This window comes from Pseudomonas sp. GW456-12-10-14-LB2, from assembly GCF_002884345.1.
Classification (GTDB): domain Bacteria; phylum Pseudomonadota; class Gammaproteobacteria; order Pseudomonadales; family Pseudomonadaceae; genus Aquipseudomonas; species Aquipseudomonas paraglycinae.
Window position 1 is genome coordinate 115343 of the sequence record NZ_POHV01000005.1, and the last position, 57671, is coordinate 173013.

A 57671-nucleotide genomic window follows, 5' to 3' on the forward strand; every position below is an offset into this window, starting at 1 on the left:
CGTCGCGGTCGTCGCGAAGGCGTGATCGTCGAAGTGGTGTCCCGTGCCCACGAGAGCATCGTCGGCCGTTACTTCGAAGAAGGCGGTATCGGCTTCGTCGTTGCGGACAACCCGAAGATCCAGCAGGAAGTGCTGGTCACCCCGGGCCGCAACGCCAACGCCCAGATCGGTCAGTTCGTCGAGGTGAAAATCACCCACTGGCCGACCCCGCGCTTCCAGCCGCAAGGTGACGTGATCGAAGTCGTCGGCAACTACATGGCGCCGGGCATGGAAATCGATGTCGCCCTGCGTACCTACGACATTCCCCACGTCTGGCCTGAAGCCGTGCTGAAGGAAGCCGGCAAGCTCAAGCCGGAAGTTGAAGAGAAAGATAAAGAGAAGCGCGTCGACCTGCGCCATCTGCCGTTCGTCACCATCGACGGCGAAGATGCCCGCGACTTCGACGACGCGGTCTACTGCGAAGCCAAACCAGGCAAACTGCGCCTGTTCTCCGGCGGCTGGAAGTTGTACGTGGCGATTGCCGACGTTTCCAGCTACGTGAAGATCGGTTCGGCTCTGGACAATGAAGCCCAGGTGCGCGGCAACTCGGTGTACTTCCCCGAGCGCGTGGTGCCGATGCTGCCGGAGCAGCTCTCCAACGGCCTGTGCTCGCTGAATCCACATGTCGATCGTCTGGCCATGGTTTGCGAGATGACCATCTCCAAGTCCGGCGAAATGACCGACTACTGCTTCTATGAAGCGGTGATCCATTCCCACGCTCGTCTGACCTACAACAAGGTCAGCGCGATGCTGGAAACGCCGAAGGCTACCGAAGGTCGCAAGCTGCGCGGTGAATACACCGACGTCTTGCCGCATCTGAAGCAGCTCTACGCGCTGTACAAGGTATTGCTGGCTGCCCGTCACGTGCGTGGCGCGATCGATTTCGAAACTCAGGAAACCCGGATCATCTTCGGTTCCGAGCGCAAGATTGCCGAAATCCGTCCGACCACCCGTAACGATGCACACAAGCTGATCGAGGAATGCATGCTGGCGGCCAACGTGGCCACCGCCGAATTCCTGAAGAAGCACGAAATCCCTGCGCTGTACCGCGTCCACGACGGCCCGCCACCGGAGCGTCTGGAAAAACTGCGCGCGTTCCTCGGTGAGCTCGGTCTGTCCCTGCACAAAGGCAAGGATGGTCCGTCGCCGAAGGATTATCAGGCCCTGTTGGCCAGCATCAAGGACCGTCCGGATTTCCACCTGATCCAGACCGTGATGCTGCGTTCCCTGAGCCAGGCGGTGTACAGCGCCCAGAACGAAGGCCACTTCGGCCTGAATTACGAAGCTTATACCCACTTCACCTCGCCGATCCGTCGTTACCCGGACCTGCTCACGCACCGGGCGATCCGCAGCGTGATCCATTCGAAACAGGATACTCCGCACGTTCGTCGTGCCGGGGCGATGACCATTCCGAAGGCGCGCATCTATCCGTACGACGAAGCAGCGCTGGAGCAACTCGGCGAGCAGTGCTCGATGAGCGAGCGCCGTGCCGATGAAGCGACCCGCGACGTAGTGAACTGGCTCAAGTGCGAGTTCATGAAAGACCGCGTGGGCGAATCGTTCCCGGGCGTGATCACCGCTGTGACCGGTTTCGGCCTGTTCGTCGAGCTGACCGATATCTACGTCGAAGGTCTGGTGCACGTTACGGCGCTGCCGGGCGACTACTACCACTTCGACCCTGTGCATCACCGCCTGGCGGGCGAGCGCACCGGTCGCAGCTTCCGTCTTGGCGATACCGTTGAAGTGCGCGTGATGCGCGTCGATCTCGACGAGCGCAAGATCGACTTCGAGATGGCTGAAAAAACCATCAGCGCGCCGATCGGCCGCAAGAAGCGTGGCGCCGAAACGACTGCTCCTGCAGCCAAGGTTGTGGAAGAAAAAGCTCCGGCAAAATCCACCAGCCGTCGTCCGGCCAAGGAAAAGGTTGCCGAGGCTTATCGCCCGAGCGACGCCGTGGCGAAAAACGCCGAGCTGCGCAAAAGCCGTGAAATGAAGAAGGCTTTGCTGGCCGACGCCAAAAACGGTGGTAAAGCGGCGTCCGGGGGAAAGACCGGACGGTCGGCGCCTGAAAAGGCCTCCGGCGGCAAGCCAGCCAAACCGAGCAAACACCGTAAAGGCCCGCCGAAAGCGGGTTCCGCTCCAGCCAAAAGTGGCGGGGCGCGTAAACCGAAGGCGAAGTCATGAGTCAGTTGGAAAAAATCTACGGCGTTCACGCGGTAGAAGCGTTGCTGCGTCACCACCCTAAACGCGTCAAGCAGATCTGGCTGGCTGAAAGCCGCAACGATCCGCGCGTGCAGACGCTGATCGAGCTGGCCAACGAAAACCGGGTTCAGATCGGTCAGGCCGAGCGCCGTGAAATGGATGCCTGGGTCGAAGGCGTGCACCAGGGCGTGGTGGCGGACGTCAGTCCGAGCCAGGTCTGGGGCGAAGCGATGCTCGACGAGCTGCTCGATCGCACCGAAGGCGCACCGCTGTTGCTGGTGCTCGACGGCGTGACCGACCCGCACAACCTTGGCGCCTGCCTGCGTTCGGCGGATGCTGCCGGTGCGCTGGCGGTCATCGTGCCAAAAGACAAGTCGGCCACCCTGACCCCTGTGGTGCGTAAAGTGGCTTGCGGCGCGGCGGAAGTGATTCCGCTGGTGGCCGTCACCAACCTTGCGCGCACCCTGGAAAAGCTTCAGCAGCGTGGGTTGTGGATTGTCGGCACGGCGGGTGAGGCCGAGGTCAGCATCTATGACCAGGACCTGACCGGCCCGACCATCCTGATCATGGGCGCAGAAGGCAAAGGCATGCGTCGCCTGACCCGCGAGCATTGCGATTACCTGGTACACCTGCCGATGGCTGGTAGCGTCAGCAGTCTCAACGTCTCGGTTGCGACCGGCGTGTGCCTGTTCGAAGCCCAGCGCCAACGCGGTGCGAAGGCCAAGGCAGCTGCCAAAAAAGCTTAAGCATCACGCCTTTCAAAATGTGGGAGCGAGCCTGCTCGCGAAGCGGAGTTACATTCAGCATCATTGTTGGATGTTAAGCCGCCATCGCGAGCTGGCTCGCTCCCACAGTGCTTTGTGGGGTGACCCGGATTGGTGACTGTTCAAATAATCACCAATTGCCTTGCACCTCTTCAGTCCCTTCTCTACAATTGCGCCCCTTGCTGTGGCGGCAGGCATGCATGTGCCCCGCGCCAGCAAGTCCATAAGTGTCATTCACTCCTTGTCTGACCGTTTTTGAGCGGCAGGCTACAACCCGTAAGGAGCATTCATGCGTCATTACGAAATCATCTTTCTGGTCCACCCTGACCAGAGCGAGCAAGTCGGCGGCATGGTTGAGCGTTACACCAAGCTGATCGAAGAAGACGGCGGCAAAATCCACCGTCTGGAAGACTGGGGCCGTCGTCAACTGGCCTACGCAATCAACAATGTTCACAAGGCTCACTACGTGATGCTGAACGTTGAGTGCACCGGCAAGGCCCTGGCCGAGCTGGAAGACAACTTCCGCTACAACGATGCTGTGATCCGTAACCTGGTCATCCGTCGCGACGAAGCCGTTACCGGCCAGTCCGAGATGCTCAAGGCTGAAGAAAACCGCAGTGAGCGCCGTGAGCGTCGCGAACGTCCTGAGCACGATGGCAGCGCCGATGGCGATGACAGCGATAGCGACAGCGACAACAGCGATAACGCTGACGAGTAATCCACGGACCTTTTAAGGAGCCTATCAAATGGCACGTTTCTTCCGTCGTCGTAAATTCTGCCGCTTCACCGCTGAAGACGTGAAGGAGATCGACTACAAAGATCTCAACACTCTGAAAGCCTACGTATCCGAGACCGGCAAAATCGTTCCAAGCCGCATCACCGGTACCAAAGCTCGTTATCAGCGTCAGCTGGCCACCGCTATCAAGCGCGCCCGCTTCCTGGCCCTGCTGGCCTACACCGACAGCCACGGCCGCTGAGACCGGGCAGTCGACAAGTAGCAAAGGATTGAATGCATGCGTGCCTTAGCTGAGTTCATCATGCGCGGCCGCATGCAGGCCACTCTCGTAGTGGCTGGATGTGCAGCATTGCCGTTGTTGTATTGGTTGGGTGCTGCCGCGGGAAGCCTGGTGCTTCTGCGGCGCGGATTGTCGGACGCCCTTGGCGTTCTGGTTCTGGGACTGCTGCCAGCGTTGATCTGGTGGCTCAAGTTCGATGACCCACGGGCACTTCTGGTGCTGCTGGGGTCTTCGGGGCTTGCGCTGGTGTTGCGCGCAAGCGAGTCCTGGGTCCGCACGCTGCTGGTCAGCGTAGCCATGGGGCTGGTGTTTTCAGTGGTGCTCGGGGCGGCGTTTGCGCCCCAGATCGAGATGCTGGCGCAGGCCTTGGTAAAGGTCATGCCCGCGCTTCTCGGTGATGCCTACCAACAATTGTCGGTAGACGAGCAGGCGCGTTTCGCGTCGCTGATCGCACCGGTCCTGACCGGCCTGATTGCGGCCTTGTTGCAGATCGTCAGCGTGCTGAGCCTGATTGTCGGGCGTTACTGGCAGGCGTTGTTGTACAACCCGGGTGGTTTTGGTCGCGAGTTTCGCGCCATCCGGATCCCGCTGGGACCGGCGATGTTACTGCTGGCGTTGATGCTTCTGGGCCCGAATCTCGGTGCACAGATGGCCATCTTGACGCCGTTGTGCAGTGTACCGCTGGTGTTCGCCGGGCTGGCCCTGATTCACGGGCTGGTGGCGCAAAGGCGACTGGCCGGTTTCTGGCTGGTGGGGTTGTACGTGACGCTGTTGCTGTTCATGCAGCTGATCTATCCGTTGCTCGTGGTTCTGGCCATTGTCGACAGCCTGATTGATTTTCGCGGTCGGGTGTCGAAAGACACCGATAACGCGAACGGTGAAGGTTAAAAGTTAAGAGGATTTCCACATGCAACTGATCCTTCTGGAAAAAATCGCCAACCTGGGCAACCTGGGCGACAAAGTAAACGTTAAGGCCGGTTACGGCCGTAACTACCTGCTGCCTTTCGGCAAAGCCACCGCTGCGACCGCTGCCAACCTGGCTGCGTTCGAAGAGCGTCGCGCTGAGCTGGAAAAAGCCGCCGCAGACCGTAAAGCATCGGCTGAAAGCCGTGCTGCCCAACTGGCCGAGCTGGAAGTGACCATCACTGCCACCGCTGGCGACGAAGGCAAGCTGTTCGGTTCGATCGGTACTCACGACATCGCTGACGCACTGACCGCCTCCGGCGTTGAAGTTGCGAAAAGCGAAGTTCGTCTGCCGAACGGCACCATCCGCAACGTGGGTGAATTCGACGTGGCTGTGCACCTGCACGCCGAAGTTGAAGCCACCGTACGCGTTGTCGTGGTAGCAGCTTAAGCAACACCCTGATCGACTGGCGGCTTGTCCGTCAGACGGTTAACATCGGGCACGATCCTGTTTACAGGTCGTGCCCTTTGTCTTTTTGCACTCCCTGCTTTTCCTGATTAAAAAGTGGCCATGAACGAAATCTCCGCTCCCGAGCAATACGATCTGCAAACCGCCGCGCTGAAGGTGCCGCCGCATTCCATCGAGGCCGAACAGGCCGTGCTCGGTGGTCTGATGCTGGACAACAACGCCTGGGAACGTGTGCTCGATCAAGTCTCCGACGGCGATTTCTACCGACATGACCACCGTCTGATTTTCCGGGCGATCGCCAAACTGGCCGATCAGAACCTGCCGATCGACGTCGTGACCCTTGCCGAGCAACTGGACAAGGAAGGTCAGACCTCGCAGGTCGGCGGCCTCGGTTACCTTGGCGAGCTGGCGAAAAACACGCCGTCCGTCGCCAACATCAAGGCCTATGCGCAGATCGTCCGCCAGCGTGCGACGTTGCGTCAGCTGATCGGTATCAGCACCGAAATTGCCGACAGCGCCTTCAATCCCGAAGGCCGCACCGCCGAGGAAATCCTCGACGAAGCCGAGCGGCAGATCTTCGCGATTGCCGAGGCCCGGCCAAAAACCGGCGGTCCGGTGGGCGTGAATGACCTGTTGACCAAGGCCATCGACCGCATCGACACCCTGTTCAACACCGCCGACTCGATCACCGGCCTGTCCACCGGCTACACCGACCTCGACGAGAAGACCAGCGGCCTGCAACCGGCCGACTTGATCATCGTCGCCGGCCGTCCGTCGATGGGTAAGACCACCTTCGCGATGAACCTGGTGGAAAACGCCGTACTGCGCAGCGACAAGGTGGTGCTGGTGTACTCCCTCGAGATGCCAGGTGAATCGCTGATCATGCGTATGCTGTCGTCCCTCGGTCGTATCGACCAGACCAAGGTGCGTTCCGGCCAGCTGGAAGACGACGACTGGCCGCGCCTGACCTCGGCGGTCAACCTGCTCAACGACCGCAAGCTGTTCATCGATGACACCGCCGGCATCAGCCCGTCGGAGATGCGTGCCCGGACCCGGCGTCTGGTGCGCGAGCACGGCGACATCGGCCTGATCATGATCGACTACCTGCAGCTGATGCAGATCCCCGGCTCCAGCGGTGACAACCGGACCAACGAGATTTCCGAGATCTCCCGATCCCTGAAAGCCCTGGCCAAGGAATTCAACTGCCCGGTAGTCGCCCTGTCGCAGCTCAACCGTTCCCTGGAACAACGTCCCAACAAGCGTCCGGTGAACTCCGACTTGCGGGAATCCGGAGCGATCGAGCAGGACGCCGACGTGATCATGTTCGTGTACCGGGACGAGGTGTATCACCCGGAGACCGAGCACAAGGGCATCGCCGAAATCATCATCGGCAAGCAGCGGAACGGCCCGATCGGCTTCATCCGCCTGGCCTTCATTGGCAAGTACACCCGCTTCGAAAACCTCGCGCCGGGCAGCTATAACTTCGACGACGACGAGTAAATCTGTCGTCGTCTGAAAGCCCCTGATATTTCCGACCACAGCCGTCGGAATTGGTCATTTTTTGTGCTATATTCCGCGCCCGCGATTTTGCACCTCAACACCGGTCATCGACATGCAAGCAGCCAAGCCGTTATTTGACTATCCAAAATACTGGGCCGAATGTTTCGGGCCGGCGCCATTCCTGCCGATGAGCAGGGAGGAGATGGATCAGCTTGGCTGGGATTCCTGCGACATCATCATTGTTACGGGAGATGCCTACGTCGATCACCCGTCGTTCGGCATGGCGATCATCGGCCGGCTGCTGGAGTCGCAAGGCTTCCGCGTCGGGATCATCGCGCAGCCTAACTGGCAGTCCAAAGACGACTTCATGAAGCTCGGCGAGCCGAACCTGTTCTTCGGCGTCGCGGCCGGCAACATGGACTCGATGATCAACCGCTACACCGCGGACAAGAAAATCCGTTCCGACGACGCCTACACCCCGGGTGGCATGGCCGGCAAACGTCCGGACCGCGCGAGTCTGGTTTACAGCCAGCGCTGCAAGGAAGCCTACAAGCACGTGCCGATCGTGCTCGGCGGCATCGAAGCCTCCCTGCGCCGCATCGCCCACTACGACTACTGGCAGGATCGTGTGCGCAATTCGATTCTGATCGATGCCAGCGCCGACATCCTGCTGTACGGCAACGCCGAGCGCGCGATTGTCGAAGTTGCCCAGCGTCTGTCCTACGGTCACAAGATTGAAGACATCACCGATGTGCGCGGCACCGCGTTCATCCGTCGCGACACGCCGGCGGGCTGGTACGAAGTCGACTCCACGCGCATCGACCGTCCGGGCAAGATCGACAAGATCATCAACCCGTACGTCAATACCCAGGATACTCAGGCCTGCGCGATCGAGCAGGAGAAGGGTCCGGTTGAAGATCCGGAAGAAGCCAAGGTCGTACAGATCCTGGCAAGTCCCAAGATGACCCGCGACAAGACCGTGATCCGCCTGCCGTCGATGGAAAAGGTGCGTAACGATCCGGTCCTGTACGCCCACGCCAACCGCGTGCTGCACCTGGAAACCAACCCGGGCAACGCCCGTGCGCTGGTGCAGAAGCATGGCGAGATCGACGTCTGGTTCAACCCGCCGCCGATTCCGATGACCACCGAAGAAATGGACTACGTGTTCGGCATGCCTTACGCACGTGTTCCGCACCCTGCGTACGGCAAGGAAAAGATCCCGGCCTACGACATGATCCGTTTCTCGGTAAACATCATGCGTGGCTGCTTCGGTGGCTGCACTTTCTGCTCGATCACCGAGCACGAAGGCCGGATCATCCAGAACCGCTCCGAAGAGTCGATCATTCGCGAAATCGAAGAGATCCGCGACAAGGTGCCGGGATTCACCGGCGTCATTTCCGACCTCGGCGGCCCGACCGCGAACATGTACCGCATCGCCTGCAAGAGCCCGGAAATCGAATCCGCGTGCCGCAAGCCGTCCTGCGTGTTCCCGGGCATCTGCCCGAACCTGAACACCGACCACTCGTCGCTGATTCAGCTGTACCGCAGCGCCCGTGCCTTGCCGGGTGTGAAGAAGATTTTGATCGCCTCCGGCCTGCGTTACGACCTCGCGGTCGAGTCGCCGGAGTACGTCAAGGAGCTGGTGACCCACCACGTCGGCGGTTACCTGAAGATCGCCCCGGAACACACCGAGGAAGGTCCGCTCAACCAGATGATGAAACCGGGGATCGGCACGTACGATCGCTTCAAGCGCATGTTCGAGAAGTACACCAAGGAAGCCGGGAAAGAGCAGTACCTGATTCCGTACTTCATTGCCGCGCACCCGGGCACCACCGACGAAGACATGATGAACCTGGCCCTGTGGCTCAAGGGCAACGGTTTCCGTGCCGACCAGGTGCAGGCGTTCTACCCGTCGCCGATGGCCACCGCCACCGCGATGTACCACTCGGGCAAGAACCCGCTGCGCAAGGTCACCTACAAGAGCGACGGCGTGACCATCGTCAAGAGCGAGGAGCAGCGTCGTCTGCACAAAGCGTTCCTGCGTTATCACGACCCGAAAGGCTGGCCGATGCTGCGTGAAGCGCTGACCCGCATGGGCCGCGCCGACCTGATCGGGCCGGGCAAGCACCAGTTGATCCCGCTGCATCAGCCGGCCACCGACAGCTACCAGAGTGCCCGTCGCAAGAACTCGACGCCGGCCGGCAGCCACAAGGTCGCGAAAGAGAAGACCACCAAGATCCTCACCCAGCACACCGGTCTGCCTCCACGCGCCAGCGACGGCGGCAATCCTTGGGACAAGCGTGAACAGGCCAAGGCCGTGGCATTCGCCCGCAACCAGCAGGCCGCCAAGGAGCGCAAGGAAGCCGCTAAAGGCAAAGGGCCGAAACCGGCACGCAAGCCGGTCGTACCGCGCTAACGAGAACGCCAACCTTTGGGTTGGCGTTTTGCATTTAGGAGCTCAATGATCGTTCCCACGTCGAACCGTCTGCGTGGGAATGCCTCCAGGGACGCTCCGCGTCCAGTGACGCAGAGCGTCACGGGCTGCATTCCCACGCAGGAGCGTGGGAACGATCACGGGAGAGGGTCAGGGGAAGGGGCTCCTCGCAACATTTGCGTGCAACTGTGCCAAACCATTTCAACGCATCGCCCGATTTTGGTGCTGTACTGCCCTAAGCATTCCGGGAAAGCGCCCAAGCCTCTGCATGGCATAAGTCTTGCGCGCTTTCGAATACGCTTGGGCTCGCAGGAGGCACGCCGTGTCGATTCATGTCGCATTGCATCACGTCACGCATTACCGCTACGACCGCGCTGTCGAACTCGGCCCGCAGATCGTGCGTCTGCGCCCGGCTGCCCACAGCCGCACGCGGATTCTGTCTTATTCACTGAAAGTCTCGCCCGAGCAGCACTTCATCAACTGGCAGCAGGACCCCCAGGGCAACTACCTCGCACGGTTGGTGTTCCCCGAGAAAACCGCCGAACTGCGGATCGAGGTCGATCTGCTGGCCGAAATGGCGGTGTTCAACCCGTTCGACTTCTTCCTCGAGCCCTACGCGGAGAAAATCCCCTTCGCCTACGCCGCCGATGAACGCAAGGAGCTGGCGCCGTACCTCGAAACCCTGCCGCTGACGCCGAAATTCAAGGCCTATCTGGACGCCATCGACCGCACGCCGCTGCCGGCCGTGGATTTCCTGGTGGCGCTCAACCAGCGTTTGAGCGAAGACATCAATTACCTGATCCGCATGGAGCCGGGCGTACAGACCCCGGAACACACCCTCGAACACGCCTCCGGTTCCTGCCGTGATTCGGCGTGGCTGCTGGTGCAACTGCTGCGCAATCTCGGGCTGGCGGCGCGTTTTGTCTCCGGTTACCTGATTCAACTGACCGCCGACGTGAAAAGCCTCGACGGGCCGTCCGGCACCGAAGTGGACTTCACCGACCTGCACGCGTGGTGCGAAGTGTATCTGCCCGGCGCCGGCTGGATCGGCCTTGATGCGACTTCCGGACTGTTCGCCGGTGAAGGGCATATCCCGCTGGCCTGCAGTCCCGATCCGTCCTCGGCCGCGCCGATCAGTGGGCTGGTGGAGCCTTGCGAATGCGAGTTCAGCCACGAAATGTCCGTGGAGCGGATCTGGGAAGCGCCGCGGGTCACCAAGCCCTACACCGATGAGCAATGGCTGGCGATCCAGACGCTGGGCCGGCAGATCGATGCCGATCTGCTGGAAGGCGATGTGCGCCTGACCATGGGCGGCGAACCGACCTTCGTATCCATCGACGACCCCGACGGCGCCGAATGGAACACCGCTGCGCTTGGGCCGGACAAACGCCGGCTCTCCGCCGAACTGTTCCAGCGCCTGCGCAAGCATTACGCGCCCAAAGGGCTGGTGCATTTCGGCCAGGGCAAGTGGTATCCCGGCGAGCAACTGCCGCGCTGGTCGCTGAATTGCTACTGGCGCCGCGACGGTGTGCCGATCTGGCACAACAACGCGTTGATTGCCGATGAGCAGCAGGATTACGGCGCTGATGGCGCACTGGCCGGGCGCTTTCTGGCGAGCGTCGCCGAACGCCTGAAACTGCCGACACGCTTCGTCTTCCCGGCCTACGAAGACAATTTCTATTACCTCTGGCGCGAGGGCGCCTTGCCGAGCAACGTCAGCGCCGAAGACTCGCGCCTGGAGGAGCCGCTGGAACGTGCGCGACTGCGCAAGGTGTTCAGTCAGGGGTTGGACAAGATCATCGGCCAGGTGCTGCCGCTGGCGCGCACCGCCAAGGGCGATCAATGGCAGAGTGGGCGCTGGTATCTGCGCGATGAGCATTGCCGGTTGGTGCCGGGAGATTCGCCGCTCGGCTATCGCCTGCCATTGGGTTCGCAACCTTGGGTGAAGGCGGCAGAGTATCCGTTCATTCATCCGAACGATCCGAATCAGGACTTCCCCGGGCTGCCCGAAACATCGCAGCTCAACGATCACCGTGAGCCCGCTCCGGCGGACGAGCGTGTGCCGAAGATCGACGAGTCCGCCGACTGGCTGACCCGCACCGCGTTCTGCGCGGAGGCCCGGGAAGGCCGGTTGTATCTGTTCATGCCGCCGCTGGAACGGGTCGAGGATTATCTGGAGCTGGTGGCCGCCATTGAAGCCACCGCCGAGGAGCTGCATTGTCCGGTATTGCTGGAAGGCTACGAGCCGCCGAGCGATCCGCGCCTGAGCAATTTTCGCATCACCCCGGATCCCGGCGTGATCGAGGTTAACGTGCAGCCGTCGGCGACCTGGGACGAGTTGGTCGAACGCACCGAGTTTCTGTACGAAGAAGCGCGCCAGACCCGACTGTCCACCGAGAAATTCATGGTTGACGGGCGACATACCGGAACCGGCGGCGGCAACCATTTCGTCCTCGGCGGCGCGACACCGGGTGACTCACCGTTTCTGCGCCGCCCGGACCTGCTGCGTAGCCTGATCAGCTACTGGCACAACCATCCATCGCTGTCCTACCTGTTTTCCGGCCTGTTCATCGGCCCGACCTCTCAGGCGCCGCGGATCGACGAAGCGCGCAACGATGCGCTGTATGAACTGGAAATCGCTTTCGCGCAAATGCCGGCGCCGGGAGAAGACTGCCCGCCGTGGTTGGTCGACCGTTTGCTGCGCAATCTGCTGATCGACGTTACCGGCAACACCCATCGCGCCGAGTTCTGCATCGACAAGCTGTATTCACCGGATGGCTCCACCGGGCGCCTCGGGTTGCTGGAGTTGCGTGGTTTCGAGATGCCACCCCATGCGCGCATGAGCCTGGCGCAGCAGCTGTTGTTGCGAGCGCTGGTGGCGCGGTTCTGGCGCGAGCCCTATGCGCCGCCGAAACTGGCGCGCTGGGGTACGGAGCTGCACGACCGCTTCATGCTGCCGCACTTCATCGAGCAGGACTTCGCCGACGTCATCGTCGAGCTCAACAATGCCGGTTACCCCCTGCGTGCGGAATGGTTCGCGGCGCACCTTGAGTTCCGTTTTCCCAAGGTCGGCGATTACGCCGTCAACGGTATCGAGCTGGAATTGCGTCAGGCCCTTGAACCCTGGCACGTGCTGGGCGAGGAGGGCGCGGCGGGCGGTACGGTGCGCTACGTCGACTCATCGCTGGAGCGCTTGCAGGTCAAACTCACGGGGCTGCCGCCGCAGCGTTATCTGCTGACCTGCAATGGAATACCGGTGCCGCTGCAATCGACCGGCCGGGTGGGCGAGTTTGTCGCCGGTGTGCGTTTCCGCGCGTGGCAACCGGCCAATTGCCTGCAACCGACGATCCCGGTGCATGCGCCGCTGGTGTTCGACTTGCTCGATACCTGGATGCAGCGCTCGCTGGGCGGTTGCCAGTACCACGTCGCGCATCCGGGCGGGCGCAATTACGAAACGCTGCCGGTCAACGCCAACGAGGCGGAGAGCCGGCGCATGGCGCGTTTCTTCCGCATCGGACATACGCCGGGGAAACTTCCTATACCGAACCTGACAACCTCCGACGAACTACCGATGACACTCGATTTACGACGCTTCTAAATCGGCTGTTTTATTTAGGAGCGTGACGCCCGGATTTTTCGTATATCCGGGCGTCATGTGCCTGCGTTAGTCTGACCGTTCCTTGCCGGCTGCCGAGCTTTCCATGCCTGACCTGCTTGACCGCTACCCGCTGACGGCGGGCACCTATCACGAACTGCTCGACGACAGCGGGGCGGTGCGCCCGCACTGGCGGCGACTGGTCGACCAATTGCAGCGCAGCACCCCGGCGCAACTGGTGCAGCGTCAGGCGTTGCTGACCCGGCAGATTCAGGAAAACGGCGTCACCTACAACGTCTATGCCGACCCCAAGGGCGCGGATCGTCCGTGGGAACTGGATCTGCTGCCCCACGTAATCGCCGCCGACGAGTGGCAACAGCTGTCGGCCGGAATCGCCCAGCGCGCGCGGCTGCTCAATGCGGTGCTGGCGGATCTGTACGGCCCGCAGCGGCTGATCAGCGAAGGGCTGCTGCCGGCAGAACTGGTGTTCGGCCATAACAACTTCCTCTGGCCCTGTCAGGGCATTGTGCCGCCGGACGGGGCCTTTCTGCACCTGTATGCCGTCGATCTGGCGCGCACGCCGGACGGGCGCTGGTGGGTGACGGCGGATCGTACCCAGGCGCCATCCGGCGCCGGTTACGCGCTGGAAAATCGCACCATCGTGTCCCGCGCCTTTCCCGAGTTGTACCGGGATCTGAAAGTGCAGCATCTGGCCGGCTTCTTCCGCACCTTGCAGGAAACCCTGGCCCGTCAGGCCCCCTGCGACGATGACGCGCCGCTGGTGGTGTTGCTGACCCCGGGGCGTTTCAACGAAAGCTATTTCGAGCATCTCTATCTCGCCCGCCAGCTCGGTTATCCGCTGGTGGAGGGTGGAGACCTGACGGTGCGTGATGCCACGGTCTACCTGAAAACCCTCAGCGGCCTGCGCCGGGTGCACGCGATCATGCGTCGGCTCGACGATGACTTCTGCGATCCGCTGGAATTGCGCACGGATTCGGCGCTCGGCGTTCCGGGATTGCTGGAGGCGGTGCGTCAGGGCCGGGTGCTGGTGGCGAACGCGCTGGGCAGTGGCGTGCTGGAGTCGCCGGGGTTGCTGGGTTTCCTGCCGAAGATCAATCAGTACCTGTTCGGCGAAGAGCTGATTCTGCCGTCCATTGCCACGTGGTGGTGCGGCGAAGCGCCGGTGTTGGCCCAGGCCCTGGAAAAACTGCCGGAGCTGTTGATCAAACCGGCGTTTCCGTCGCAAAGTTTTGCGCCGGTATTTGGTCGGGATCTGAGCGAAAAACAGCGTGAAAGTCTCGCCGCGCGCATGCAGGCCCGGCCTTATGCTTATGTCGCGCAAGAACTCGCCCAGTTGTCCCAGGCGCCGATCTGGCAGCCCGAGGACGGGCAACTGCAACCCCGGGCAATCGGCATGCGCATGTACGCGGTGGCGAGTCACGACGGTTATCGGGTGCTGCCCGGTGGCCTGACCCGGGTCGCGGCAGAAGCCGATGCCGAAGTGGTGTCGATGCAGCGCGGTGGCGCGAGCAAGGACACCTGGGTGCTGGGGGATCGACCGCCCAGCGGTGAACAGTGGAAAGCCCAGCGCAACATCGGTGTGCCCGATCTGGTGCGACGCGATCCGTATCTGCCGTCGCGGGTGGTGGAAAACCTGTTCTGGTTCGGCCGTTACTGCGAGCGTTGCGACGACAGCGCGCGGCTGCTGCGGATCATGCTCGCGCGTTACGTCGACGGCGATGACCCGCAAGCCCTGCAGGCTGCGGTGGATCTGGGCGAGCGACTGATGCTGCTGCCGGACGAAGGTGAACTGCCGGAGCGCTTGCTCGCGGCGCTGCTCGGCGAGGACTGGTCGTTCAGTTTGCGTTCCAACCTGCAACGCTTGCAGTGGGCGGCATCGCAAGTGCGTGGCAAGCTCTCGCGGGAAAACTGGCAGGCGCTGGTGGAGCTGCAGCGTGAGGCTTCAGAGCTGGACACTGACGAGCCGGATTTCGGCGAACTGCTGGATTTTCTCAACCGGTTGGTGATGTCGCTGGCGGCGCTGTCCGGGTTTGCCCTTGACGACATGACTCGCGACGAAGGCTGGCGCTTCCTGATGATCGGCCGGCGGATTGAGCGCCTGCAATTTCTCAGCAGCAGCCTCGCGGGTTTCTTGCGCGGCGCTGGCGCGTTCGATCAGGCCGGGCTTGAGTGGTTGCTGGAGCTGGGTAACAGCAGCATCACCTATCGCTCGCGTTATCTGGCGGTGGCGCAGTTGATTCCGGTGCTCGACCTGTTGCTGCTGGATGAGCAGAACCCCCATGCGGTGCTGTTCCAGTTGACGCTGGTGACTCGCACCTTGAAGCGGCTGAATGATGACTTCGGTGTGCCGAGGGAGGCGGGGTTGCCGCCGCTGGTCGAGCGTCTGGCGCGCTTCGACCTGAGCTGTCTGGAGAATCCGCTGTTCGGCGAATCCAGCGTGCGCGCGGCCCTCGACGGTCTGGCGGACCTGCTGCAGGAAATCGCCGACGCCAGCAGTCAGGTGTCGGATCGACTGGCCCTGCGCCATTTCGCCCATGTCGATGATGTCAGCCAGCGCACGGTGTCCGTCTGATGAGTGCCCATTACCAGATCCTTCACGACACCTGCTATCGCTACGACAGCCCGGTGTCCCTGGCCCAGCAACTGGCGCATCTGTGGCCGCGCGAATGCGAGTGGCAGCGCTGCAGCGAGCAGCAATTGCTGATCAGTCCGGAGCCGACCGCCCGCCGTGACGAGCAGGATGTGTTCGGCAATCCGCTGACTCGCCTCGCCTTCGAGCGACCCCACGATGAATTGCAGGTCAACGCACGGCTGACGGTGGAAGTGCTGGCGCGACCCGTGGTGGATTTCCAGCAGTCACCGGCCTGGGAACTGACGCGCAACGCGCTGACCTACAGCAGTCAACCGCTGTCCGCCTCGTTGCTGGAAGCCTGTCGCTATCGATTCCAGTCGCCCTACGTGCATCTGAAGCGCAGTTTCGTCGAGTTCTCGGAGAGCTGTTTCCCGACCGGCAGACCGTTGATGCTGGGCGTGCAGGCCCTGATGCAGAAGATCTTCAGCGAATTCACCTTCGATGCCGAAGCGACACAGGTCGCGACGCCGCTGGTGGAAGTGCTGGAGCGCCGGCGCGGGGTCTGTCAGGACTTCGCGCACCTGATGCTCGCCTGTGTGCGCTCACGCGGGTTGGCGGCGCGTTACGTCAGCGGCTACCTGCTGACCCAGCCGCCACCGGGGCAGCCACGGTTGATCGGCGCCGATGCGTCCCATGCCTGGGTTTCGGTGTTTTGCCCGGTGCTGGGCTGGGTGGACTTCGATCCGACAAACAATGTGCAGCCGGCACTGGAGCACATCACCCTGGCCTGGGGCCGGGATTTCTCCGATGTCTCGCCGTTGCGTGGGGTGATTCTGGGGGGAGGGAGCCATGATCCGGAGGTGCGGGTCACGGTGATGCCACTGGAGTAAGTGCGATCCATCGTGGGAGCCAGTCAGCTCCCACAATGGAGGGTGTTCAATTTCGCGATTCAGCTCAGGCGTCGGGTGCCTGGTCTTTCGGTGCCTCAACATCATCATCGGTCGCCACTTCACCGTCAGGGTTCAGTGCCGCTTCTTCAGCCATCTGTTTCTTGCGCTGAAGCTTTTCCTCTTTCTTCTGTTCCTTGGCCAGGTCACGTTGACGTTTGGCGAAGGAGTAATTGGGTTTGGCCATGGGCGATCCTCTGGGGTCGAAGGTGAGGTTGAGCGGCGCGTATTCTGCCCTGTATCGGTGCCCGGCGGTTAACCGGGTTTCTGGTCGACCCATTTTGGCGTGACGGTGGGCTTCCAGTTATCGAGGGCTTCGAGCAGCGTTTGCGGCGATTCGCTCACTTGCAGCATGTCACGGTGCGGCGCGCGAACGAAGCCTTCGCCGACGATGTGATCGAGAAATGCAGTGAGTTTGCTGTAGAAACCGTTCACTTCCAGCAGGCCCAGCGGCTTGCCGTGGTAGCCGAGCTGGCCCCAGGTCCAGACTTCGAACAACTCTTCCAGGGTGCCGAGGCCACCGGGCAGGGCGATGAACGCATCGCTGAGTTCGGCCATCCGCGCCTTGCGCGCGTGCATGCCGTCGACTACTTCCAGACGGGTCAGGCTCTTGTGACCTATTTCCTTGTCCATCAGGCTTTGCGGAATGATGCCGATCACTTCGCCACCGGCCGCCAGCGCGGCGTCAGCGACAATCCCCATCAGACCGACGGCGCCACCGCCGTAGACCAGCGTCAGCTTACGTTCTGCGAGAGCTGTGCCGAGGGCAATGGCGGCTTTGGTGTACGCCGGGGTGGTGCCGGCGTTGGCACCGCAAAATACACAAACGGATGTGAGAGACATGCCTTCCTCCTGGGTCAATCGGTCACAGGGTAATGGCTGGCACGCCTTGATCCAAGGGCTAGACTTCGCGTTTCGGGGTTTCATAGGTGCCGCTTGCACCACAGGCGTAGGCGGCGAGCAGACTGCACAACAGGCTGTTGAAGGACATGACGGATGCTCCAGATGAACGTTGAGCCCTGAAGATACGGCCCGGCCAAACGTCTGGCTGTTAGATTGTTTCGATGAGTGTCATAGCCTGAAAGTTGTATACAATTTTTGACTCAAGTCATAGGAACTTGCGAAGATTTCAGGCAGTCTTCCAACCATTCGTGTTTTTGTTAACCCTGCCTTGGAGATTCACCATGTTTTCCAAAGTTGTTGCGGTATCCCTGCTGGCGCTGGCCAGCAGCCAATTGATGGCTGCCGAGTGCAAAACCACCGTTGATTCCACCGACCAGATGTCCTTCAACACCAAGGCCATCGAAATCGACAAGAGCTGCAAAACCTTCACCGTCGAGCTGACCCACTCCGGCAGCCTGCCGAAGAACGTCATGGGCCATAACCTGGTGATCAGCAAAGAAGCCGACATGCAGCCGATCGCCACCGACGGCCTGGCCGCCGGCATCGACAAGAACTACCTGAAGGACGGTGACGAGCGCGTTATCGCTCACACCAAGATCATCGGCGCCAAGGAAACCGACTCGCTGACCATCGACGTGTCCAAGCTCAAGGCTGACGAGAAGTACGGCTTCTTCTGCTCGTTTCCGGGCCACATCTCGATGATGAAAGGCACCGTGACCCTGAAATAAGCAACACAAGGTCAAAAAAAAAGCGTCCTGAAGGACGCTTTTTTTATGCCCTGGATTCAAGGCGCAAACGGCATGACCCGCTTGTGATGGGTCTTTTTGTAGGTGTTGACGATGATGTCGAACGCTTCCTGACGCACCGGCTCGCCGTGCAGGAAGGCGTCGATCTCGGCGTAGGTCACACCGTGGGACGCCTCGTCCGGCTTGCCCGGCGACAGGTCCTCCAGATCCGCCGTCGGCACTTTTTCCACCAGCGATTCCGGTGCGCCGAAGCTGCGGGCGATGGCCCGGACCTGATTTTTCACCAGACCGCTGAGCGGGGCCAGGTCGCAGGCGCCGTCGCCGAACTTGGTGAAGAAACCCATCACCGCTTCCGCCGCGTGGTCGGTGCCGATCACCAGGCCATGGGCCGCGCCGGCGATGGTGTACTGGGCGACCATGCGCATCCGCGCCTTGGTGTTGCCGAGCACGAAATCCACCGACACCGCGTGCTTGCCTTCGAAGGCTGCGACTTCGCTGGCCAGGGATTTGACTGCCGGGCCGATGTTGACGGTGTGGCGCTCGTCCGGGGCGATGAAGTCCACCGAGGCCTGGGCATCGTGTTCATCGAACTGCACGTCGTACGGCAGGCGCACGGCGATGAACTTGTAAGCCTCGTCACCGGTGCGCTCGCGCAGTTCACGCATGGCGCGCTGGGCCAAAAGGCCTGCGGTCAGCGAATCGACGCCGCCACTGATGCCCAGCACCAGGGTCTTGAGTCCGGAACTGGTCAGGCAATCCTGGATGAAGGTGATGCGTCGGGCGACTTCCGCTTCGAGGGCCTGGTAATCGGCGAACGGCGGCTGAACGTTGAGCTGTTCAGCAATCTCACGCTGTACGGCTTGCATGAATTCACTCCTTGCTAGAAAGGCTGGAAACGGCAGGAACCTGGAAAACGTGTCGCAAATAGGCGACGAAATTCGGGTCTTTGCAGTGGGTCTTGCCCGGCTCGTCGGAGATCTTCGCCACCGGTTGGCCATTGCAGGCGGTCATTTTAAGCACGATGCTCATCGGTTCGACACCCGGAATGTCACAGGTCAGGTTGGTGCCGATGCCGAAGCTGACATTGATCCGGCCGCGCAGGGCCCGAAAGATCTCCAGCGACTTGGGCAGTGTCAGGCTGTCGGAGAACACCAGGGTCTTGCTCATCGGGTCGATGCCGAGCTTGTGATAGTGGGCGATGCATTTTTCGCCCCACTGCACCGGATCTCCGGAATCGTGACGCAAACCGTCGAACAGCTTGGCGAAAAACAGATCGAAGTCGCCGAGGAAGGCGTCGGTGGTGATGCAGTCGGTCAGGGCGATCCCCAGCAGGCCGCGGTACTCGCGAACCCAGCAATCGAGGGCGGCGATCTGGCTGTCGATCAGCCGTGGACCGAGTTGCTGGTGGGCCATGATCCACTCATGAGCCATGGTGCCCAGCGGTTTCATGTCCAGTTCGCGGGACAGGTGGACGTTGCTGGTGCCGACGAAACGCCCGGGGAAATCGTGCTTGAGCACGTTCACCACTTCCTCTTGCACGCGGTAGGAAAACCGCCGGCGTGTGCCGAAATCGGCGACCTGCAACTGCGACAATTCTTCCGCCGAGGCGTTGGCGGTCAGCCAGTCGAACTTGCGGTAAAGCTGTTCGCGGGCCTGTTCCAGTACCGTTTCACGGTAGCGATAGCGGTTGCGCACTTCGCTGACGATCGCCAGCAGCGGCACTTCAAACAGGATCACATGCAGCCACGGCCCGCGCAGGCGGATGAACAACTCGCCGTTCTCGATGCCGGTGTGCAGGTAGCGCAGGTTGAAACGGAACAGACCGAGGAAGCGCAGGAAGTCAGGTTTGAGGAAGCTGATGCGCTCGAGGAAACTCAACTGATCGGCGCTCAGGCTCAACTCGGCCAGACGCTCGACCTGGAAGCGGATCTCCGCCAGATACGGGCGCAGATCTTCACTGTTACGGCAACGGAACTCCCATTCGACTTCGACGTTGGGGTAGTTGTGCAGCACCGCCTGCATCATCGTCAGTTTGTAGAAGTCGGTGTCGAGCAGGTTCTGCACGATGCGATCGGCAAACACACTCTCGCTCATAACGGGGTCTCCAGACGGGCCGCGCGTTGGCGCGGTATCAATCAATGGCGCTAGTGGCGCATATCCGGGGTGGGGATTGCCAGCGATTTTTATCCCGGCACAGCGCCTCAGACCGCATCGGGACTGTCGATCTGCTCCAGCATCCACTTCACGAAATCCCGCACCTTGGGCACTTCTGCCGCGTGTTCCGGGTAGGCCAGGTAATAGGCATCGGTGCTGGGCATTGCATGCTGCCAGGGAATGACCAGTTTGCCGTCGGCCAATTCCTCTTCCACCAGAAACCTCGGCAGCAGGGCGACGCCGCAACCGACCTGCGCCGCGCGGATGCACATATAAAAGGTTTCGAAACGCGGGCCGTGGTAGCTGTGTTCGGTCTGGTAACCCTGGCTGTCGAACCAGTCGTGCCACGCTTGTGGGCGCGAAGCATTCTGCAGCAGGACCAGATCGGTGAGTTGCGTTGGATCAGTCAACGGAGTGTCCGGCAGGCTGCTCGGCGCGCAGACCGGCACCAGTTCTTCGCCGAACAGCTTCAGGCATTCGGTGCCGGGACGTGAACCCTGGCCGAAATAGAATGCCAGGTCGCTGCGCCCTTGCAGCAGGTCATCGGCCTCCTGCTCGTTGCAAAGGTCCAGATGAATCGATGGATGGCGCAGACGCCAGCCCTTGAGGCGCGGCACCAGCCAGCGGGCGCCGAAGGTCGAGGGTGTGGAAACGCGCAGGACTTCGGTTTCGCCGCCGTAGGAACGCAGGTAATGGGTCGACATCTCGACCTGGGTCAGGATTTTTCTGACTTCCACCAGGTACAGATCGCCGGCGGGGGTCATCTGCAAACGGCGGCGCACCCGGCGGAACAACAAGTGCTGCAGCAATTCTTCGAGCTGCGCCACCTGCTTGCTGACAGCGCTCTGGGTCAGGTTCAGTTCCTCGGCGGCCCGGGTGAAACTCAGGTGCCGGGTCACGGCCTCGAAGCACTGCAACGCGGTGATCGACGGCAAGTGGCGTTTGTTCAGCATGGGCGATCCTTTTCTTGTCTTTCTGCGCAGCATGAATAAACGGAATGATATCTCGCGTAAAGGTCGTTTGTTGCACAGCCTTCCTGACGCTACAACTAAAGGTCTGCCCGGTCGTGAAAACGCGCCCGCACACATTCAGTTTTTTGCTCGAGGAGTGACCCATGGTTGCCGCATTGCTTGATCGTCTAGGTGTGAACCCGGCCCTGTACCAGAACGGCAAAGTGCCGGTGCATTCGCCCATCGACGGCAGCCGCATCGGCGCCGTGAACTGGGAAGGCCCGGCCGAAGTCGAGCAGCACATCAGTCGCGCAGATCATGCGTTCGAACAATGGCGCAAGGTGCCGGCCCCGCGTCGCGGCGAGCTGGTGCGTCAGTTCGGCGAAGTGCTGCGTGAATACAAGACCGAACTCGGTGAGCTGGTGTCCTGGGAAGCGGGCAAGATCACCCAGGAAGGCCTCGGTGAAGTGCAGGAGATGATCGACATCTGCGATTTCGCCGTCGGGCTGTCCCGCCAGTTGTACGGTTTGACCATCGCCTCCGAGCGCCCGGGCCACCACATGCGTGAAACCTGGCACCCGCTGGGCGTGGTCGGCGTGATCAGTGCGTTCAACTTCCCGGTCGCGGTGTGGGCGTGGAACACCACGCTGGCGCTGGTCTGCGGCAACCCGGTGGTATGGAAGCCGTCGGAGAAAACCCCGCTGACCGCGCTGGCCTGTCAGGCGCTGTTCGAACGCGTACTGAAGAATTTCAGCGATGCCCCGGCGCACCTGAGCCAGGTGATCATCGGCGGTCGCGATGCCGGCGAAGCGCTGGTGGATGACCCGCGTGTCGCGCTGATCAGCGCCACCGGCAGCACCCGCATGGGCCGCGAAGTGGCGCCGAAAGTCGCTGCGCGTTTCGCCCGCAGCATTCTCGAACTGGGTGGCAACAACGCAATGATCCTCGGCCCGAGCGCCGATCTGGACATGGCAGTGCGCGCCATTCTGTTCAGCGCCGTCGGCACCGCCGGCCAGCGTTGCACCACGTTGCGTCGCCTGATCGCCCATGAATCGGTGAAAGAAGAAATCGTCACCCGACTGAAAGCTGCGTACTCCAAAGTCCGTATCGGTCACCCGCTGGAAGGCAACCTGATCGGTCCGCTGATCGACAAGCACAGCTTCGAAAACATGCAGGACGCGCTGGAACAAGCGTTGAGCGAGGGCGGTCGGGTATTCGGCGGCAAGCGCCAACTGGAAGATCAATTCCCCAATGCTTACTACGTGGCGCCGGCCATTGTTGAAATGCCGGAGCAGAGCGACGTGGTGTGCAGCGAAACTTTCGCTCCGATCCTGTACGTGGTCGGCTACAGCGATTTTGAAGAGGCGCTGCGCCTGAACAACGCCGTGCCGCAAGGCCTGTCGTCGTGCATTTTCACCACTGATGTGCGCGAGGCCGAGAAATTCATGTCGGCGGTAGGCAGTGACTGCGGCATTGCCAACGTCAATATCGGCCCGAGCGGCGCGGAAATCGGCGGCGCGTTTGGCGGTGAAAAAGAAACCGGTGGTGGTCGCGAGTCGGGCTCGGATGCATGGCGCGCGTACATGCGCCGGCAGACCAACACCGTGAACTACTCGCTGGAGTTGCCGCTGGCGCAGGGCATTACGTTCGATTGAGGGTTGAGCGGTAAGTCCCTTGTGGGAGCGAGCCTGCTCGCGATAGCAGTGTGTCAGTCGACACCAATGTTGGCTGAAACGCCGCTTTCGTTGGAGCGCCGCCCGGAGCAGGCTCGCTTCCACATTGTTGAACTGTGTGTTTGTTAGGTTTCTGTTGGAGTCTGGCAATGCCGTTACGCGAAGAATGTCTGTGGGAAAACCTCACGCCGCAACGACCGGATAACACGGCGCTCAGGGGCGAGGTCAAGGTTGATGTCTGCGTGATCGGCGCCGGGTTTACCGGGTTGTCGGCGGCGCTGCATCTGTTGGAAAAAGGCAAGAGCGTCTGCGTGCTCGAAGCCCATCGCGCCGGGCATGGAGGCTCCGGGCGCAACGTCGGGCTGGTCAACGCCGGGATGTGGATTCCGCCGGACGAGATCGAGGCCGGCTTTGGCGAGGCGGTTGGCAGCCAGCTCAACCGCATGCTTGGTGCGGCGCCGGCGCTGGTGTTCAGCCTTGTGGATAAGTACAACATCGATTGCCAGTTGCGCCGCGAAGGCACCCTGCACATGGCGCACAACGCCAAGGGCGAGGCGGACCTGCGCAGTCGCGAAGAACAGTGGAAACGCCGGGGGGCGCCGGTTGAACTGCTGACCGGCAAGGCCTGTGAACAGGCGACCGGCACACAGAAGATTGCCGCCGCGCTGCTCGACCGGCGCGCCGGTACGCTCAATCCGATGGCCTACGTCACCGGGCTGGCCAACGCTGTAATGAGCCTTGGCGGGCAAATGTTCGATCATTCCCCGGTCGCGCGTCTTGAGCGCCAGGGGCAGAAATGGTCGGTGCAGACCGAGCAGGGTTCGGTGCTCGCCGAACAAGTGGTGATCGCCTCCAACGCCTACACCGAAGGCGACTGGACCGAACTCAAGCGCAACTTCTTTCCCGGTTACTACTATCAGGTCGCTTCGGTGCCGCTCACCGAAGACGCCGCCCAGGAAATTCTCCCGGGCGGGCAGGGCTCGTGGGATACCCGTCAGGTGCTGAGCAGCATCCGCCGTGACAAGGATGGTCGTCTGCTGCTGGGCAGTCTCGGCAACGGCAATCAGAAACCGACCTGGTTCCTCAAGGCCTGGGCCGACCGGGTGCAGCAGCATTACTTCCCCAACCTCAAACCCGTGGAGTGGGAATGCACCTGGACCGGGCGCATCGCTTTCACTCCCGATCACCTGATGCGCCTGTTCGAGCCGGCGCCCGGACTGGTGGCCGTCACTGGTTATAACGGCCGTGGCGTGACCACCGGCACCGTGGTCGGCAAGGCCTTCGCCGATTACCTGTGTAACGGAAATCCTCAGGCATTGCCGATTCCCTTCGCACCGATGCAGCCCCTGGCGGGTGTGGGCTTGCGCAGTTGTCTGTACGAGGCGGGGTTCTCGCTGTATCACGCGGGCCAGTGCCTGCGGATCGTCATTTGAGTGTTGAAATATGTTGCCGGAAGCGGCGCTTTTCGATGTAGCGACTAGCCTGTAATGGTGCGGGTTGTAGCAGTCCCGCACCAGCAGTGTGCAGTTCGGTGACGCGGGCTGTTACAGGCTGGTTGCACGTCGTTTGGCGCCGCGGTTGCAATGATGGCGCGTGCGGGTTGCGCCTGAAAAAATAATTGGTTTCACCTTCCGCGGTTTAGACGGTTGCACGCCCAATGAAAATGGGAACGAAACAGTCGAAATAACAAGAAAGCAGCGACTTTTTGAAGAATAAAAAACCGATGGCACGGCCCTTGCTCTGAGCATTCAAGTGAAGTCGCAGTGCCAACTAAAAAAAACCTTGGAGCACCACCTCATGTCCCAGACGTTTTACAAGAAAGGCTTTCTGGCCCTCGCAGTGGCTACTGCGCTGGGTGTTTCTGCGTTTGCACAAGCTGATGTGAAAATCGGTGTGGCGGGTCCGATGACGGGCGCCAACGCGGCATTTGGCGAACAGTACATGAAAGGGGCACAAGCGGCGGCCGACGCGGTCAACGCGGCGGGCGGCGTCAACGGGGAGAAGATCGTCCTGGTCAAGGGCGATGACGCTTGCGAGCCGAAACAGGCGGTGACGGTCGCCAAGGACCTCACCAACCAGAAGGTCGCCGGTGTGGTCGGCCACTTCTGCTCGTCCTCCACCATTCCTGCGTCCGAGATCTACGACGAAGCCGGCATCATCGCGATCACCCCGGGTTCCACCAACCCGCAAGTGACCGAGCGCGGCCTGAGCGCCATGTTCCGGATGTGCGGCCGTGACGACCAGCAAGGCATCGTGGCCGGCGACTACATCGTCGACGTGCTCAAGGGCAAGAAAGTCGTCGTGCTGCACGACAAGGACACCTACGGTCAGGGCCTGGCCGATGCCACCAAGGCTCAGCTGGAAAAACGCGGCGTGAAGCCGGTGTTGTACGAAGGCCTGACCCGTGGCGAAAAAGACTTCAGCACCATCGTCACCAAGATCCGTGGCGCCGGCGCCGATGTTGTCTACTTCGGTGGCCTGCACCCGGAAGCCGGCCCGCTGGTTCGCCAACTGCGTGAGCAAGGCCTGAAAGACGTCAAGTTCATGTCCGATGACGGCATCGTGACCGACGAACTGGTGACCACCGCCGGTGGCCCGCAATTCGTCGACGGCGTGCTGATGACGTTTGGTGCCGACCCGCGCCTGCTGCCAGACAGCAAGACTGTGGTAGATGCGTTCCGCAAGGCTGGCACCGAGCCTGAAGGCTACACCCTGTACGCCTATGCATCGGTTCAGGCCCTGGCCGCCGCCTTCAACGGCGCCAAGTCGAACAAGGGCGAGGAGGCCGCTGCCTGGCTGAAGAAGAACCCGGTCAAGACCGTCATGGGTGAGAAGACCTGGGACTCCAAAGGCGACCTGAAGGTCTCCGACTACGTGGTCTACCAGTGGGACAAGGATGGCAAATATCACCAGCTGGAAAAACAGAAATAACGGCACCTGATCAACCGGACGCCACATTCCCTGTGGGAGCGTGCTTGCCCGCGATGACGGCCTGACAGTCGACAACTTTGTTGAATGTTCTACCGCTATCGCTGGCAAGCCAGCTCCCACAAGGGGGTTGCGGTTTCCTGTCTGACATTGCTCCGACGTAAATCTGTATTTTTCCTAGAAGAACCGCGCGCCCCAGGGTGTGCAGGTTCTCACTGCGTGAGATTGCGTTATGGATGGTATTTTCCTGCAGCAACTGGTCAACGGCCTGACCCTCGGGTCGGTCTACGGCCTGATCGCCATCGGCTACACAATGGTCTACGGCATCATCGGCATGATCAACTTCGCCCACGGCGAGGTTTACATGATTTCCGCTTACCTCGCGGCAATCAGTCTGGCTCTGCTGGCTTACTTCGGTATTGAATCCTTCCCACTGCTGATGCTCGGCACCCTGATATTCACCATCGTGATCACGGCGGTGTATGGCTGGGTCATCGAGCGAGTCGCTTACAAACCCCTGCGCAACTCCACCCGACTGGCACCGTTGATCAGCGCCATCGGCATCTCCCTGATTCTGCAAAACTACGCACAGATCGCCCAGGGCGCCAAACAACAGGGCGTACCCACGCTGCTGACCGGTGCATGGCGTGTCGAAGTCGGTACCGGCTTCGTGCAACTGACCTACACCAAAGTCTTCATCCTGGTGGCCGCATTCGTCGGCATGGGCCTGCTGACCTACGTCATCAAGTACACCAAGCTCGGGCGCATGTGCCGTGCGACCCAGCAAGACCGCAAAATGGCTTCGATCCTCGGCATCAACACCGACCGGGTCATTTCCTACGTGTTCATCATCGGTGCGGCCATGGCGGCGTTGGCGGGCGTGCTGATCACCATGAACTACGGCACCTTCGACTTCTATGCCGGCTTCATCATCGGCATCAAGGCATTTACTGCGGCGGTACTGGGCGGGATCGGTTCGCTGCCTGGCGCCATGCTCGGCGGGATCATCCTCGGGATCTCCGAGTCGCTGTTCTCGGGCCTGGTCAACTCCGACTACAAAGACGTGTTCAGCTTCTCGCTGCTCGTACTTGTTCTGGTCTTCCGGCCTCAGGGCCTGCTGGGTCGTCCTCTTGTGTCGAAGGTGTAAGCGATGTCTTCAACCACTACAAAATCCATCGATGTCAAAAAAAGCCTGGTTGAGGCGATTCTCGCCGGTCTGATTGCCCTGATCGTGTTCGGGCCGATTGTCGGCGTGGTACTCGACGGCTACAGCTTCAACCTCGAACCGACCCGCGTGGCGTGGATCATTGCCATCGTCATGGCCGGCCGTTTTGCCCTCAGTCTGTTCCTGCAAACCCCCAAGGGCCTGCGCATTCTCGACGGATTCGAGAGCACCGGTTCCGGCGTGCACGTGCTGGCCCCGGACTACAAATCGCGCCTGCGCTGGATCATCCCGCTGATGATCGCCATCGCCGTGGCGTTGCCGTTCTTCTCCAACTCCTACCTGCTGGGCGTGGTCATCCTCGGACTGATCTACGTGCTGCTGGGTCTGGGCCTGAACATCGTGGTCGGTCTGGCCGGCCTGCTCGACCTGGGTTACGTGGCGTTCTACGCCATCGGCGCCTACGGTCTGGCGCTCGGATATCAGTACCTCGGGCTGGGCTTCTGGACCGTGCTGCCGCTGGCGGCGATCACTGCTGGCCTTGCCGGTTGCATCCTCGGTTTCCCGGTGCTGCGCCTGCACGGCGACTACCTAGCGATCGTGACCCTGGGCTTCGGTGAAATCATTCGTCTGGTGCTCAACAACTGGCTGTCCCTGACCGGCGGCCCGAACGGCATGCCGGCGCCACTGCCGACCTTCTTCGGTCTGGAATTCGGCAAGCGGGCGAAGGATGGCGGGGTACCGTTTCACGAGTTCTTCGGCATCGCCTACAACCCGGACGTGAAGTATTACTTCATCTATGCCGTGCTGTTCCTGGTGGTACTGGCCGTGCTGTACATCAAGCATCGCCTGGTGAAGATGCCGGTCGGCCGCGCCTGGGAAGCCCTGCGTGAAGACGAAATCGCCTGCCGCTCGATGGGCCTCAACCACGTGCTGGTCAAGCTCTCGGCGTTCACCATCGGTGCGTCGACGGCAGGTCTGGCGGGTGTGTTCTTCGCCACTTACCAAGGCTTCGTCAACCCGACCTCGTTCACCTTCTTCGAATCGGCATTGATCCTCGCCATCGTGGTGCTCGGCGGCATGGGCTCGACCATCGGTGTGGTGATTGCAGCGTTCGTGCTGACCGTCGCCCCGGAACTGCTGCGCGGCTTCGCCGAATACCGCGTGCTGCTGTTCGGGATCCTGATGGTGTTGATGATGATCTGGCGACCTCGCGGGCTGATCCGCATCAGCCGTACCGGAGTCACTCCACGCAAAGGTGCCATTCACTATGAGAGGACTGCGCCATGAGTGAAGTCGTACTCTCTGTTGAAAAACTGATGATGCACTTCGGTGGCATCAAGGCCTTGAGCGATGTCAGCCTGAAGGTCAAGCGCAACTCGATCTTCGCCCTGATCGGCCCCAACGGCGCCGGCAAGACCACGGTGTTCAACTGCCTGACCGGTTTCTATAAAGCCTCCGGCGGCAAGATCGAACTCAACGTGCGCGGCCAGCAGACCAACGTCATCCAGCTACTGGGCGAGTCGTTCAAGCCGACCGACTTCGTCTCGCCGAAAAACTTTGCCAGCCGTCTGTATTACAAGATGTTCGGCGGCACCCATCTGGTGAACCGCGCCGGCCTGGCCCGGACGTTCCAGAACATTCGCCTGTTCAAGGAAATGTCGGTGCTGGAAAACCTGCTGGTGGCCCAGCACATGTGGGTGAACCGCAACATGCTGGCCGGCATCCTCAACACCAAGGGCTATCGCAAGGCTGAAAGCGACGCGCTGGACTGCGCGTTCTACTGGCTGGAAGTGGTGGATCTGGTGGACTGCGCCAACCGTCTGGCCGGTGAACTGTCCTACGGCCAGCAACGCCGTCTGGAAATCGCCCGGGCCATGTGCACGCGGCCGCAGATCATCTGCCTCGACGAACCGGCCGCCGGCCTCAACCCTCAGGAAACCGAAGCGCTGAGCGCGATGATCCGGCTGCTGCGCGACGAGCACGATCTGACCGTGGTGCTGATCGAACACGACATGGGCATGGTAATGAGCATTTCCGATCACATTGTGGTGCTGGACCACGGCATCGTCATCGCCGAGGGCGGACCGGATGCCATTCGTAACGATCCGAAAGTGATCGCGGCCTACCTGGGCGCCGACGAAGAGGAAGTCGTATGACGCAACCCATCCTCGAACTCAAGGATCTGGACGTGTTCTACGGTCCGATCCAGGCCCTCAAAGGCGTTTCGCTGCAGATCAACGAAGGGGAAACTGTCAGCCTGATCGGCTCCAACGGTGCCGGTAAATCCACCCTGCTGATGTCGATCTTCGGCCAGCCACGGGCGGCGGGCGGACAGATCCTCTATCAAGGCGTGGACATTACCCACAAGTCATCGCACTACATCGCTTCCAACGGCATTGCGCAATCGCCGGAAGGGCGGCGGGTGTTCCCTGACATGACCGTCGAGGAAAACCTGCTGATGGGCACCATTCCGATCGGTGACAAGTACGCCAAGGAAGACATGCAGCGCATGTTCGAGCTGTTCCCGCGGCTCGAAGAGCGCCGCACGCAGCGGGCGATGACCATGTCCGGCGGCGAGCAGCAAATGCTCGCCATCGCCCGGGCGCTGATGAGCCGGCCCAAGCTGTTGCTGCTGGATGAACCAAGCCTGGGGCTGGCGCCGATCGTGGTGAAACAGATCTTCGCCACCCTGCGGGAACTGGCGAAAACCGGCATGACCATTTTCCTCGTCGAGCAGAACGCCAACCATGCGTTGAAACTGTCCGACCGGGCGTACGTGATGGTCAACGGCGAGATCCGCCTGACGGGCACCGGCCAGGAATTGCTGGTGAACGAGGAAGTGCGCAACGCTTACCTCGGCGGTCACTGATCGTTTGAAGTTGTCCACAAGCCCCGATGCGTGAGTGTCGGGGCTTTTTTGCGTCTGCTCGTTCACTGGAAACCAGGACTTTCGGGAAATTGTGGAAAACAAAATCGCCAACCTGCCAAAGCGCGACATAAAGCCGCTGCAAATGGCTGTTTTTCCACAGTTTTGACTTGTCCCCGTTTGCTGTGGAGCTGGCTGTGAATAACGTGGGTGTAGCTGGCTGAAAGCCTTTGAAACCGTGGCTTGCAGCGCTGTGGTTGTTTTTTGATCAGCGTGTTTTCGCTGAGGAGAAGGCCTGTTTGTCAACCTTTTTATGGGGGTGCAAAACAGCGCTGATGGCTGTGGTCAATCCTGTGGATAAGTCTGTGATTAAACTCTGGAAAGACTTGGCTAAGGGCCGTAATTGCTGGCCTCGCGCAATCATGGCCATGACCGGTCGGTCGTGCAAGATGCCCTGCCCGGCACAACTGGTTGTTCAGGGTCAAGCAAAAAACTTTCTGAATCGCTCGCAAAGCCTTGTGTGGCGCGGCTTTGCGCTTTTCCACTTGCCCCCGGAAACTGTGGAAGGGCTTGTGGATAACGTGCGTGCACATGGCTACAGGCCGCGGCGCATATGGCGTAGCGGCCGCTGATCAATTAATGAGCAGGATTCGGTGGTTGCCGGTTAAAGCGGGGCCGGGCATGCTGCCCGCTGATTTTCTATTCCAATGGCTGCCCCGGCGGCCGAAGCAAGGAGAACACGATGTCCAACACCCTGTTTATCACCGGCGCGACCTCCGGTTTTGGTGAAGCCTGTGCCCGTCGTTTTGCCGAGGCCGGCTGGAAACTGGTGCTGACCGGTCGTCGTGAAGAACGCCTCAATGCGCTATGCGCCGAGCTGTCGAAGCAGACCGAAGTGCATGGCCTGGTGCTGGACGTGCGTGATCGCAAGGCGATGGAGGAGGCGATTGCCAACCTGCCGCCATCGTTCGCCAAGCTGCGCGGCCTGATCAACAACGCCGGGCTGGCGCTGGGCGTGGACCCTGCACCGAAGTGCGACCTCGACGATTGGGACACCATGGTCGACACCAACGTCAAAGGCCTGATGTACAGCACTCGCCTGTTGCTGCCTCGCCTGATCGCCCACGGTCGCGGCGCCGGCATCGTCAACCTCGGCTCCATCGCAGGTAACTACCCGTACCCGGGCAGCCACGTCTATGGCGCTACCAAGGCGTTCGTGAAACAGTTCTCGCTGAACCTGCGCTGCGACCTGCAGGGCACCGGCGTGCGCGTCAGCAACATCGAGCCGGGCCTGTGCGAGAGCGAGTTCTCGCTGGTGCGTTTCGCCGGTGACCAGGCGCGTTACGACGCCACCTACGCCGGTGCCGAGCCGATCCAGCCGCAGGACATCGCCGAGACGATCTTCTGGGTGCTGAATGCGCCGGCGCACATCAACATCAACAGCCTTGAGCTGATGCCGGTGAGCCAGACCTGGGCCGGTTTTGCCATCGAGCGTAACAAGGCTTGATACGGTTTTGCCCTCTTTGCCAGTCTGCTGGCGAAGAGGGCAAATCGGCCAAATTCTGGCAGTAAGGTAGACTCACTCCTCAAGGACCCCACCGCACCCTGCGGTTTTCAAGGTTTTCGAGGAGTCAAAGTGAGTAACCGAGGTGAGCAGTCGCTGCTCAAACAATCGACCATCCTGATGTTGGCCGTGTCGATCGCCGGGATCGCCACCGGTTTTGTTTCGGGTTCCCAATCCATCCTGTTCGATGGCTTTTTTTCGCTGATCGCAACCTTCATCAAAGTTCTGATGCTGATCACCGCGAAGCTGATCGCCAAGCAAAGCAACCAGCGTTTCCAGTTCGGTTTCTGGCATCTGGAGCCGATGGTGCTGCTGATCGAGGGCAGTTTCCTGCTGCTGATCGCCATCTACGCGTTTCTCAACGGTGTGTTCGGCATCATCAACGGCGGTCGTGAAATCGAGCTGGGGCTGGTGATCATCTACGCGGCGGTGTTCACCGTTGTCGAGTTCGCCTACTTCTTCTACGTGCGTCACCGCAATCGCAAGCTCAAGTCGAGCCTCATCCAGTTCGACAACATCAGCTGGCTGGTGGACGCGATGCTGTCGGTGGGCCTGCTGATCAGTTTCCTCGCGGCGCTGCTGCTCAAGTCCCAGGGTTATGGCGAGTGGGCGAAGTTCGTCGACCCGCTGATCCTGATCGTGCTGGCCCTGACCATGCTGCCACCGGCCTTCAAGATTCTCGGCCCGGCGCTGCGGGACGTGCTCGGTATTGCGCCGGACACGCTGGACGATCAGGTGCGCCAGGTGATGGATGCGGCCAAGGTCGAGCATGGTTTCGACGACTACGTGTCCTACGTGCAGAAGCACGGGCGGGCGCGGTTCATCGAAATTCATGTGGTGTTGCCGGCGAATTACCGGCTGCAGAGCGTCGGTCAGCTGGATGTGCTGCGTGAGGAGATTTCCGCGAAGCTGGGCAAACCGGATGCGGCGCGCTGGCTGACCATCAGCTTCACCGGCGACAGGAAGTGGATTGCCTGATGTTGCGTGGGGGGGGAGTCGCCTCCCTGCCACGGCTGTCAGCTCAGATAGTCGGCGAGGCCGCGGTAGCAGGTCGCCAAGTGATACGGCGTGGTCGACGGCATGTCCTTGCGGCTGACCTCGCCCTGATCGTCACGGCATTCGTGCCAGCCGCCGGCATGCAGGAAGCGCTGTTGCAGCGCCTGCAACTGGCGCAGCACCGCACTTTCACTGCCCGGACGCAAGGTCAGGGCGCGCAGGTATTCGGCCTGGGCCCAGATGCGCTGGGTCGAATCCTTCCCGTGTCCTTGCGGATCGAGCATGGCCAGCACCGCACTGGTGTCGCTCTCGACGCCCTGCTGTTCCGTGAAGGCAAACGCACGATCCAGTGCCGCGTGCAGCTTCGACCCGCGCAGCAGCGGTGAGGATTCCAGCAGGAAATACCATTCGAACTGATGCCCCGGCTCAAACCAGTTATCCACAGCACCCAGCGGTTTTTCCATCAGCACGCCTTGTTGCGGTTCGATGAAGCGCCTGTGCATGGCTGTGCATAACTCGCTCAGCGCCTGCCGGGTCTGGGGATCTTCGCGCACGGCCAACGTAGCCAGGAACGCTTCGGCCAGGTGCATCAGCGGGTTTTGCAGCGGGCCGGTTTCCAGGGTGATCCAGTCGCGGTCGAGGCAGGCTTCGTAGAGGCCGTCGCCAGTGGCGAAGCGCCGACCGATGACTTCCAGCGCGGCGTTCAGGGTCGATTCGACCAAGGGCTCGCGGGACTTTTCCCAGTAATGCGCGCAGGCAAACAGGATGAAGGCGTGGGTGTAGAGATCCTTGCGCTTATCCAGCGGTTTGCCCTGCGGATCGATGCTGTAGAACCAGCCGCCGTGCTCGGCATCGTGGAAGTGCCGTTGCAGGGAACGGAACAACGCAGCCGCGCGGACTTCGGCGTTATCCACAACCCCGATCAGGCTTGAGAACAAGTACAGCTGCCGTGCGCAGGCCATCGCCCGGTAGCGCTGTGGTGGCAGCGGCTGATGTGCAGCGTCCAGCGCCTCATAAGGCAACGCCATGTCGGCGTTCCAGCCCGGCCCTTGCCAGAGGGGCACGATCACGTCGAGAAAGTGCTGTTGCACTTCACCGAACAGGGCGGTCAGTTCAGGCAGGGAGGTGGAGCGGGAGGCGTGGGGCATGGGCGGACGTCGTCACGGCAGGGGCGATTGCGCGACATGGTAGCAGAGAGTGGCGATCGATCGTTCCCGCGCCATACGCGGGAACGATCAGAGGTACAATTCAGCCGGCCAGCAACCACGCGCCCGTCACCGCCGAAGCGGCGCCGGCCAGTCGCACCAGCGGCGCGGCCGCCTGAGGCAGAAAACGCACGACCGCATAACCCGCCGCATGCAGCGCAGCCGTTGCGACCACGAAACCGGCGGCATACGCCCAAGGGCTCGACATGTCCGGCAACTCGAGGCCGTGGGCCACGCCGTGGAACAGCGCAAACAGCGCCGTCGCCGCCACTGCCATTACCAGCGGCGGACGCACCGCCAGCGCCACCGCCAGACCCAGCGCCAGCACCGAGGCGGCAATCCCGCTTTCCAGCGTCGGCAGCTCCAGCCCTTCAAAGCCGAGCAGACCGCCGATCAGCATGGTGCCGACAAAGGTGCACGGCAGCGCCCAGCGTGCGGCGCCTTGCTGCTGCGCCGCCCACAGACCGACGGCCACCATCGCCAGCAAATGGTCGAGACCGCCGATCGGGTGGCTGATGCCGGCCACCAGGCCAGAGTCGCCGTGGCCAGGGTGGGCGAAGGCCAGGGCCGGAGTCAGCAGCAGCGCGACGGCGCCGAGAATGCGTTTGAGTGTCATGGATAAGCTTCCTTGTTGATCAGTGAATCAGGCTGCAGTCAGCAGGCCCTGGCGTTCGATGAAGGCAATGATGTCTTCCAGGCCCTGACCGGTTTTCTGGTTGCTGAACACGAACGGCTTGCCGTTGCGCATGCGTTGGGTGTCGCTGTTCATCATCTCCAGCGAGGCGCCGACCAGCGGCGCGAGGTCGATCTTGTTGATTACCAGCAGGTCGGATTTGCAAATGCCGGGCCCGCCCTTGCGCGGCAGCTTGTCGCCGGCGGAAACGTCGATCACGTAGATGGTCAGGTCGGACAGTTCCGGGCTGAAGGTCGCGGAAAGATTGTCGCCACCGGACTCCACCAGAATCAGGTCCAGCCCCGGAAAACGCCGGTTCAGTTGATCCACCGCTTCGAGGTTGATCGAAGCGTCTTCGCGGATCGCGGTGTGCGGGCAGCCGCCGGTTTCCACGCCGATGATGCGTTCTGGCGCCAGCGCTTCGTTGCGCACCAGAAAGTCGGCGTCTTCGCGGGTGTAGATGTCGTTGGTGACTACGGCCAGGTTGTAGCGTTCGCGCAGCGCCAGGCACAGGGCCAGGGTCAACGCGGTTTTCCCGGAACCGACCGGGCCGCCGATGCCGACGCGCAGGGGTTGTGTGTTCATGTGATTCTCCAGATAAAAGGCCCTAGGAACGGAACAGGCGGCTGTACTGGCGCTCATGGGCCATGCACGCCAGGGACAGACCGAACGCGGCGCTGCCGAGGTGTTCGGGATTGATTCGGGTGGCGTCCTGCTGGGCCTGTTGCAGCAGCGGCAGCAGTTCGCTGGTCAGGCGCTGGGCGGCTTGCTGGCCCAGCGGCAGGGTTTTCATCAGCACCGCGAGCTGGTTTTCCAGCCAGCTCCACAGCCACGCGGCGAGGGCGTCCTGCGGGCTGATCTGCCAGGCGCGCGCGGCCAGTGCCCAGCACAGGGCCAGGTGCGGTTCGGCGCAGTGTTCGAGAAAGCCCCGCGCGGCCTGATCGAGTTCGGGCAAGCCGTTGAGTAGTTGCTGCAACGAGTAGCCCATCTGCCGGCTCTCCAGATGCAGTTCGCGGGTTTCGCGGCTGGCGCGATGGCTTTCGCAGAGCTTGCGCAATTCATCCCAGTTTTCATCCGCTGCGGCCTGGCAATGGGCAAGCAACATGGGCGCCTCGAACCGCGCGAGGTTGAGCAGCAATTGATCGCTGATCCAGCGGCGGGCGCTGTCCGGGCTGTCGACACGGCCGTTATCCACAGCCATTTCCAGGCCCTGGGAATAGCTGTAGCCGCCAATCGGCAATTGCGGACTGGCCAGGCGCAGCAGCGCCCAGGCCGGGTTCACAAACGGACGCCGAACTGATGGAGTTTCGGCGCGTAGTTGAAGTCTTCGTCACCGTGCCGCGAATGATGATGGCCGCCACCGTAGGCGCCGTGTTCCGGCTGGAACGGGGCTTCGATCGATTCGACCTGCGCGCCGAGTTGTTCAAGCATCGCCTTGAGCACGTAATCGTCGAGCAGCCGCAACCAGCCGTCACCGACTTGCAGCGCGACGTGGCGATTGCCCAAGTGATAGGCCGCGCGGGTCAGTTCAAAGGCGTTGGCGCAGGTGACGTGCAGCAATTGTTCAGGGCGGGCACAGACCCGGACGATCCGGCCATCTTCGGCTTGCAGGCACTCGCCGTCATACAGCGGCGGTTGACCGCGCTCCAGAAACAGTCCGACGTCCTCGCCTTCGGCACTGAAACAGCGCAAGCGGCTTTTGCTCCTGGCTTCAAAGGTCAGGTGCAACTCGGCGGCCCAGACGGGGTGGGGCTCGATTCTGCGATGAATCACCAGCATCGGAAAGCTTCCAGCAATGGACAATGCTCAGGCTAGAGCAAGGGGCTTGCCAATCGGACGAAGCGTAGGAAAACCCTGTCGGAGCCTAGTGGATGTTTCAAGATGTTGCAGGATTGTGGGGTGTTTTGGTGCATGAAGTTTTTTTCATGCACCAATTTGCAGCGCAAAAAAAATCGCAGCTCCAGGCTGCGATTTTTTGCTTTCTCACTCGGTACTGCCGAGCCCTTGCCAGTGCTTCAACCCGATAAAGATGAAGCGCAACTGCTGGGTGATCTTCGCCTGGGGCGTCAGATGCTCGGGCAGGGCTTCGGCCGGCGGGTCGATGATGTCCGGCAGGGTGGCGAACACCGATTTGACAATCAGGTCGGCCATTACGCTCAGGCCTTCGCGATTGAGGTGCTGGAGCTTGGGCATCAAGGCCAGATCCGCCGCCAGGTCGGAGCTGATGTCCTCCCGCAAACGGCCAATGGCCTGACGCACCGGCAACGATCCGCCGTACTGCTCGCGGGCCAGAAACAGGAATTGCGAACGGTTGGCGCTGACCACGTCGAGGAAAATCCGCACCGACGCATCGATGATGCCGCCCATGACGAATTCGTTGTGGCGTACCAGGCGGATGGTTTCGCGGAATGTCTGGCCGACTTCGCTGACCAGTACCAGGCCGAGTTCGTCCATGTCGGCGAAATGCCGGTAGAAACCGGTGGGCACGATGCCGGCGGTTTTCGTCACTTCACGCAGGCTCAGGCTGCCGAATCCTCGGCCGCTTTCCATCAAGTGGCGGGCAGCGTCCATCAGGGCGTTGCGGGTCTGTTGTTTCTGTTCGGCGCGGGGCAGCATCGCAAGGGTGTGTTCTTAGGCAAGACAAGCGCCGCACTCTAGCAAATCGGCTTTGTCGGCGTCGAACGGCAGCGGGGGAGATGGAGCAGGGAAATCGCGACTTCTTTATACAGGCTGCTGAAAAGTCAAAAGCCCAATCCGGGGATTGGGCTTTTTTTCCAGGCCGCCATGGGCTTAGCTCAAAGCGCTGTTGCGTTCGATCACACGGTCACCACCACCTTCGGCCAGCGTTTGACCTTGTGGGGTGCGATCGGAACCGTCGGCTGCCAGGGTTTGGCCCTGTGGAGTGCGATCGGAACCGTCAGATGCCAGGGTTTGGCCTTGTGGGGTGCGTTCAGAACCGTCAGATGCCAGGGTTTGACCTTGTGGAGTGCGATCCGAACCGTCTTGAACCAGACCTTTTTCTTCCAGACGATCGCGGCCGCCTTCGGCTACGGTTTGACCTTGTGGGGTTTTGTCATAGCCATCTTGAACCAGACCTTTTTCTTCCAGACGGTTACGACCGTTTTCAGCCAGGGTCTGGCCTTGTGGAGTGCGGTCCGAGCCATCAGCGGCAACAGTCTGGCTGAACACCGAGTGGCTGGTTTTGACTTGCGGAGTCGCTTGATCGGCAGCTGGCAGGGCGAAAGCGGTGCTGGCCAGCATCGAGAGGGTAAGACTGAACAGAAGTTGGCGTTTCATGATGGGTTGCTCCTTGGGAGGGCGATAAAGTGGGTACGAGGGCAATGCTACTCTCGATAAGTCGATATAAAAGTTCATAAACACAATGGTAATAATCAACAGAATTGATTGTTCGCTTGAGAGGCTCTAGCTCGGGCGTTTCAGGCGGGCGGTTTTGCACTGCGGTGGGTATTTTCCACCCACTCGCGCCCCGCAAAAGTGCGGGTCCGGTAACGCCAATTCGACCGATCGGTCAGAATGGCGACCGTTTTTTCCCCTCGATGGGGCTTTGGATTAAACCTGCGGGCTGTTTGTCAGTCACAGATTTCATGAGGGCCATCACGGCCCGTAGTTTCAGCTGCGTCGTGCCAATGGATGCAGTCGTCTTCAGGAGCTTTGTGCATGACGCGCACCCGTAAAATCTTCGCCTGGACCTTCGCCACCCTTGTGCTGCTTCTGGCGGTGCTGGTGTTGGTCATCGTGTTTTTCGACTGGAACCGGATCAAGCCGCCGCTCAATGCCAAAGTCTCGGAAGAATTGCACCGACCGTTCGCCATCAACGGCAACCTGTCGGTGGTCTGGCGGCGTGAGCTCGACGAGGGCGGCTGGCGCGCCTGGGTGCCGTGGCCGCATGTGGTTGCCGAAGACCTGACGCTGGGCAATCCCGACTGGTCGAAGCAACCGCAGATGGTCACCCTCAAACGGGTCGAGCTGCGCATTTCGCCACTGGCCTTGCTGGCGCAACGGGTCGCGATCCCGCGCATCGACCTGACCGAACCCAACGCGCAACTGCAGCGTTTGGCCGACGGCCGCGCCAACTGGACCTTCAAGTTCGATCCCAAGGACCCGAATGCCGAGCCCTCGAACTGGGTGGTCGACATCGGCGCCATCGGTTTCGACAAGGGCCACGTCACCCTCGATGATCAGACCCTCAAGACCAACCTCGACCTGTTGATCGATCCGCTGGGCAAGCCGATTCCGTTCAGCGACATCGTCGGCGACAAAGCCGCAAAAAACGCGCAGGACAAGGGCGGCGCACCGCAGGATTACGCCTTCGGCCTGAAAGTCACCGGCCAGTATCACGGCCAGAAACTCGCCGGCCAGGGCAAGATCGGTGGCTTGCTGGCTCTGCAGGACGCGAGCAAACCGTTCCCGTTGCAGGCCCAGGCGAAGATCGGCGATACCAGCGTCGAACTCGCCGGCACCCTGACCGATCCGCTGAACCTCGGCGCCCTCGATCTGCGCCTGAAACTGGCCGGCGCCAGCCTCGGCAACCTGTATCCGCTGACCGGCGTAACCCTGCCGGACACCCCGCCTTATGCCACCGACGGCCATTTGATCGCCAAGCTGCATGAGCCGGGCGGGGCGCAGTTCCGCTATGAACAGTTCAACGGCAAGATCGGCAGCAGCGACATCCATGGCGATTTGGCCTACGTCGCCAGTCAGCCACGGCCCAAGCTGAGTGGCGCGCTGCTGTCCAATCAACTGTTGTTTGCCGACCTCGCGCCGCTGATCGGTGCCGATTCCAATGCCAAGCAGAAGGCCCGTGGCGGCGAGAGCAAGCAGCCGGCGGACAAGGTGTTGCCGGTGGAAGAGTTCAAGACCGAGCGCTGGCGCGACATGGACGCCGACGTCGAATTCACCGGCAAACGCATCGTCCACAGCGAAGAACTGCCGTTCACCGACCTCTATACCCACCTCAAACTCAACGACGGCGAGCTGAGTCTGGAGCCGCTGCGCTTCGGCGTGGCCGGTGGCAACCTCGATGCGCAGATTCGCCTCAACGGTCGCACCGAACCGCTGGAGGGCCGGGCCAAATTGACCGCGCGCAAGTTCAAGCTCAAACAGCTGTTCCCGACCTTCGAACCGATGAAGACCAGTTTCGGCGAGCTCAACGGTGATGCCGATATCGCCGGTCGCGGCAACTCGGTGGCCAAACTGTTGGGCGGTGCCAACGGCAACCTGAAGATGCTGATCAACGACGGCGCGATCAGTCGCGAGTTGATGGAGCTGGCCGGGCTCAACGTCGGCAACTACGTGGTCGGCAAGATCTTTGGCGACAAGGAAGTGAAGATCAATTGCGCGGCGGCGGACTTCGATATCAAGACCGGTCTGGCGACGACAAGACTGTTTGTGTTCGATACCGAGAACGCAATTATCTACATCGACGGCACAGCGAACATGGCCACCGAGCAACTGGATCTGACGGTGACGCCGGAATCCAAGGGCTGGCGTTTGATTTCCCTGCGTTCGCCGTTGTACGTGCGTGGCAAGTTCATCAAGCCGGATGCGGGGGTGAAAGCGGTGCCGCTGATGTTGCGCGGGGCGGGGATGGTGGCCTTGGGCGTGATCGCTGCGCCGGCGGCAGGGTTGCTGGCGCTGGTGGCGCCGAGTGGTGGCGAGCCTAACCAGTGCGCGCCGCTGCTGGAGCAGATGAAGGCGGGCAAGGCGCCGGTGACTGTCAAACCTACCAAGTAATTGCAGCAACCCGATCGTTCCCACGTCGAACCGTCTGCGTGGGAACGTCGCCATGGACGCTCTGCGTCCGCTCTTGGGACGCTGAGCGTCCCGGGATGCATTCCCACGCGGAGCGTGGGAACGATCGGTCAGCGGGGGGAGCGGGGATTAGAGGTCTTTCAGAATATCCGCCATGTCATCCGCATGCTCTTCCTCCTGAGCCAGGATGTCTTCGAAGATCCGGCGCGTGGTCGGATCCTTTTCACCGATGTACTGGATGATCTCGCGGTAGCTGTCGATGGCGATCCGCTCGGCCACCAGGTCTTCGTAAACCATTTCCTTCAAGGTGTTGCCGGCCACGTATTGCGCGTGGGACATCTTCGACAGCAGGTCAGGGTTGAACTCGGGCTCGCCGCCCAGTTGCACGATGCGCTCGGCGAGACGGTCGGCGTGTTCGGCTTCCTGAGTGGCGTGCTCGAGGAACTCGTCGGCGGCGACGTTGGCTTTCAGGCCGTTGGCCATGAAGTAGTGGCGCTTGTAGCGCAAGACGCAGACCAGTTCGGTGGCCAGCGATTCGTTGAGCAGGCGCAGCACTTCTTCACGGTTGGCGCTGTAGCTTTCGGTCACTGCGCCGTTTTCCACGTGCTGGCGTGCGCGCTCGCGCAGGGTTTGAACATCAGACAATTGCAGATCACTCATTTCAGTCTCCTGGAGGCTAATCCGATTGGCGTCACGTTCTGCTGACGTGATCGTTACCTGGTTGTGAGTGATGAACGCGGCAAAAAGTTTTGTCGGATTCAGCGCGGGGCATGCCCGGAGAGCTGCGCCTCTTCGCGCAGCCAGGCAAAAAACGCCTTTACCGGCGGATGCCGCTCGCGGCCCGGTACACAAAGCGCGCTGTAACCGGCGCCGTCGACCTGCACTTCGTCCTTGTACGGCACCAGCAGACCGCTGGCGACGCTCTCCGACACCAGAATATTGCTCGCCAGCACCAGCCCCTGTCCGGCAATGGCTGCTTGCAGCGCGTAGTGCTCTTCGTCGTATTCGCGGACGGCCGGTTGCTGATTGAGCCAGTTCTCGCCTGACTGCGCGCACCAGGCTTCCCAGCCGTGGGCGTAGAGCTTTGAGTTGTGCCAGCGCACGCTGATCAGCGCCGGGGTACGGCGGGCGGCCAGCGCCACCTGCTCCGGCGAGCCATACACGCCGAACGACTCATCGAACAGGCACAACCCGTAGAGGTTCGGGTAATCGTCGAGGCTGTAGCGCAGCACCAGATCGACGCTGGCGTCCTGATGCAGGTCGATGACTTCGCAATGGGTGTCCAGCCGCACATTGATGTTCGGATGCTTCGCATAAAACCGCCCCAGTCGCGGCACCAGCCACAGCGCGGCGAACGCGGCGGTGGTCGACAGCGTCAGGCTGCTGCCGCTGCGTTGCGGGCGCAGGGTGTCGACGCTTTGCGCCACCTCCAGAAATGCGCCGTGCAGGCTGCGGAACAGCCGCTCGCCACCCTCGGTCAGGCGCACCTGACGCGGTAGGCGTTCGAACAGCGCCACGCCGAGCCAGTCCTCCAGCGAACGGATCTGATGGGAAATCGCCGTGGGCGTCACCGCCAGTTCTTCGGCGGCCGCCTTGAAACTCAACAGGCGTGAGGCGGATTCGAACGCACGCAGGGCGGTCAGGGGCAAGGCAGCGAACATGAAAGCTCCACGGATGAAATAAATTCATCCTGACTGATTTTTGCTCATTTGAGGTGATGAAGTGATGCCCGCAATCTGGCGCCACACAGTCACTCAAGTCTAGTCCCAAGGAGATTCAGATGAGCAAGATTCTCGTGATCCATGCCAGTCCTCGCGGTGAGCGTTCCCATTCGCGGCGTCTGGCGGAAAGTTTTCTCAGCGCCTGGCAAGTCCGTCATCCACAGGCTCAGGTCACTCGCCGTGAAGTCGGCCGGGCATTGATTCCGGCGGTGAACGAGGCGTTTGTCGCGGCGGCGTTTTACCCGGAGCCCGAGGCAAGGCCGCTGACGATGCAGGCCGATCTGGCGCTCAGCGATCAACTGGTGGGCGAGTTGTTCGATCACGACCTGCTGCTGATTTCCACGCCGATGTACAACTTCAACGTGCCCAGCGGCCTCAAGGCCTGGGTCGATCAGATCGTGCGGTTGGGTCTGACGTTCGACCATACGCTGGACAACGGCATCGCCCAATACACGCCGCTGCTGCACGGCAAAAAGGCGCTGATCGTCACCAGTCGCGGCGGTTTCGGTTTCGGCCCGGGCGGTGAGCTGGAGGCGCTTAACCACGCCGACCCTTGGTTGCGCACCGCGCTTGGCTTCATCGGCATCAACGATGTCACGGTGGTCGCCGCCGAGGGCGAGGAATCCGCCGAGCGCACCTTCGCGGTGTCGGTGGCCGAGGCCGAGCAGCGCTTGCTCGACCTCGCCCGGGAGCTCTAGGTGGCCTGGCTGTTTCTGCTGATCGCAGCGGGGTTCGAGGTCACCTTCGCCATGGGCATGAAGTACGCCGAGGGTTTCACCCGGCTCTGGCCGTCGCTGATTACCGTGGTCGCGGCGGTGGGCGGGGTGTACTTCCTGACCTTGGCGATGCGCGAGTTGCCGGTGAGCATCGCCTACCCGATCTGGACCGCCATCGGTTCGCTTGGCACGGTGTTTCTCGGATTCGCCCTGCTGGGCGAGAGCCTGACGCTGGTGAAGTTGCTGTCCGTGGGGCTGATTGTGGCGGGGGTGGTGGGGCTGAAGTAGGCTGGTCGTGGAGTTGTCATCATCGAGGCGGATGCTTGGCGGGCGTTTTGCACGCCCTGCATCCACTCACCGACCACAAGGATGTTTGCCCATGTCGCAAGATTCGGCCACACGTTATCCACTGGTGCTGGTGCCGGGAATGCTCGGTTTCATCCGTCTGGTGCTGTACCCGTACTGGTACGGAATCATCAAGGCGTTGCGCCGGGGTGGTGCAACGGTGATTGCGGTGCAGGTGTCGCCGCTCAATTCCACCGAGGTGCGCGGCGAGCAGTTGCTGACGCGCATCGATGAAATCCTTCGTGAGACCGGCGCGGTCAAGGTCAATCTGTTCGGCCATAGCCAGGGTTCGCTGACGGCACGTTACGCGGCGGCCAAGCGACCGGATCTGGTGGCGTCGGTGACGTCGGTTGCCGGGCCCAATCACGGTTCGGAACTGGCCGACTATCTGGCGAAACACTATCCGGCGGACAGCGCCAAGGGCCGAATCCTCGAGGCGCTGTTGCGTTTTGTCGGCTGGCTGATGGCGCTGCTGGAGACCGGCTACCACGGGCCGAAACTGCCGGTGGATATCCACGCCTCGCACCATTCCCTGACCACCGAAGGCGTGGCGCTGTTCAACCAGCGTTATCCACAGGGCCTGCCGCAAACCTGGGGCGGGCAGGGGCCGGAAGAGGTCAACGGCGTGCGGTATTACTCGTGGTCCGGCACCTTGCAGCCGGGTAAGACTGATCGCGGTGGCAACCTGTTCGATGGCACCAACCGCAATTGCCGGTTGTTCGCCAAAACCTTCGTGCGTGAGCCGGGGCAGTGCGATGGCATGGTCGGACGCTACAGCTCGCACCTGGGCACGGTCATCGGCGATGACTACCCGATGGATCACTTCGACATCGTCAACCAGTCGCTGGGTCTGGTTGGCAAAGGCGCGGATCCGGTGCGGCTGTTCGTCGAGCATGCGGCGCGGTTGAAAGCCGCCGGGGTCTAGGCGGCGCTCGGGGTGCGGGAGCGACCGAGGGCGGTGGTCCAGCGCTCGGAAAGAATCACCCCGCCCAGCGTCAGCAAGCCACCGACCAGGTGATACATCGCCAGTTGTTCCTTCAGCACCACTGCGGCAATCAGCGCCGTGATCAGCGGCAGCAGGTTGAAGAACAGCGTGGTCCGGCTCGGGCCCAGACGCTGCACGGCCTGCATCCACGCCAGCGGCGCAAGCATCGAGGCCAGCAGGCACGCGTACAGCACCAGCGGAATGTTCTGCAGGTTCAGGCCGGTTTTCGGTGAAGTCGCGTACAGCGGAAACAACACCACCACCGCCACCAGCACCTGCAAGTACAGCAACACCAATGGCGGCAGGCGCAGCTGCCATTTTTTCAGCAGGGTGCTGTAGATCGCGTAGGCGAGGGTGGCAATCAACATCATCGCGTCACCCAGGTTCACCCCGTGTTGCAGCAGTGCGCCGAGGCTGCCGGAGGACACCACCACCAATACACCCGCGAATGAAAGTACGGCTCCGACCAGTGCGCCGGCGGTCAGGCGCTGGCCGAGGCTGATGATCGCCATGGCCAGCGACATCAATGGCATCAACGACAGGATGATGCCCATGTTCGTGGCGCTGGTCATGGTCGCAGCGAAGTAGGCCAGGCTCTGATAGACCGCCATGCCGAGCACGCCGAGGATGAAGATCTTGCCCAGGTTCGGGCGGATCTGCGGCCAGTGCGCGATCACCTTTTTGAGCATGAACGGCGTGAACAGCAGGCCGGCGAGCAGCCAGCGGTAGAAGCCGATCTCGGCGGGGAAGATCGCACCGACCGCGAGCTTGTTGATCACGGTGTTGCCGGCCCAGATGAAAATCGCCAGCAGGGGAAACGCGTATTGCATGGGAGGAGAAACCAGTACGTTGATGAACGGTGATTATCCCTTGTCTGGATGCAGGCCTATACTGCGAACCGGACAACCCGCCCCTGATTCCGGACAGCATGAACAGTAAACACATCGATCTTCTGGATTTCAGCGAACTGCCGTCAGCGGTGTATTTCCGCTATGCCGACTTCAACGCTCACGAATACGCCGCGCCGCATCGCCATCCGTGGGGCACACTGGAATACGCGGCACACGGCGTGCTGCACATGGATGTCGACGGCAGTCGCTTCATGTCGCCGCCGCAATACGCGGTGTGGGTGCCGCCGCAGGTCGAGCACAGTTTCTACAGTCATCAGCCGGTCAACTATCGGGCTGTGTGTCTGGCGCCGGATGTCTGTTCCGATTTGCCGACGCAGGCCTGCACTCTGGCGATCAGCGACATTCTCAAGGCGATCCTCAAGGACTTCGCCGCCCGTGATGTGAAGATCCCGGCGTTCGAAGCCGACCAGCGCCTGGCCCAGGTGCTGGTGGATCAATTGCGCCAGGCGCCGGTTCACCAATGCTATTTACCTTACGCCAGCAGCCCCGGATTGCTGACCATTCTCGAAACCCTGCAGGCCGAGCCCGGCAACAATCAGCCGCTGGCGCACTGGGCGGCGCAAGTGCATGTCAGCGAGCGCACTCTGGCCCGGCAATTCGTGCGGGAATTGGGGATGAGTTTTGGCGAATGGCGCCAGCGGCTGCGCTATCTCGCGGCCATCGAGGCGCTGGAGTCGGCGCGCAGCGTGCAGGAAATCGCTTTCGATCTCGGCTACAGCAGCGGCTCGGCCTTCATCGCCATGTTTGCCCGGCAGGCCGGATGTACCCCCGAACAATACCGGCGCAGCCATCTTGAGGGCAGGAAGGTGTAACAAGCTTTGACTACACTCAGCCGGAGGCCGCCTCCATCGAGGCGGCGCCAAGGAGAAAACTCCATGAAGATGCTGCGTGTCCCTTTGTTGATGATCGGTCTGCTGCTGTGCTCCCAGGGTTTCGCCGCCACGGCGCAACAGAACAAAATGACCACCTGCAACGCCGACGCCACGGCCAAGAGCCTCAAGGGCGACGAGCGCAAAGCCTTCATGAGCACCTGCCTCAAGGCAACCCCGGCAGCAAACGACGCCAAGGCCCTGACCCCGCAGCAACAGAAAATGAAAACCTGCAACGCCGATGCGGCCACCAAGGCGCTGACGGGTGATGCGCGCAAGACCTTCATGAGTGATTGCCTGAAGAAAAAATAAAGCGGGTTTGAGTGGTGACTGGCAGATGTGTCCGGCTTGGGATCCAGGCCCTCTCCCAGAGGGAGAGGGGACTGACCGCGTTGTTTCCAGGCATTCTTCGACCTGAAACATCCGGTCGATTATGGATTCGATACAGAGCTTTCAGGTCGCCGGATCACCCGAGCATCCCGCAATCAGTGCCCTCTCCCTCCGGGAGAGGGCTAGGGTGAGGGGTGGTTCTCAAGCCGAGCCCCAAACCTACAAACACCGCATATCCCTAGTGCTCCCCAAGGATCGCTGGCAGACTGCCAATCCTTTTACGCCGTTCGTTTTGAGGCTGTATGCCAACGTTTTCTGAGCGTCATGTAGTGTTCTGGGTCAGTTGCATCATCATTTTCGGCGGTCTGTTGCTGGTGTTGCCATTGCGTTTGCTGCCCAGTCTGCTCGCCGGGCTGCTGGTATTCGAACTGGTCAACATGCTCACCCCGCAACTGCAACGGCTGATCGAAGGTCGCCGTGCGCGGTGGCTGGCGGTGGCGCTGCTGGGCACGCTGGTGGTGAGTGTGCTGGCGTTGATCTTTGCCGGGGCCATCAGTTTCCTGTTGCACGAGGCGGAAAACCCCGGCGCTTCCCTCGATAAATTCATGGGTGTGGTCGACCGCGCGCGTGGGCAGCTCCCGCCGTTTCTCGACAGTTACCTGCCGGCCAGTGCCGCCGAATTCCGGGTGGCCATCGGTGAATGGGCGAGCAAGCATTTGTCCGACCTGCAACTGGTGGGCAAGGACGCGGCGCACATGTTCGTGACGCTGCTGATCGGCATGGTGCTGGGCGCGATCATCGCCTTGCAGCGCGTGCCGGACGTCACCAAGCGCAAGCCGTTGGCGGCCGCACTGTTCGACCGTCTGCACTTGCTGGTTCAGGCGTTTCGCAACATCGTGTTCGCGCAGATCAAGATTTCTCTGCTCAACACCTTCTTCACCGGGATCTTCCTGGCGGTGATCCTGCCGATGTTCGGGATCAAGCTGCCGCTGACCAAGACCCTGATCGTGCTGACCTTCCTGCTCGGTCTGCTGCCGGTGATCGGCAATCTGATGTCGAACACGCTGATCACCATCGTCGGCCTGTCGCTGTCGATCTGGGTGGCCATTGCGGCGCTTGGGTACCTGATCTTTATCCACAAGCTCGAATACTTTCTCAACGCGCGCATCGTCGGCGGGCAGATCAGTGCCAAGTCCTGGGAGTTGCTGCTGGCAATGCTGGTGTTCGAGGCCGCGTTCGGCTTGCCGGGGGTAGTGGCGGGGCCGATTTATTACGCGTATCTGAAGAGTGAGCTGAAGCTGGGCGGGATGGTTTAAAAGCAGCTGCGAGTTTTGAGCTGCAAGCCGCAAGAAAAAGGCAAGAGCGGTGGTCGCTCTTGCCTTTGCTTTTACTTGTAGCTTGAAGCTTGCAACTTGAGGCTGGCGTTAAACGCCGTAGCGCTTCATGGCTTCAATCGCCAGGCCGCTGCCGATGCTGCCGAAGATATTGCCTTCCACATGCCGCGCGTTCGGCAGCATCGCCGAGACGCTGTTGCGCAGTGCCGGAATGCCGCTCGAGCCACCGGTAAAGAACACCGTATCAACCTGACCCACCGCCACATTGGCGTCCGCCAGCAACTGGGTGACGCTGCCGCGCATGCGCTCCAGCTGCGACTCGATCGCCGACTCGAACAACGCCCGGGTCAGTTCCACGCTCAGGCCCGGCTCGATGCGATCCAGCGGCACATGGCGGCTGTCGTTGTGGGTCAGCTGAATCTTGGTTTCTTCCACTTCCATCGCCAGCCAATGCCCGGCGCGCTGTTCGATCAGCTTGAACAGACGGTCGATGCCGCCGGTGTCTTCGATGTCGTAGCGCATGCTGCCCAGGGCCAGGGTCGATTTCTGCGAGTACACCGAGTTGATGGTATGCCAGGTCGCCAGGTTCATGTGGTGACTGGTCGGCATGAACGCGCCGCTTTTCATGCGGCTGCCGTAGCCGAACAGCGGCATCAGGCCTTGCAGGCTCAATTGTTTGTCGAAGTCGGTCCCGCCGATGTGCACGCCGCCGGTGGCGAGGATGTCGTCGTGACGGTTATCCACACCACGACGCTCGGGCGACAGGCGCACCAGCGAGAAGTCTGACGTACCGCCGCCGATGTCGACGATCAGCACCAGTTCTTCCTTTTCGATGGTCGACTCGTAGTCGAAGGCTGCGGCAATCGGCTCGTACTGGAACGACACGTCCTTGAAACCGAGTTTGCGCGCCACTTCCACCAGGGTGTCTTCGGCTTCCTGGTCGGCCAGCGGATCGTCGTCGACGAAGAACACCGGGCGGCCCAGTACAACCTGCTCGAACTCCCGACCGGCGGCAGTTTCCGCGCGGCTCTTGAGCTGGCCGATGAACAGCCCGAGCAAGTCCTTGAACGGCATCGCGGTGCCGAGAACGCTGGTGTCGTGCTTGATCAGCTTGGAACCGAGAAGACTTTTGAGCGAGCGCATCAGCCGGCCTTCGTAGCCTTCCAGGTACTCGTGCAGCGCCAGACGGCCGTATACCGGACGGCGCTCTTCGATATTGAAAAAGACCACCGATGGCAGGGTGATCTTGTCGTCTTCCAGCGCGATCATCGTTTCCATGCCGGGGCGCAGCCAGCCGACGGTGGAGTTGGACGTGCCGAAGTCGATGCCGCAGGCACGGGCTGGAGAGGCGTCTTTCATGGTCTTTCGGTTCCGGTCAAAAAAACGGCCGCGCAGTGTATGTCAGTGCGCGACAGATTCGAAGGCCGGTCATCTGCTATTTCACGACTAAGCTTGCTTGAAACTCGGCGCTTTGCCCCAAACTTGCTGGCATGGGTCGGCAGAAATACCGGCGGTCGCAAGAACCGCCGTCCACTGCCGATAAACTTCTGCTGCGCCACCCGGTCACAAACTTGAGATCGGTCAACCCGGCACGCGCGAATAGGCGCATGCTGGGATCGGCGCGAAATCGATAACGGATGGTGATTCCTTCGATGGACTTCAAAGACTATTACAAGATACTCGGCGTGGAGCCGACGGCTGACGACAAGGCAATCAAGGCTGCCTATCGCAAGCTGGCGCGCAAATACCACCCCGATGTCAGCAAGGAAAAGGACGCCGAGGCCAAGTTCAAGGACGCCTCGGAAGCCTATGAAGCGCTGAAAAGTGCCGACAAACGCGCCGAATACGATGACCTGCGCCGTTACGGCCAGCACGGTCAGCCGTTCCAGGGCCCGCCGGGCTGGCAGAGCCGTGGCGGCTTTGGCAACAGTGGCGGTCAGGACACCGGTGACTTTTCGGACTTCTTCAGTTCGATCTTCGGCAATCGCGGCCCCGGTTTCGGTGGCGGCGCTGGCCGGCAATCCCGCAGCGCCGGACGGCGAGGGCAAGACGTGGAACTGGAACTGCCGATCTTTCTGGAAGAGACGCTTTCGAACGAATCGAAAAAGATCAGCTTTCAGGTGCCGCAATACAACGGTTCGGGCCAGCACGTCAGCAACACCAGCAAGAGCCTGAACGTGAAGATCCCGGCCGGCGTGGCCGACGGCGAGCGCATCCGCCTCAAGGGTCAGGGCGCACCGGGCATTGGTGGCGGCGCCAATGGTGATCTGTACCTGACCATCCGTTTCGCGCCGCACCCGAAATTCGACGTCGAAGGCGAAAACCTGATCATCACCTTGCCGCTTGCTCCCTGGGAGCTGGCGCTGGGCGCCGAAGTGGCCGTGCCGACCCTGACCGGCAAGATCAACCTCAAGGTCCCGGCCGGCAGCCAGAATGGCCAGCGCATGCGAGCCAAGGGCCACGGCCTGCAGAACAAGGCCGGCGAGCGCGGTTATCTGTTCGTCCAGCTCAAGGCCGTGATGCCCAAAGCCAACGGCGATGACGTCAAGGCGCTGTGGCAGGAACTGGCGAAGAAGGCCGCCTTCAATCCGCGAGAGAACTTCTGATACTGACGACGGAGTAGCCCATCATGAGCAGCCCCCTGATCGTTCAACTGGACATGGCAGAATTCTGTGAGGCGGCCGACCTGTCGGACGTCTACGTGATCGAAATCGTCGAGCACGGCATCCTCGAACCTCAGGGCACGCAGCCCCGGGAATGGCGCTTCACCGACTACGAACTGGCCCTGGCCAAACGCGCCGCCAAGCTGCGGCGCGACCTTGACCTGGAATGGGAAGGCGTCGCCCTGGCGCTGGACCTGCTGGAAGAAGTGCAGGAGTTGCGATCCGAGAACCGCATGCTCCGTCAGCGTCTGGCGCGGCTGGTGGTCGAGTAGCGCTTCAAACCTGTCTGGGCAGCGTCACGCTGAACAGCGTTCCGTCGGCTTCGCTTGAACTGACTTCGATCGTCCCGCCGTGGGCGGTCACCACTTCCTTGATGATGAACAGGCCCAGACCGAGGCTGGTCGACGGCTGGCCGAGTTCTTCGTCGGCACTGCGCACCAATGGATCGAAAATCGTACCGATGGCTTCTGCGGGAATGGGGTTGCCGCAGTTGTGCACGGTCAGAAGCACGTGCCCGGCTTCTCCCTTCAACGTCACGATCACTTCGCGCGGATCAGACCCATGCTGCAAGGCATTGCCGATCAGATTCTGCAGCAGTTGATCGATCCGTCCGGCATCCCAGTTGCCACGGGTGTCACCCTCGGTTTTCAGTGTCGGATCACTTTCCGGATTGCCGGCGCAGGCTTCGGCGATGGCGGCGCGCGCCGCGTCGGCCAGGTCCATCGGTGCCGGTTCGATCGGCAGGCTCTTGCCCAGGCGGCTGCGCACCAGTTCCAGCAGGTCGCTGACCATCGCCGCCATATGCCGCGCACCCTGTCTGATGTTCAGCGCGCAGGTCAGCGCATCGCCTTCCAGCGCCGTTTTGCGCATCAGCAACTCGGTGGACATGCTGACCGCTTGCAACGGTGCGCGCAGGTCATGGCCGAGGATGGCGAGAAAGATATCCCGTGAATGAGCAACCTGTTCGGCGTAAGCGGCCGTCGATTCGGCCAGGGCTTCATCAACGGCTTCGTTGAAACGGATCATGTCCTGGAAGTACGCGATGTCCGGTGATTCCAGACTGTTGACCCAGAGGCGGATCACACAGGCACGCAAATGACGGAATTCGGACGTCATCTGCACCAGGTCGAAACCCACTGTATGGCGCAACTCTCCGTGGCTGGCACCGGCCTCGTCCAGGCTCGGGGTTTTCTCCGGGCCTTCGCCTTTGGCTTTGGCAATCTGCTCGCTGGCGGTCTGTGCGGTGTCCATGTCGCGGGCGGCGGCCAGCAGAATCTCTCTGGCATGATCGCGCAGCGCCGTTCTGTCCATGGTCTCGGCCGCCGGGGTGATGGTCCTGGCGAACTGTTCCCACTCCTCGACGATGTGATCCGCGTGTTGCCGGATAAATTCGGATAAACGCATGTCCGGGTTCCTGGAAATTCAAGTCGGGGCGTTCGAATATTAGCCCCTTTGGGCGGGAATGAAAGTGCCGCTCGGGCCTGAAATCTCCGCTGACAAGACGCCGTGCCGCGATACCTATATACCGCCGCCGTTGAGTCTCGCCATGGTCTGCTTTCGCTCCATTTCAAGGAGTGAAACCATGCCCGAAATCCCTGTCTCCCTCTCTTCAACCGATAACGTTACCTCCTCGCCGGGGCCGCTCGCGACGCAAAGTCTGCACGCCGATTTCCTGCACAAGGCCAGCCCGGACTGGTTGGTCAACGCACCGGTTCGACAGCAGGACGCGCTGAAAAATGCCATTGCCGCCACACCGGACTGGTACAGGCGCGCGTCGCGCGATCAACGCAAAGCCGTGGGCGATGCCGTGACCGCCAGCCTCGCCGCCCAGACCCGCCTGGACAACGTCATGTCAACCTTCCAGGACATCGACAGCTTCGCCGCGCCGTTGTTGACCAGGGCCCTCAAGGACCGCTTCAACGTGACGCTGGATGTCAGCAAGACCTGGCTGGTGCTGAATAAACCGGTGGAGATGGGCATCTTCGCCATCGACATCGATTACTTTGAGGTATTGAAACTGCCTCTGCTACAGGCGGCGCTGCACAACTTCGAAGCCCGCGAATGCAAAAGCGGGGCTTTTCATGAATCATCGGGATTTCGCAGTGAAAGCCTGGAACCCGGCACCCTTGCGCCGTTGAGCACTTCCCTGACGGTCGAGCAGTTCACCGGCCTGTGCCGCTCGCTGGATATCGGGGCGAAATACCAGGCTTACCTCAAGGATTTCCTGCACCCCAGGGACGCGGTGGCCGAGCACGTGCTGCGCGATAAATTCATCGACGCCCATAAAACCGCATTGCGTGCGGCTGCCGAACTGGCATTGGTCAAAGGTGATATCGGGCGTGAAGACTACGCCTCGATTCGTTCAATCCTCGACGGTGAGCTGGCACCGGTTCAGGGCGATCGGCAGATATGGTTTCGCGATCTGAGCCTGATGGGCCGGCGCATGACTGGCTGCGTCATGTTCACGATCTGTGAGAAGTACCGTTACAGCGACGATTCGATTCTGTATATCCCGGGCGATCCCTATCACCCGCTCAAGCGCTACAGGGGCGGGGAGATGGCCGCGATGTTCAAGCGGCGGTTCACCGCACCCGATGCTACTCAGGCTCATCCAGCGGAACCCAACGGCTACCAACGGTTTTTCAGCCAGTTCGTCGCGTATGCCGACCGCTCGCGTTACTTCGGCCAGTTCACTGACGACCCGCCGAACCGTACGCTCGCCCAAAGGCTGGCGCCCTATGAAGCGCTGCTCAATGAGTTTTACAAAGCGGTCAATCCATTCAACGCCGCCCTGACCGGTATTCACGAACTGCCGCCTGCGCCGTCGATCGAGCAGGTGCCGAACACCGATCCCTATCTGAACCCGGTCGGCCTGCCGCGCAAAGGCCATGGCATCTGGGCGCAGAACGTTGACTTGTGGGATTACCTTTATCACCGGCATCGCGACCGGATGATGGACGATGCCCGCAGCCATGCAGTGCCGACGGCGGATGTCGATGCCAAAGTGCGTTCGGAAAAATTCGCCGGATTGTTGAACATCGGCATGCTGGTGCTGATGGGCGTCTCGATGTTCGTGCCGGTTTTGGGTGAAGTGATGATGGTGGTGATGGCCGGGCAACTGCTCGAAGAAACCCTTGAAGGCGCCATCGAGTGGAGCGAGGGTGATCGCAAGGCCGCCAAGGCGCATCTGATCGATGTCGCGCAGAACCTGGCGTTGATTGCCTTGATGGCGGGTGCCGGCAAAGGGCTCGCCCGGCTGACCGCCGCCCGATCGACACCGGTCATCGAGAACCTGCATCAGGTGGAAATGCCCGACGGCACGGCCCGCTTGTGGAAGCCTGATCTGAGTGGCTACGAGAGTCCGGTCACACTGGACGCGAACGTTGGACCGAATGCGCTGGGGCAGTACGAGTCGGGAGGAAAAATCTGCATCCGCTTTGACGGCAAGACTTACCAGCAGACTTACGACGAGTCGCTCAAAGCCTGGCGCATCCAGCATCCGAGCGATTCGCAGGCCTATCAGCCGCCCCTGACGCATAACGGCGCCGGTGCATGGCGGCATACCCTGGAACGCCCGCAGGACTGGGACCGGTTGACGTTGTTGCGGCGTATCGGCCACAGCACTGACCCGTTTGCTGACGAGCAATTATTGACGATGGCCGATGTGGCCGGCGTCAGCGACAACGCCTTGCGCAAGATGCACCTGGACAACGCCTTGCCGCCGCCGGAACTGGCCGATGCCATGCAACTGTTCAACGCCGAGCGCGATGCTGGATCGATCGTCGAACAGGCAGCAGGAACACGGGTGGTCGACAGTCGCTTCATGCATCTGATGCCGCTGCTTCCCGACATGCCGCGCTGGCCGTTCGGGCGCAGGCTGCAGATTTACGACAGCCCTGATCTCTCGGGACGTGCACTCGGTTACGGGACGAAGCGCGGCGGCAAGGTGCCGATCCGGATCAGCCGGGCCGAGGTGCTGAACGGTGAGCTACCGACCCGGGTACTCGCGGCACTGGATGAGGCGGAGACGGTGCGTCTGTTGGGTGGCGAGCCCGCGCGCGTTCGCGCATCAAGGGCCCAGGAGTTCTCCAGGCAGATTGCCGACTACGCCAGCGCGCACCAGCCTGCGTTGTTCGACAGTCTTCTCAAGGCAACCGAGCCAGTCGAGCCCCGGGCGGCAAAGCTGCAACGAGTCGTCCCCGGGCTGACCGGGCGGGCCGCAACAGCTGCGTTGGGCGAGGCCAACGCCGAGGAACTGGCCCGATTGGACGGCACTGCGAAGGTCCCTTCGCATTTGCAGGAGCTCGGTCGCTGGTATGGCCAGCAAGGACGCCTTACCCGGGCGCTGGCCGGGTTGCGCAGTGAGACCATGGCCTCGCCCGACAGCCGTCATCTCGCGTTGCAGACATTGGGTCGGCTGCCGGGCTGGTCGGATGACGTGCGTCTGGAACTCCGCGAAGGCAGTATCAGCGGCCCGCTGCTGGATGCCATCGGCAGCGAAACGGCCTCTGCGCACAAGTATCTGGTCAAGTACGCCGATGCCTTTCAAGCCGCCAACGAGCGTGGCGAGCCGCTCAATGGCATTCCCCACAGGGGGGATAACTTTTTCAGCTCGTTGATGCATGCCTTGCCCGATCCGGCACGGCAGGCGCTGGGGCTGCCGCATGTCGGACAGAGCGTCGAGCTGCAAGGTGCGATCGCTGAACGAGCGCTTGCCGAGCGCAGTCAGTCGGCCTGGCTTCTGCGTGCAGGCGCCGCAGAAAAACCATGGTTCAAGCCGCCGCAGCGTATTGCCTCCCGACTGCTTGGCTATCGCGCGAGTGGCGATGGGCCGGGGCCGGATCCGTCGTTGACCGGTCACGTCCAGAATGTCTACCCGGATCTTACCGATGTTCAGGCACGCGGTTTCATCCTTGAACAATGGCGTCTGGGCAAGAATGACCAGCAGATCTTTCACTTGCTCAATAATCGATTGAGCGAGTGGCGGAGTCTGGAAACAACGCTCGATCAATGGTTGATGTCGCAGAATTTGCGTTTGCGCGCTTCCCGGGACGAGTTCGTCAGTGTGGTGCAAAACATCAAGGACTGTTGGCGCAATGCACCGTTGGCCGGACACGATCCGCAAGCGGCCCGCCTGACGCTGATCAGTGACGCGTCGCTGCCTTCGTTGGCGGCGGACTTTTCCCATGTGCGCGAACTGATGTTGCGCGTTCCGGTCGTGGGCGACACGCTTGCGGCATTTCCCAATGTCGAAAAACTGACATTGACCGCCAGTGTTGCGGAGTTCGACAAAGTGCTCGCGACGTTGAGGACGTTGCGGCACATGACCCGCCTGAAACTTTCCACACCGATTACCGGGCAAGTGGCGACACGGCTTCGGGAACTGAACCGGCTTGAAGAGCTGGAGCTGCACTGTTCCTCTGGAGGCATGAACCCGGTGGTGCCCATGACGCTCGACGTCGGCGGCATGCGCCAATTGCGCAGGCTCGAAATCGGCAGCCCGCAAATGCACCAGTGGCCGCGCGGTGTTCTGGACTTGCCACGACTGGAACGCCTGAATTTGCGATCAACCGCGATCAATAGCCTGCCGATGGAAATCTATGAAGGCCATCAGCGGCTGTTGTCCGGCCTGTCGCTGGACTGGTCGAAATTCCCGCGTCGGGTGTTCAAGCCGATCTACGAATTTATCCGCAGCCAGCCCCGGCATTTGATCGATCTGGACGAAATGGTCGCGGATTACTGCCGCGGTGAGCTCAAGCGTTTTGTCGGCATGGAGCCGAGCCTTTTCGATGTCCTGAGTACGGGGTTCAAGGCGCAATGGCCAGACATCGGCAGCCGCTTCGCCGCGATCGAATCCCTGAGCGAGCAGTTCAGCGAACTCAACCGGCTTCAGGAGTGGGTCGGTTCCGAGCCGACGGTCCTCAACGGCGGTGCAGTACGTTCGGCAGTGGCCGAGGCGCTGAAGACCAGCTGGCGCAGCGGGTTGTTCCAGCGTTATGGCGCGCGCACCGAGAGCCTGTTTTACAACCTGTATGTCAGCCTGCCCAATGATGCCTCGGTGCTGGATATTCTCGGCTCGCCGGTGGACAGTCTGCCGGCCCTGTCGCCTGAGGGGTTCGCTCATGTCAGAAGTCTGAATCTGGCCGGGTTGCAGGCCCCGGTCGAACAGTTGCGCGGTTTTATCCGCACGTTTCGCGGGGTCGATAACCTCGACCTGAGCCATTGTGGCTTGACCGAACTGCCGCTGGACTCAAGCGATCTGCCGGCACTCGAAACCCTGAACCTGCATGACAACCCGCTGAACAGCATCGATGTGCGCGGGATGAATCGCCTGATGGCACTGGACCTTAGCGCGACGACCCTGCGCGAATGGCCGGTCGGTGCGGAGTCTCTGCCGGAGCTGACCTGGCTGGATCTCAGCGACAGTCAGTTGACCGCGCTGCCGGAGGCGTTGCTGGCGCGTGATGCGTTGTTGCTTGATACCAGCCTGGTTGGCACACCGCTTACCGAGCAGGCCAAAGTGTCGCTGGGCAGTGCGCGCCAGCGCATCGAAGAGGCCAGAGGTCTGATGCCTGGATCGCTTCAGCGCTTTGCCCTGGAAGAACCGCGCCATCGCACGCCGCCTGCGGAAAGCGGCTCGGTGATCGCCCGGCGGTTGCTGCCGCTGCCTCCGCTCACGGCAACGGGCGAGGGGGCGGCCGGGTGGGCTGCTCGCGTCCGGCGTTTGCGTCCGCAGTACGACAGCGCGCAGGCGCAGCAGGCGATAGTACGGATGCAGGGCGCCGGGTTGACCGAGGTGCAGATCGGTGCGCGAATCGACGCATGGGAGCAGACATTCGAGTCGCTGACCCGGCGTCTGAACGATTGGCTGTTCACCCATGAAACCCGCGGCATGGATTGGGTCGTGTCATCGCGCACCCGCCAACTTGCGGCGCAGCGGATCATCGAATGCTGGCGTGAAGGTACGATTGACTGGAATGGCGTGACTGATCGAGAGCTGAACCTCGACGGTCTGCAAGTCGGCAATCTGCCCGAACTGTCAGAGGCGTTTCCTGCGGTGAGCACCCTGAATCTGGCGGGGGTCAAGCTTTCCACCGATGGCTCCAGTGCTTTCCTCAGGGCATTCACGCAGGTGCGAAAGCTCAACCTCAGCGGCAACCACTTGCCGGCAATCCCTGAGCCTGTCGGGCAAATGCGTCAGCTGGAACGACTGGAACTGTCACTCACCGGCCTCGCGGATTCCGCAGCGCTGGATCAAGCGCTCGAGGGGCTGTCGCAGTTGCAGTGGCTGGACCTGAGCCATAACGGCCTGCGCACATTCAGCGTCACTCGTCTCGAGCGACTGGAGCGGCTGGACCTGCGTGACAACCTGCTCACGGCATGGCCGGAAGGCGTGCTGCAAGCGCCCCGTCTGCGAGTGATCGACCTGAGCAACAACGAGATCTCGTCGATTCCTGTCGAGTTGTACGACCGCGACCATGCCATGTTGCTCGCCGGCAGCAATCTGTCGGAGAACTACGAGATATCGCAGCAAAGCCTGATGCGCCTGCGTGAGTACGCCGATGCCCATGGGCGTCGCGATGTGTTGGGTATGACGTATGCCGATATCGACCGGATGATCGATGACATGGAAAGTACGACCGAAAGCGACGACGAAGGCGCGGGTACAGAGAGTGATGCAGAACCGGATGAAGTGGTCCCGACACTCGCTGAAAGCATCCTCGAACAACAAGCCGCGCC

Annotated in this window: 48 protein-coding genes (2 of these 48 running past the window's edge); 31 read left to right on the plus strand and 17 right to left on the minus strand. The window is 61.4% G+C overall.

Translation table 11 applies throughout. From position 1 onward, the window contains the following. From rnr to C1X29_RS04975, 11 genes are all read left to right on the plus strand, one after another. Positions 1–2223 carry the 3' portion of a ribonuclease R gene (rnr, locus tag C1X29_RS04925; protein ID WP_102716970.1) on the plus strand. 408 nt of this gene lie to the left of the window's left edge, so 2223 of the gene's 2631 nt are visible here — the last part of the coding sequence; its start codon lies off the left edge, out of view; it ends in the stop codon at positions 2221–2223. After that, positions 2220–2987 (plus strand): 23S rRNA (guanosine(2251)-2'-O)-methyltransferase RlmB, encoded by a 768-nt coding sequence (gene rlmB, locus C1X29_RS04930; RefSeq protein WP_007950704.1) that lies wholly within the window; start codon positions 2220–2222, stop codon positions 2985–2987. Before rnr ends, rlmB begins: the two co-directional genes overlap by 4 nt. A 307-nt stretch (positions 2988–3294) precedes the next feature. After that, on the plus strand, positions 3295–3723 hold the full coding sequence (gene rpsF, locus C1X29_RS04935) for a 30S ribosomal protein S6 (protein WP_007950702.1): 429 nt from the start codon (positions 3295–3297) through the stop codon (positions 3721–3723). A 28-nt stretch (positions 3724–3751) separates the two neighbouring features. Beyond that, positions 3752–3982: a 30S ribosomal protein S18 gene (gene rpsR, locus C1X29_RS04940; protein ID WP_002551829.1), complete on the plus strand. Its 231-nt coding sequence runs from the start codon at positions 3752–3754 to the stop codon at positions 3980–3982. Between the two features lie 36 nt (positions 3983–4018). Continuing rightward, positions 4019–4909, plus strand: a complete 891-nt coding sequence (locus C1X29_RS04945) for a hypothetical protein (RefSeq protein ID WP_102716971.1) — start codon at positions 4019–4021, stop codon at positions 4907–4909. Between the two features lie 19 nt (positions 4910–4928). Beyond that, complete coding sequence (gene rplI / locus C1X29_RS04950; RefSeq protein ID WP_003186385.1) at positions 4929–5375, plus strand: 50S ribosomal protein L9; 447 nt, start codon at positions 4929–4931, stop codon at positions 5373–5375. A gap of 120 nt (positions 5376–5495) precedes the next feature. After that, positions 5496–6893 carry a replicative DNA helicase gene (gene dnaB / locus C1X29_RS04955; protein WP_011332193.1) on the plus strand — a complete coding sequence of 466 codons (1398 nt, stop codon included), beginning with the start codon at positions 5496–5498 and terminating at the stop codon, positions 6891–6893. A 112-nt stretch (positions 6894–7005) separates the two neighbouring features. Then, positions 7006–9309 (plus strand): YgiQ family radical SAM protein, encoded by a 2304-nt coding sequence (locus C1X29_RS04960; RefSeq protein ID WP_102716972.1) that lies wholly within the window; start codon positions 7006–7008, stop codon positions 9307–9309. 340 nt (positions 9310–9649) lie between these two features. Continuing rightward, positions 9650–12925: a DUF2126 domain-containing protein gene (locus C1X29_RS04965; RefSeq protein ID WP_085746513.1), complete on the plus strand. Its 3276-nt coding sequence runs from the start codon at positions 9650–9652 to the stop codon at positions 12923–12925. Between the two features lie 103 nt (positions 12926–13028). Then, positions 13029–15515 carry a circularly permuted type 2 ATP-grasp protein gene (locus C1X29_RS04970; RefSeq protein ID WP_102686777.1) on the plus strand — a complete coding sequence of 829 codons (2487 nt, stop codon included), beginning with the start codon at positions 13029–13031 and terminating at the stop codon, positions 15513–15515. Next, the gene (locus tag C1X29_RS04975) at positions 15515–16405 is read left to right on the plus strand and encodes a transglutaminase family protein (protein ID WP_102686776.1); all 891 of its coding nucleotides are present in this window, start codon (positions 15515–15517) and stop codon (positions 16403–16405) included. Before C1X29_RS04970 ends, C1X29_RS04975 begins: the two co-directional genes overlap by 1 nt. A gap of 64 nt (positions 16406–16469) precedes the next feature. On the opposite strand, the gene C1X29_RS04980 is transcribed toward C1X29_RS04975, so the two are convergent. Beyond that, positions 16470–16649 (minus strand): hypothetical protein, encoded by a 180-nt coding sequence (locus C1X29_RS04980; RefSeq protein WP_007950694.1) that lies wholly within the window; start codon positions 16647–16649, stop codon positions 16470–16472. A 68-nt stretch (positions 16650–16717) separates the two neighbouring features. After that, complete coding sequence (locus tag C1X29_RS04985) at positions 16718–17305, minus strand: TIGR00730 family Rossman fold protein (protein WP_085746516.1); 588 nt, start codon at positions 17303–17305, stop codon at positions 16718–16720. Between the two features lie 341 nt (positions 17306–17646). Here C1X29_RS04985 and azu point away from each other — a divergent pair, with 341 nt between their 5' ends. Further along, a complete protein-coding gene (gene azu, locus C1X29_RS04990; RefSeq protein ID WP_007950684.1) occupies positions 17647–18093 on the plus strand; it encodes an azurin in 447 nt (148 codons plus the stop codon). Between the two features lie 56 nt (positions 18094–18149). Here the strand turns inward: azu and nadE are convergent, their stop codons facing one another. From nadE to C1X29_RS05005, 3 genes are all read right to left on the minus strand, one after another. Continuing rightward, positions 18150–18977 carry an ammonia-dependent NAD(+) synthetase gene (gene nadE / locus C1X29_RS04995; protein WP_007950678.1) on the minus strand — a complete coding sequence of 276 codons (828 nt, stop codon included), beginning with the start codon at positions 18975–18977 and terminating at the stop codon, positions 18150–18152. 4 nt (positions 18978–18981) lie between these two features. Further along, the gene (gene pncB / locus C1X29_RS05000; protein ID WP_085685119.1) at positions 18982–20205 is read right to left on the minus strand and encodes a nicotinate phosphoribosyltransferase; all 1224 of its coding nucleotides are present in this window, start codon (positions 20203–20205) and stop codon (positions 18982–18984) included. 107 nt (positions 20206–20312) lie between these two features. Next, positions 20313–21218 (minus strand): LysR family transcriptional regulator, encoded by a 906-nt coding sequence (locus C1X29_RS05005; protein WP_007950669.1) that lies wholly within the window; start codon positions 21216–21218, stop codon positions 20313–20315. Positions 21219–21379: 161 nt separating this feature from the next. Between C1X29_RS05005 and C1X29_RS05010 the strand changes: the two genes are divergently transcribed. The 9 genes from C1X29_RS05010 to C1X29_RS05055 all read left to right on the plus strand — a co-directional run bounded on the left by C1X29_RS05010 (position 21380) and on the right by C1X29_RS05055 (position 32389). Next, positions 21380–22870 (plus strand): aldehyde dehydrogenase family protein, encoded by a 1491-nt coding sequence (locus tag C1X29_RS05010; RefSeq protein ID WP_007950668.1) that lies wholly within the window; start codon positions 21380–21382, stop codon positions 22868–22870. A gap of 167 nt (positions 22871–23037) precedes the next feature. Beyond that, positions 23038–24321 (plus strand): FAD-binding oxidoreductase, encoded by a 1284-nt coding sequence (locus tag C1X29_RS05015; RefSeq protein ID WP_102686774.1) that lies wholly within the window; start codon positions 23038–23040, stop codon positions 24319–24321. Positions 24322–24685: 364 nt separating this feature from the next. Next, the gene (locus C1X29_RS05020) at positions 24686–25819 is read left to right on the plus strand and encodes an ABC transporter substrate-binding protein (protein WP_011332206.1); all 1134 of its coding nucleotides are present in this window, start codon (positions 24686–24688) and stop codon (positions 25817–25819) included. Positions 25820–26048: 229 nt separating this feature from the next. Next, entirely contained in the window at positions 26049–26963 is a 915-nt protein-coding gene (locus C1X29_RS05025; protein ID WP_007915894.1) for a branched-chain amino acid ABC transporter permease, read from the plus strand. A gap of 3 nt (positions 26964–26966) precedes the next feature. Next, positions 26967–28268 carry a high-affinity branched-chain amino acid ABC transporter permease LivM gene (gene livM / locus C1X29_RS05030; RefSeq protein WP_039766706.1) on the plus strand — a complete coding sequence of 434 codons (1302 nt, stop codon included), beginning with the start codon at positions 26967–26969 and terminating at the stop codon, positions 28266–28268. Continuing rightward, on the plus strand, positions 28265–29137 hold the full coding sequence (locus C1X29_RS05035) for an ATP-binding cassette domain-containing protein (RefSeq protein ID WP_007950657.1): 873 nt from the start codon (positions 28265–28267) through the stop codon (positions 29135–29137). The genes livM and C1X29_RS05035 overlap by 4 nt, the downstream gene beginning before the upstream one ends. Then, positions 29134–29850 carry an ABC transporter ATP-binding protein gene (locus tag C1X29_RS05040; RefSeq protein ID WP_102716973.1) on the plus strand — a complete coding sequence of 239 codons (717 nt, stop codon included), beginning with the start codon at positions 29134–29136 and terminating at the stop codon, positions 29848–29850. Before C1X29_RS05035 ends, C1X29_RS05040 begins: the two co-directional genes overlap by 4 nt. 739 nt (positions 29851–30589) lie before the next feature. After that, a complete protein-coding gene (locus C1X29_RS05050; protein ID WP_007950653.1) occupies positions 30590–31354 on the plus strand; it encodes an SDR family oxidoreductase in 765 nt (254 codons plus the stop codon). A gap of 129 nt (positions 31355–31483) precedes the next feature. Further along, positions 31484–32389 carry a cation diffusion facilitator family transporter gene (locus C1X29_RS05055; RefSeq protein WP_102686769.1) on the plus strand — a complete coding sequence of 302 codons (906 nt, stop codon included), beginning with the start codon at positions 31484–31486 and terminating at the stop codon, positions 32387–32389. A gap of 38 nt (positions 32390–32427) precedes the next feature. Here the strand turns inward: C1X29_RS05055 and C1X29_RS05060 are convergent, their stop codons facing one another. The 7 genes from C1X29_RS05060 to C1X29_RS05090 form a co-directional block, all read right to left on the minus strand. Then, complete coding sequence (locus C1X29_RS05060; RefSeq protein WP_102716974.1) at positions 32428–33555, minus strand: AGE family epimerase/isomerase; 1128 nt, start codon at positions 33553–33555, stop codon at positions 32428–32430. A gap of 100 nt (positions 33556–33655) precedes the next feature. Continuing rightward, positions 33656–34228 (minus strand): HupE/UreJ family protein, encoded by a 573-nt coding sequence (locus tag C1X29_RS05065; protein WP_102716975.1) that lies wholly within the window; start codon positions 34226–34228, stop codon positions 33656–33658. 27 nt (positions 34229–34255) lie between these two features. Continuing rightward, positions 34256–34870 (minus strand): urease accessory protein UreG, encoded by a 615-nt coding sequence (ureG, locus tag C1X29_RS05070; protein ID WP_007950645.1) that lies wholly within the window; start codon positions 34868–34870, stop codon positions 34256–34258. A gap of 22 nt (positions 34871–34892) precedes the next feature. Then, complete coding sequence (locus C1X29_RS05075) at positions 34893–35567, minus strand: urease accessory protein UreF (protein WP_102716976.1); 675 nt, start codon at positions 35565–35567, stop codon at positions 34893–34895. Beyond that, a complete protein-coding gene (ureE, locus tag C1X29_RS05080; RefSeq protein WP_102688378.1) occupies positions 35564–36064 on the minus strand; it encodes an urease accessory protein UreE in 501 nt (166 codons plus the stop codon). Before ureE ends, C1X29_RS05075 begins: the two co-directional genes overlap by 4 nt. A gap of 204 nt (positions 36065–36268) precedes the next feature. Beyond that, complete coding sequence (locus tag C1X29_RS05085) at positions 36269–36901, minus strand: TetR family transcriptional regulator (protein WP_007950628.1); 633 nt, start codon at positions 36899–36901, stop codon at positions 36269–36271. Between the two features lie 174 nt (positions 36902–37075). Next, complete coding sequence (locus C1X29_RS05090; RefSeq protein ID WP_102716977.1) at positions 37076–37582, minus strand: hypothetical protein; 507 nt, start codon at positions 37580–37582, stop codon at positions 37076–37078. A gap of 381 nt (positions 37583–37963) precedes the next feature. Between C1X29_RS05090 and C1X29_RS05095 the strand changes: the two genes are divergently transcribed. Then, positions 37964–40039: an AsmA family protein gene (locus C1X29_RS05095; RefSeq protein WP_102716978.1), complete on the plus strand. Its 2076-nt coding sequence runs from the start codon at positions 37964–37966 to the stop codon at positions 40037–40039. Between the two features lie 147 nt (positions 40040–40186). Here the strand turns inward: C1X29_RS05095 and C1X29_RS05105 are convergent, their stop codons facing one another. After that, positions 40187–40717: a bacterioferritin gene (locus C1X29_RS05105; RefSeq protein WP_011332217.1), complete on the minus strand. Its 531-nt coding sequence runs from the start codon at positions 40715–40717 to the stop codon at positions 40187–40189. A gap of 98 nt (positions 40718–40815) precedes the next feature. After that, on the minus strand, positions 40816–41718 hold the full coding sequence (locus C1X29_RS05110; protein ID WP_102716980.1) for a LysR substrate-binding domain-containing protein: 903 nt from the start codon (positions 41716–41718) through the stop codon (positions 40816–40818). A 119-nt stretch (positions 41719–41837) separates the two neighbouring features. Between C1X29_RS05110 and C1X29_RS05115 the strand changes: the two genes are divergently transcribed. From C1X29_RS05115 to C1X29_RS05125, 3 genes are all read left to right on the plus strand, one after another. Next, complete coding sequence (locus C1X29_RS05115; RefSeq protein ID WP_102716981.1) at positions 41838–42476, plus strand: FMN-dependent NADH-azoreductase; 639 nt, start codon at positions 41838–41840, stop codon at positions 42474–42476. Next, positions 42477–42782, plus strand: a complete 306-nt coding sequence (locus tag C1X29_RS05120) for a multidrug efflux SMR transporter (protein WP_011332220.1) — start codon at positions 42477–42479, stop codon at positions 42780–42782. It begins immediately after the preceding gene. Between the two features lie 91 nt (positions 42783–42873). Then, positions 42874–43764: a triacylglycerol lipase gene (locus C1X29_RS05125; RefSeq protein ID WP_102716982.1), complete on the plus strand. Its 891-nt coding sequence runs from the start codon at positions 42874–42876 to the stop codon at positions 43762–43764. Here C1X29_RS05125 and C1X29_RS05130 read toward each other — a convergent pair. After that, entirely contained in the window at positions 43761–44654 is an 894-nt protein-coding gene (locus C1X29_RS05130; RefSeq protein WP_102716983.1) for a DMT family transporter, read from the minus strand. The two genes, C1X29_RS05125 and C1X29_RS05130, sit on opposite strands and share 4 nt — an antisense overlap. Positions 44655–44752: 98 nt before the next feature. Here C1X29_RS05130 and C1X29_RS05135 point away from each other — a divergent pair, with 98 nt between their 5' ends. From C1X29_RS05135 to C1X29_RS05145, 3 genes are all read left to right on the plus strand, one after another. Next, on the plus strand, positions 44753–45547 hold the full coding sequence (locus C1X29_RS05135) for a helix-turn-helix transcriptional regulator (protein WP_085746532.1): 795 nt from the start codon (positions 44753–44755) through the stop codon (positions 45545–45547). A 63-nt stretch (positions 45548–45610) separates the two neighbouring features. After that, positions 45611–45916, plus strand: a complete 306-nt coding sequence (locus C1X29_RS05140) for a PsiF family protein (RefSeq protein ID WP_085746533.1) — start codon at positions 45611–45613, stop codon at positions 45914–45916. A 320-nt stretch (positions 45917–46236) separates the two neighbouring features. After that, positions 46237–47250, plus strand: a complete 1014-nt coding sequence (locus C1X29_RS05145) for an AI-2E family transporter (protein ID WP_007950612.1) — start codon at positions 46237–46239, stop codon at positions 47248–47250. 108 nt (positions 47251–47358) lie between these two features. On the opposite strand, the gene C1X29_RS05150 is transcribed toward C1X29_RS05145, so the two are convergent. Continuing rightward, complete coding sequence (locus tag C1X29_RS05150; RefSeq protein WP_102716984.1) at positions 47359–48627, minus strand: Hsp70 family protein; 1269 nt, start codon at positions 48625–48627, stop codon at positions 47359–47361. Positions 48628–48920: 293 nt separating this feature from the next. On the opposite strand from C1X29_RS05150, the gene C1X29_RS05155 reads away from it, so the two are divergent. Beyond that, a complete protein-coding gene (locus C1X29_RS05155; protein WP_102688381.1) occupies positions 48921–49874 on the plus strand; it encodes a DnaJ C-terminal domain-containing protein in 954 nt (317 codons plus the stop codon). A 23-nt stretch (positions 49875–49897) separates the two neighbouring features. Beyond that, entirely contained in the window at positions 49898–50203 is a 306-nt protein-coding gene (locus tag C1X29_RS05160; RefSeq protein ID WP_085746536.1) for a chaperone modulator CbpM, read from the plus strand. Between the two features lie 4 nt (positions 50204–50207). On the opposite strand, the gene C1X29_RS05165 is transcribed toward C1X29_RS05160, so the two are convergent. Next, complete coding sequence (locus C1X29_RS05165) at positions 50208–51335, minus strand: sensor histidine kinase (protein ID WP_085746537.1); 1128 nt, start codon at positions 51333–51335, stop codon at positions 50208–50210. Between the two features lie 178 nt (positions 51336–51513). Between C1X29_RS05165 and C1X29_RS05170 the strand changes: the two genes are divergently transcribed. Continuing rightward, positions 51514–57671 carry the 5' portion of an NEL-type E3 ubiquitin ligase domain-containing protein gene (locus tag C1X29_RS05170; protein WP_158247898.1) on the plus strand. Its footprint extends 895 nt past the window's final position, so only the first 6158 of its 7053 coding nucleotides appear in the window; the start codon lies at positions 51514–51516; the stop codon falls past the right edge of the window.

What these genes read in the sequence shown, in the direction of transcription:
- C1X29_RS05060 (WP_102716974.1), bottom strand. Translation starts at nt 33,555, where the DNA reads ATGCCCCACGCCTCCCGCTCCACCTCCCTGCCTGAACTGACCGCCCTG.
- C1X29_RS05005 (WP_007950669.1), bottom strand. Translation starts at nt 21,218, where the DNA reads ATGCTGAACAAACGCCACTTGCCGTCGATCACCGCGTTGCAGTGCTTC.
- C1X29_RS05125 (WP_102716982.1), top strand. Translation starts at nt 42,874, where the DNA reads ATGTCGCAAGATTCGGCCACACGTTATCCACTGGTGCTGGTGCCGGGA.
- dnaB (WP_011332193.1), top strand. Translation starts at nt 5,496, where the DNA reads ATGAACGAAATCTCCGCTCCCGAGCAATACGATCTGCAAACCGCCGCG.
- C1X29_RS05140 (WP_085746533.1), top strand. Translation starts at nt 45,611, where the DNA reads ATGAAGATGCTGCGTGTCCCTTTGTTGATGATCGGTCTGCTGCTGTGC.
- C1X29_RS05130 (WP_102716983.1), bottom strand. Translation starts at nt 44,654, where the DNA reads ATGCAATACGCGTTTCCCCTGCTGGCGATTTTCATCTGGGCCGGCAAC.
- C1X29_RS04975 (WP_102686776.1), top strand. Translation starts at nt 15,515, where the DNA reads ATGAGTGCCCATTACCAGATCCTTCACGACACCTGCTATCGCTACGAC.
- rpsF (WP_007950702.1), top strand. Translation starts at nt 3,295, where the DNA reads ATGCGTCATTACGAAATCATCTTTCTGGTCCACCCTGACCAGAGCGAG.
- C1X29_RS05135 (WP_085746532.1), top strand. Translation starts at nt 44,753, where the DNA reads ATGAACAGTAAACACATCGATCTTCTGGATTTCAGCGAACTGCCGTCA.
- pncB (WP_085685119.1), bottom strand. Translation starts at nt 20,205, where the DNA reads ATGAGCGAGAGTGTGTTTGCCGATCGCATCGTGCAGAACCTGCTCGAC.
- C1X29_RS05150 (WP_102716984.1), bottom strand. Translation starts at nt 48,627, where the DNA reads ATGAAAGACGCCTCTCCAGCCCGTGCCTGCGGCATCGACTTCGGCACG.
- C1X29_RS05040 (WP_102716973.1), top strand. Translation starts at nt 29,134, where the DNA reads ATGACGCAACCCATCCTCGAACTCAAGGATCTGGACGTGTTCTACGGT.
- C1X29_RS04985 (WP_085746516.1), bottom strand. Translation starts at nt 17,305, where the DNA reads ATGTCTCTCACATCCGTTTGTGTATTTTGCGGTGCCAACGCCGGCACC.
- ureE (WP_102688378.1), bottom strand. Translation starts at nt 36,064, where the DNA reads ATGCTGGTGATTCATCGCAGAATCGAGCCCCACCCCGTCTGGGCCGCC.
- C1X29_RS05050 (WP_007950653.1), top strand. Translation starts at nt 30,590, where the DNA reads ATGTCCAACACCCTGTTTATCACCGGCGCGACCTCCGGTTTTGGTGAA.
- C1X29_RS05095 (WP_102716978.1), top strand. Translation starts at nt 37,964, where the DNA reads ATGACGCGCACCCGTAAAATCTTCGCCTGGACCTTCGCCACCCTTGTG.
- C1X29_RS04945 (WP_102716971.1), top strand. Translation starts at nt 4,019, where the DNA reads ATGCGTGCCTTAGCTGAGTTCATCATGCGCGGCCGCATGCAGGCCACT.
- C1X29_RS04960 (WP_102716972.1), top strand. Translation starts at nt 7,006, where the DNA reads ATGCAAGCAGCCAAGCCGTTATTTGACTATCCAAAATACTGGGCCGAA.
- livM (WP_039766706.1), top strand. Translation starts at nt 26,967, where the DNA reads ATGTCTTCAACCACTACAAAATCCATCGATGTCAAAAAAAGCCTGGTT.
- C1X29_RS05065 (WP_102716975.1), bottom strand. Translation starts at nt 34,228, where the DNA reads ATGACACTCAAACGCATTCTCGGCGCCGTCGCGCTGCTGCTGACTCCG.
- C1X29_RS05085 (WP_007950628.1), bottom strand. Translation starts at nt 36,901, where the DNA reads ATGCTGCCCCGCGCCGAACAGAAACAACAGACCCGCAACGCCCTGATG.
- C1X29_RS05035 (WP_007950657.1), top strand. Translation starts at nt 28,265, where the DNA reads ATGAGTGAAGTCGTACTCTCTGTTGAAAAACTGATGATGCACTTCGGT.
- C1X29_RS05165 (WP_085746537.1), bottom strand. Translation starts at nt 51,335, where the DNA reads ATGCGTTTATCCGAATTTATCCGGCAACACGCGGATCACATCGTCGAG.
- C1X29_RS05145 (WP_007950612.1), top strand. Translation starts at nt 46,237, where the DNA reads ATGCCAACGTTTTCTGAGCGTCATGTAGTGTTCTGGGTCAGTTGCATC.
- rlmB (WP_007950704.1), top strand. Translation starts at nt 2,220, where the DNA reads ATGAGTCAGTTGGAAAAAATCTACGGCGTTCACGCGGTAGAAGCGTTG.
- rpsR (WP_002551829.1), top strand. Translation starts at nt 3,752, where the DNA reads ATGGCACGTTTCTTCCGTCGTCGTAAATTCTGCCGCTTCACCGCTGAA.
- C1X29_RS05010 (WP_007950668.1), top strand. Translation starts at nt 21,380, where the DNA reads ATGGTTGCCGCATTGCTTGATCGTCTAGGTGTGAACCCGGCCCTGTAC.
- C1X29_RS05115 (WP_102716981.1), top strand. Translation starts at nt 41,838, where the DNA reads ATGAGCAAGATTCTCGTGATCCATGCCAGTCCTCGCGGTGAGCGTTCC.
- C1X29_RS05090 (WP_102716977.1), bottom strand. Translation starts at nt 37,582, where the DNA reads ATGAAACGCCAACTTCTGTTCAGTCTTACCCTCTCGATGCTGGCCAGC.
- C1X29_RS05015 (WP_102686774.1), top strand. Translation starts at nt 23,038, where the DNA reads ATGCCGTTACGCGAAGAATGTCTGTGGGAAAACCTCACGCCGCAACGA.
- C1X29_RS05105 (WP_011332217.1), bottom strand. Translation starts at nt 40,717, where the DNA reads ATGAGTGATCTGCAATTGTCTGATGTTCAAACCCTGCGCGAGCGCGCA.
- C1X29_RS05110 (WP_102716980.1), bottom strand. Translation starts at nt 41,718, where the DNA reads ATGTTCGCTGCCTTGCCCCTGACCGCCCTGCGTGCGTTCGAATCCGCC.
- C1X29_RS05160 (WP_085746536.1), top strand. Translation starts at nt 49,898, where the DNA reads ATGAGCAGCCCCCTGATCGTTCAACTGGACATGGCAGAATTCTGTGAG.
- nadE (WP_007950678.1), bottom strand. Translation starts at nt 18,977, where the DNA reads ATGCAAGCCGTACAGCGTGAGATTGCTGAACAGCTCAACGTTCAGCCG.
- rplI (WP_003186385.1), top strand. Translation starts at nt 4,929, where the DNA reads ATGCAACTGATCCTTCTGGAAAAAATCGCCAACCTGGGCAACCTGGGC.
- C1X29_RS04970 (WP_102686777.1), top strand. Translation starts at nt 13,029, where the DNA reads ATGCCTGACCTGCTTGACCGCTACCCGCTGACGGCGGGCACCTATCAC.
- C1X29_RS05155 (WP_102688381.1), top strand. Translation starts at nt 48,921, where the DNA reads ATGGACTTCAAAGACTATTACAAGATACTCGGCGTGGAGCCGACGGCT.
- C1X29_RS04980 (WP_007950694.1), bottom strand. Translation starts at nt 16,649, where the DNA reads ATGGCCAAACCCAATTACTCCTTCGCCAAACGTCAACGTGACCTGGCC.
- C1X29_RS05025 (WP_007915894.1), top strand. Translation starts at nt 26,049, where the DNA reads ATGGATGGTATTTTCCTGCAGCAACTGGTCAACGGCCTGACCCTCGGG.
- C1X29_RS05020 (WP_011332206.1), top strand. Translation starts at nt 24,686, where the DNA reads ATGTCCCAGACGTTTTACAAGAAAGGCTTTCTGGCCCTCGCAGTGGCT.
- azu (WP_007950684.1), top strand. Translation starts at nt 17,647, where the DNA reads ATGTTTTCCAAAGTTGTTGCGGTATCCCTGCTGGCGCTGGCCAGCAGC.
- ureG (WP_007950645.1), bottom strand. Translation starts at nt 34,870, where the DNA reads ATGAACACACAACCCCTGCGCGTCGGCATCGGCGGCCCGGTCGGTTCC.